The organism is Clostridium sp. UBA7339, from assembly GCF_002470865.1.
GTDB lineage: Bacteria > Bacillota > Clostridia > Clostridiales > Clostridiaceae > Clostridium_J > Clostridium_J sulfidigenes.
The window spans coordinates 494,664-552,334 of the sequence record NZ_DKPI01000006.1; the positions used below are offsets into that span (position 1 = coordinate 494,664).

Annotated in this window: 63 protein-coding genes and 1 other RNA gene (2 of these 64 cut by a window edge); 6 read left to right on the forward strand and 58 right to left on the reverse strand. The window is 29.9% G+C overall.

The window, feature by feature from the left end; all coding sequences use genetic code 11:
• The 19 genes from B2S02_RS05765 to B2S02_RS05855 form a co-directional block, all read right to left on the reverse strand.
• Nucleotides 1-57, reverse strand: the start of a protein-coding gene (locus tag B2S02_RS05765; protein WP_346876400.1) for a hypothetical protein. 117 nt of this gene lie to the left of the window's left edge; the window shows 57 of its 174 coding nt (coding positions 1-57); its start codon is at nucleotides 55-57; its stop codon lies beyond the left edge, outside the window.
• Nucleotides 48-362, reverse strand: a complete 315-nt coding sequence (locus B2S02_RS05770) for a hypothetical protein (protein ID WP_346920420.1) — start codon at nucleotides 360-362, stop codon at nucleotides 48-50. The genes B2S02_RS05765 and B2S02_RS05770 overlap by 10 nt, the downstream gene beginning before the upstream one ends.
• The gene (locus B2S02_RS05775; RefSeq protein WP_346920421.1) at nucleotides 341-640 is read right to left on the reverse strand and encodes an RHS repeat-associated core domain-containing protein; all 300 of its coding nucleotides are present in this window, start codon (nucleotides 638-640) and stop codon (nucleotides 341-343) included. Before B2S02_RS05775 ends, B2S02_RS05770 begins: the two co-directional genes overlap by 22 nt.
• 629 nt (nucleotides 641-1,269) lie before the next feature.
• On the reverse strand, nucleotides 1,270-1,935 hold the full coding sequence (locus tag B2S02_RS05780) for a hypothetical protein (RefSeq protein ID WP_346920422.1): 666 nt from the start codon (nucleotides 1,933-1,935) through the stop codon (nucleotides 1,270-1,272).
• A gap of 419 nt (nucleotides 1,936-2,354) precedes the next feature.
• Nucleotides 2,355-2,786: a hypothetical protein gene (locus B2S02_RS05785; RefSeq protein WP_346920423.1), complete on the reverse strand. Its 432-nt coding sequence runs from the start codon at nucleotides 2,784-2,786 to the stop codon at nucleotides 2,355-2,357.
• A gap of 97 nt (nucleotides 2,787-2,883) precedes the next feature.
• The gene (locus B2S02_RS05790; protein WP_346920424.1) at nucleotides 2,884-3,105 is read right to left on the reverse strand and encodes a hypothetical protein; all 222 of its coding nucleotides are present in this window, start codon (nucleotides 3,103-3,105) and stop codon (nucleotides 2,884-2,886) included.
• A gap of 174 nt (nucleotides 3,106-3,279) precedes the next feature.
• Nucleotides 3,280-3,675, reverse strand: coding sequence for a hypothetical protein (locus tag B2S02_RS05795; RefSeq protein WP_346920425.1), 396 nt, complete (start codon nucleotides 3,673-3,675; stop codon nucleotides 3,280-3,282).
• Between the two features lie 277 nt (nucleotides 3,676-3,952).
• Nucleotides 3,953-4,174: a hypothetical protein gene (locus tag B2S02_RS05800; RefSeq protein WP_346920426.1), complete on the reverse strand. Its 222-nt coding sequence runs from the start codon at nucleotides 4,172-4,174 to the stop codon at nucleotides 3,953-3,955.
• Between the two features lie 503 nt (nucleotides 4,175-4,677).
• The gene (locus B2S02_RS05805; RefSeq protein ID WP_346920427.1) at nucleotides 4,678-5,025 is read right to left on the reverse strand and encodes a hypothetical protein; all 348 of its coding nucleotides are present in this window, start codon (nucleotides 5,023-5,025) and stop codon (nucleotides 4,678-4,680) included.
• A gap of 5 nt (nucleotides 5,026-5,030) precedes the next feature.
• On the reverse strand, nucleotides 5,031-5,699 hold the full coding sequence (locus B2S02_RS05810; protein WP_346920428.1) for a hypothetical protein: 669 nt from the start codon (nucleotides 5,697-5,699) through the stop codon (nucleotides 5,031-5,033).
• Between the two features lie 449 nt (nucleotides 5,700-6,148).
• Nucleotides 6,149-6,436, reverse strand: a complete 288-nt coding sequence (locus tag B2S02_RS05815; RefSeq protein ID WP_346920429.1) for a hypothetical protein — start codon at nucleotides 6,434-6,436, stop codon at nucleotides 6,149-6,151.
• Between the two features lie 286 nt (nucleotides 6,437-6,722).
• The gene (locus tag B2S02_RS05820) at nucleotides 6,723-7,058 is read right to left on the reverse strand and encodes a hypothetical protein (protein ID WP_346920430.1); all 336 of its coding nucleotides are present in this window, start codon (nucleotides 7,056-7,058) and stop codon (nucleotides 6,723-6,725) included.
• An 85-nt stretch (nucleotides 7,059-7,143) separates the two neighbouring features.
• Nucleotides 7,144-7,716, reverse strand: coding sequence for a hypothetical protein (locus B2S02_RS05825; RefSeq protein WP_346920431.1), 573 nt, complete (start codon nucleotides 7,714-7,716; stop codon nucleotides 7,144-7,146).
• A 365-nt stretch (nucleotides 7,717-8,081) separates the two neighbouring features.
• Entirely contained in the window at nucleotides 8,082-8,324 is a 243-nt protein-coding gene (locus B2S02_RS05830) for a hypothetical protein (protein ID WP_346876390.1), read from the reverse strand.
• Between the two features lie 21 nt (nucleotides 8,325-8,345).
• Nucleotides 8,346-8,549 (reverse strand): hypothetical protein, encoded by a 204-nt coding sequence (locus B2S02_RS05835; protein ID WP_346876389.1) that lies wholly within the window; start codon nucleotides 8,547-8,549, stop codon nucleotides 8,346-8,348.
• A 276-nt stretch (nucleotides 8,550-8,825) separates the two neighbouring features.
• Nucleotides 8,826-9,257: a hypothetical protein gene (locus B2S02_RS05840; RefSeq protein WP_346920432.1), complete on the reverse strand. Its 432-nt coding sequence runs from the start codon at nucleotides 9,255-9,257 to the stop codon at nucleotides 8,826-8,828.
• A gap of 264 nt (nucleotides 9,258-9,521) precedes the next feature.
• Nucleotides 9,522-9,770: a hypothetical protein gene (locus B2S02_RS05845; RefSeq protein ID WP_346848239.1), complete on the reverse strand. Its 249-nt coding sequence runs from the start codon at nucleotides 9,768-9,770 to the stop codon at nucleotides 9,522-9,524.
• A 53-nt stretch (nucleotides 9,771-9,823) separates the two neighbouring features.
• Entirely contained in the window at nucleotides 9,824-10,039 is a 216-nt protein-coding gene (locus B2S02_RS05850; protein WP_346848238.1) for a hypothetical protein, read from the reverse strand.
• A 761-nt stretch (nucleotides 10,040-10,800) separates the two neighbouring features.
• Nucleotides 10,801-11,127: a hypothetical protein gene (locus B2S02_RS05855; protein WP_346920433.1), complete on the reverse strand. Its 327-nt coding sequence runs from the start codon at nucleotides 11,125-11,127 to the stop codon at nucleotides 10,801-10,803.
• Between the two features lie 49 nt (nucleotides 11,128-11,176).
• Between B2S02_RS05855 and B2S02_RS05860 the strand changes: the two genes are divergently transcribed.
• Complete coding sequence (locus B2S02_RS05860; protein ID WP_346920434.1) at nucleotides 11,177-11,335, forward strand: hypothetical protein; 159 nt, start codon at nucleotides 11,177-11,179, stop codon at nucleotides 11,333-11,335.
• A 102-nt stretch (nucleotides 11,336-11,437) separates the two neighbouring features.
• Here B2S02_RS05860 and B2S02_RS05865 read toward each other — a convergent pair whose 3' ends face one another.
• From B2S02_RS05865 to B2S02_RS05935, 15 genes are all read right to left on the reverse strand, one after another.
• Nucleotides 11,438-11,569, reverse strand: coding sequence for a hypothetical protein (locus B2S02_RS05865; protein ID WP_346920435.1), 132 nt, complete (start codon nucleotides 11,567-11,569; stop codon nucleotides 11,438-11,440).
• A complete protein-coding gene (locus B2S02_RS05870) occupies nucleotides 11,541-11,756 on the reverse strand; it encodes an RHS repeat-associated core domain-containing protein (protein ID WP_346920436.1) in 216 nt (71 codons plus the stop codon). The genes B2S02_RS05865 and B2S02_RS05870 overlap by 29 nt, the downstream gene beginning before the upstream one ends.
• A 94-nt stretch (nucleotides 11,757-11,850) precedes the next feature.
• Nucleotides 11,851-12,198, reverse strand: a complete 348-nt coding sequence (locus tag B2S02_RS05875; protein WP_346920437.1) for a hypothetical protein — start codon at nucleotides 12,196-12,198, stop codon at nucleotides 11,851-11,853.
• Between the two features lie 5 nt (nucleotides 12,199-12,203).
• Nucleotides 12,204-12,407, reverse strand: a complete 204-nt coding sequence (locus B2S02_RS05880; protein WP_346920438.1) for a hypothetical protein — start codon at nucleotides 12,405-12,407, stop codon at nucleotides 12,204-12,206.
• 547 nt (nucleotides 12,408-12,954) lie between these two features.
• Nucleotides 12,955-13,398: a hypothetical protein gene (locus tag B2S02_RS05885; protein WP_346920439.1), complete on the reverse strand. Its 444-nt coding sequence runs from the start codon at nucleotides 13,396-13,398 to the stop codon at nucleotides 12,955-12,957.
• A 14-nt stretch (nucleotides 13,399-13,412) separates the two neighbouring features.
• Nucleotides 13,413-14,096, reverse strand: coding sequence for an RHS repeat-associated core domain-containing protein (locus B2S02_RS05890; RefSeq protein WP_346920440.1), 684 nt, complete (start codon nucleotides 14,094-14,096; stop codon nucleotides 13,413-13,415).
• Between the two features lie 810 nt (nucleotides 14,097-14,906).
• The gene (locus B2S02_RS05895; protein WP_346920441.1) at nucleotides 14,907-15,050 is read right to left on the reverse strand and encodes a hypothetical protein; all 144 of its coding nucleotides are present in this window, start codon (nucleotides 15,048-15,050) and stop codon (nucleotides 14,907-14,909) included.
• 575 nt (nucleotides 15,051-15,625) lie between these two features.
• The gene (locus B2S02_RS05900; protein WP_346920442.1) at nucleotides 15,626-16,156 is read right to left on the reverse strand and encodes a hypothetical protein; all 531 of its coding nucleotides are present in this window, start codon (nucleotides 16,154-16,156) and stop codon (nucleotides 15,626-15,628) included.
• A 384-nt stretch (nucleotides 16,157-16,540) separates the two neighbouring features.
• The gene (locus B2S02_RS05905; RefSeq protein ID WP_346920673.1) at nucleotides 16,541-17,062 is read right to left on the reverse strand and encodes an RHS repeat-associated core domain-containing protein; all 522 of its coding nucleotides are present in this window, start codon (nucleotides 17,060-17,062) and stop codon (nucleotides 16,541-16,543) included.
• Nucleotides 17,063-17,437: 375 nt separating this feature from the next.
• The gene (locus B2S02_RS05910) at nucleotides 17,438-17,764 is read right to left on the reverse strand and encodes a hypothetical protein (protein WP_346920443.1); all 327 of its coding nucleotides are present in this window, start codon (nucleotides 17,762-17,764) and stop codon (nucleotides 17,438-17,440) included.
• Between the two features lie 5 nt (nucleotides 17,765-17,769).
• Entirely contained in the window at nucleotides 17,770-18,441 is a 672-nt protein-coding gene (locus tag B2S02_RS05915; protein ID WP_346920444.1) for a hypothetical protein, read from the reverse strand.
• A 394-nt stretch (nucleotides 18,442-18,835) separates the two neighbouring features.
• Nucleotides 18,836-19,219: a hypothetical protein gene (locus B2S02_RS05920; RefSeq protein ID WP_346920445.1), complete on the reverse strand. Its 384-nt coding sequence runs from the start codon at nucleotides 19,217-19,219 to the stop codon at nucleotides 18,836-18,838.
• Between the two features lie 38 nt (nucleotides 19,220-19,257).
• Complete coding sequence (locus tag B2S02_RS05925) at nucleotides 19,258-20,139, reverse strand: RHS repeat-associated core domain-containing protein (protein WP_346920674.1); 882 nt, start codon at nucleotides 20,137-20,139, stop codon at nucleotides 19,258-19,260.
• Between the two features lie 516 nt (nucleotides 20,140-20,655).
• The gene (locus B2S02_RS05930) at nucleotides 20,656-20,856 is read right to left on the reverse strand and encodes a hypothetical protein (protein WP_346848231.1); all 201 of its coding nucleotides are present in this window, start codon (nucleotides 20,854-20,856) and stop codon (nucleotides 20,656-20,658) included.
• 138 nt (nucleotides 20,857-20,994) lie between these two features.
• Nucleotides 20,995-28,794 carry an RHS repeat-associated core domain-containing protein gene (locus tag B2S02_RS05935; RefSeq protein WP_346920446.1) on the reverse strand — a complete coding sequence of 2,600 codons (7,800 nt, stop codon included), beginning with the start codon at nucleotides 28,792-28,794 and terminating at the stop codon, nucleotides 20,995-20,997.
• Nucleotides 28,795-29,105: 311 nt separating this feature from the next.
• Between B2S02_RS05935 and B2S02_RS05940 the strand changes: the two genes are divergently transcribed.
• Nucleotides 29,106-29,372, forward strand: coding sequence for a DUF1294 domain-containing protein (locus B2S02_RS05940; protein ID WP_346920447.1), 267 nt, complete (start codon nucleotides 29,106-29,108; stop codon nucleotides 29,370-29,372).
• A gap of 213 nt (nucleotides 29,373-29,585) precedes the next feature.
• Here the strand turns inward: B2S02_RS05940 and B2S02_RS05945 are convergent, their stop codons facing one another.
• From B2S02_RS05945 to B2S02_RS05985, 9 genes are all read right to left on the reverse strand, one after another.
• Nucleotides 29,586-30,095, reverse strand: coding sequence for a flavin reductase family protein (locus tag B2S02_RS05945; RefSeq protein WP_346920448.1), 510 nt, complete (start codon nucleotides 30,093-30,095; stop codon nucleotides 29,586-29,588).
• A 29-nt stretch (nucleotides 30,096-30,124) separates the two neighbouring features.
• Nucleotides 30,125-31,279: an ornithine racemase Orr gene (gene orr / locus B2S02_RS05950; RefSeq protein WP_346893991.1), complete on the reverse strand. Its 1,155-nt coding sequence runs from the start codon at nucleotides 31,277-31,279 to the stop codon at nucleotides 30,125-30,127.
• A gap of 45 nt (nucleotides 31,280-31,324) precedes the next feature.
• Nucleotides 31,325-32,653, reverse strand: a complete 1,329-nt coding sequence (locus tag B2S02_RS05955; RefSeq protein ID WP_346920449.1) for a GlmL-related ornithine degradation protein — start codon at nucleotides 32,651-32,653, stop codon at nucleotides 31,325-31,327.
• A 166-nt stretch (nucleotides 32,654-32,819) separates the two neighbouring features.
• Complete coding sequence (gene oraE, locus B2S02_RS05960; RefSeq protein WP_346920450.1) at nucleotides 32,820-35,000, reverse strand: D-ornithine 4,5-aminomutase subunit OraE; 2,181 nt, start codon at nucleotides 34,998-35,000, stop codon at nucleotides 32,820-32,822.
• The gene (locus B2S02_RS05965; RefSeq protein WP_346893985.1) at nucleotides 35,000-35,362 is read right to left on the reverse strand and encodes an ornithine aminomutase subunit alpha; all 363 of its coding nucleotides are present in this window, start codon (nucleotides 35,360-35,362) and stop codon (nucleotides 35,000-35,002) included. Before B2S02_RS05965 ends, oraE begins: the two co-directional genes overlap by 1 nt.
• Before the next feature lie 71 nt (nucleotides 35,363-35,433).
• A complete protein-coding gene (gene ortB / locus B2S02_RS05970; RefSeq protein WP_346893983.1) occupies nucleotides 35,434-36,846 on the reverse strand; it encodes a 2-amino-4-oxopentanoate thiolase subunit OrtB in 1,413 nt (470 codons plus the stop codon).
• Between the two features lie 24 nt (nucleotides 36,847-36,870).
• Entirely contained in the window at nucleotides 36,871-37,167 is a 297-nt protein-coding gene (gene ortA, locus B2S02_RS05975; protein WP_346893981.1) for a 2-amino-4-oxopentanoate thiolase subunit OrtA, read from the reverse strand.
• Between the two features lie 37 nt (nucleotides 37,168-37,204).
• Nucleotides 37,205-38,251 (reverse strand): 2,4-diaminopentanoate dehydrogenase, encoded by a 1,047-nt coding sequence (ord, locus tag B2S02_RS05980; RefSeq protein WP_346877804.1) that lies wholly within the window; start codon nucleotides 38,249-38,251, stop codon nucleotides 37,205-37,207.
• Nucleotides 38,252-38,574: 323 nt separating this feature from the next.
• The gene (locus B2S02_RS05985; RefSeq protein WP_346920451.1) at nucleotides 38,575-39,933 is read right to left on the reverse strand and encodes a sigma-54 interaction domain-containing protein; all 1,359 of its coding nucleotides are present in this window, start codon (nucleotides 39,931-39,933) and stop codon (nucleotides 38,575-38,577) included.
• Nucleotides 39,934-40,170: 237 nt separating this feature from the next.
• Between B2S02_RS05985 and B2S02_RS05990 the strand changes: the two genes are divergently transcribed.
• A complete protein-coding gene (locus B2S02_RS05990; RefSeq protein WP_035134500.1) occupies nucleotides 40,171-40,938 on the forward strand; it encodes a threonine/serine exporter family protein in 768 nt (255 codons plus the stop codon).
• 1 nt (nucleotide 40,939) lies between these two features.
• Nucleotides 40,940-41,401: a threonine/serine exporter family protein gene (locus tag B2S02_RS05995; RefSeq protein WP_346848669.1), complete on the forward strand. Its 462-nt coding sequence runs from the start codon at nucleotides 40,940-40,942 to the stop codon at nucleotides 41,399-41,401.
• A 56-nt stretch (nucleotides 41,402-41,457) separates the two neighbouring features.
• On the opposite strand, the gene B2S02_RS06000 is transcribed toward B2S02_RS05995, so the two are convergent.
• From B2S02_RS06000 to B2S02_RS06025, 6 genes are all read right to left on the reverse strand, one after another.
• Nucleotides 41,458-41,964 (reverse strand): hypothetical protein, encoded by a 507-nt coding sequence (locus B2S02_RS06000; protein WP_346879554.1) that lies wholly within the window; start codon nucleotides 41,962-41,964, stop codon nucleotides 41,458-41,460.
• Nucleotides 41,943-43,469, reverse strand: coding sequence for a TrkH family potassium uptake protein (locus tag B2S02_RS06005; protein WP_346877801.1), 1,527 nt, complete (start codon nucleotides 43,467-43,469; stop codon nucleotides 41,943-41,945). The genes B2S02_RS06000 and B2S02_RS06005 overlap by 22 nt, the downstream gene beginning before the upstream one ends.
• Nucleotides 43,470-43,546: 77 nt before the next feature.
• A complete protein-coding gene (locus B2S02_RS06010; protein WP_346848666.1) occupies nucleotides 43,547-44,236 on the reverse strand; it encodes a TrkA family potassium uptake protein in 690 nt (229 codons plus the stop codon).
• The gene (locus tag B2S02_RS06015) at nucleotides 44,221-44,628 is read right to left on the reverse strand and encodes an NAD-binding protein (protein WP_051824143.1); all 408 of its coding nucleotides are present in this window, start codon (nucleotides 44,626-44,628) and stop codon (nucleotides 44,221-44,223) included. The genes B2S02_RS06010 and B2S02_RS06015 overlap by 16 nt, the downstream gene beginning before the upstream one ends.
• Before the next feature lie 2 nt (nucleotides 44,629-44,630).
• On the reverse strand, nucleotides 44,631-44,996 hold the full coding sequence (locus B2S02_RS06020) for an NAD-binding protein (RefSeq protein ID WP_346877799.1): 366 nt from the start codon (nucleotides 44,994-44,996) through the stop codon (nucleotides 44,631-44,633).
• A gap of 1 nt (nucleotide 44,997) precedes the next feature.
• Complete coding sequence (locus B2S02_RS06025; RefSeq protein ID WP_346848664.1) at nucleotides 44,998-45,378, reverse strand: hypothetical protein; 381 nt, start codon at nucleotides 45,376-45,378, stop codon at nucleotides 44,998-45,000.
• A gap of 196 nt (nucleotides 45,379-45,574) precedes the next feature.
• Here B2S02_RS06025 and B2S02_RS06030 point away from each other — a divergent pair, with 196 nt between their 5' ends.
• Together B2S02_RS06030 and B2S02_RS06035 are read left to right on the forward strand one after the other, a co-directional pair.
• Nucleotides 45,575-47,404, forward strand: a complete 1,830-nt coding sequence (locus B2S02_RS06030; RefSeq protein WP_346848663.1) for a sensor histidine kinase — start codon at nucleotides 45,575-45,577, stop codon at nucleotides 47,402-47,404.
• Nucleotides 47,405-47,412: 8 nt separating this feature from the next.
• Nucleotides 47,413-47,988, forward strand: a complete 576-nt coding sequence (locus B2S02_RS06035) for a response regulator (RefSeq protein ID WP_346848662.1) — start codon at nucleotides 47,413-47,415, stop codon at nucleotides 47,986-47,988.
• Nucleotides 47,989-48,225: 237 nt separating this feature from the next.
• On the opposite strand, the gene ssrS is transcribed toward B2S02_RS06035, so the two are convergent.
• The 9 genes from ssrS to secD all read right to left on the reverse strand — a co-directional run.
• A non-coding RNA gene (ssrS, locus tag B2S02_RS06040) (6S RNA) lies at nucleotides 48,226-48,405 on the reverse strand.
• A gap of 141 nt (nucleotides 48,406-48,546) precedes the next feature.
• Nucleotides 48,547-50,331 (reverse strand): aspartate--tRNA ligase, encoded by a 1,785-nt coding sequence (gene aspS, locus B2S02_RS06045; protein WP_346920452.1) that lies wholly within the window; start codon nucleotides 50,329-50,331, stop codon nucleotides 48,547-48,549.
• A gap of 93 nt (nucleotides 50,332-50,424) precedes the next feature.
• Entirely contained in the window at nucleotides 50,425-51,873 is a 1,449-nt protein-coding gene (locus B2S02_RS06050) for a coproporphyrinogen III oxidase (protein WP_346920453.1), read from the reverse strand.
• 60 nt (nucleotides 51,874-51,933) lie between these two features.
• Entirely contained in the window at nucleotides 51,934-52,536 is a 603-nt protein-coding gene (locus tag B2S02_RS06055; protein WP_346848659.1) for an MBL fold metallo-hydrolase, read from the reverse strand.
• A 36-nt stretch (nucleotides 52,537-52,572) separates the two neighbouring features.
• Nucleotides 52,573-53,022 carry a D-aminoacyl-tRNA deacylase gene (dtd, locus tag B2S02_RS06060; protein ID WP_346848658.1) on the reverse strand — a complete coding sequence of 150 codons (450 nt, stop codon included), beginning with the start codon at nucleotides 53,020-53,022 and terminating at the stop codon, nucleotides 52,573-52,575.
• 15 nt (nucleotides 53,023-53,037) lie between these two features.
• Nucleotides 53,038-55,209 (reverse strand): bifunctional (p)ppGpp synthetase/guanosine-3',5'-bis(diphosphate) 3'-pyrophosphohydrolase, encoded by a 2,172-nt coding sequence (locus tag B2S02_RS06065; protein ID WP_346848657.1) that lies wholly within the window; start codon nucleotides 55,207-55,209, stop codon nucleotides 53,038-53,040.
• Nucleotides 55,210-55,315: 106 nt separating this feature from the next.
• On the reverse strand, nucleotides 55,316-55,834 hold the full coding sequence (locus B2S02_RS06070; protein WP_035134477.1) for an adenine phosphoribosyltransferase: 519 nt from the start codon (nucleotides 55,832-55,834) through the stop codon (nucleotides 55,316-55,318).
• A 123-nt stretch (nucleotides 55,835-55,957) separates the two neighbouring features.
• On the reverse strand, nucleotides 55,958-56,803 hold the full coding sequence (locus B2S02_RS06075) for a DHH family phosphoesterase (RefSeq protein WP_035134475.1): 846 nt from the start codon (nucleotides 56,801-56,803) through the stop codon (nucleotides 55,958-55,960).
• A 252-nt stretch (nucleotides 56,804-57,055) separates the two neighbouring features.
• Nucleotides 57,056-57,671, reverse strand: the final stretch of a protein-coding gene (gene secD / locus B2S02_RS06080; protein ID WP_346848656.1) for a protein translocase subunit SecD. The gene runs 1,529 nt beyond the window's last position; 616 of the gene's 2,145 nt are visible here — the last part of the coding sequence; its start codon lies beyond the right edge, outside the window; the stop codon is at nucleotides 57,056-57,058.

Here is a 57,671-nt window from a genome sequence, read left to right on the forward strand (position 1 = left end):
TACATTAGGATTCTTTGTAATCCTACCTTTTAGCCATCCTTCTTGTGTTAAATCCACTCCATTTTCTCCTTCAGACCATGTTGATTTATTTCTTCCTTCTGATAGACTTTGCTTATTTGATGGTGTCCTATTACATGTTTACCTTGTTTGCCAGCATCTACAGGCGGTGCCCCTTTTATATTTCCAATTACCTTTCCTTGATTAGTTAAATTCGATGTATTAGTATTTCTTTTAGCCTTAGAATTATCATTTTTACTGTTGTTACTAGAAAAAGTTATAATTTTCCAAACAATTCCTATTGTTCCAACAGTGCCATACCATGCTCCTTTTACAGTGTCTGCTAGCGCTCCACTACCAACCATAGCAGCGGCACCAAAACCGCCTCACCACCATATTCATTTGACATACAATGCGCCAAACCTAATGGTTCTTTAAAAATTACGGGATTATTAACACAATATGCAAACATATTATGAGATAACATACCTTGTCCTGTAGATACTACTCCATCCGCATTCAAGAATCTCCCCCACTCAGGATTATAATATCTTGATTGCAAGTAGTAATATCCAGTCTCTGTATCGTATCTATATCCTCTATATCTATAAGGATTCTTTTCTCCTAAGGCTTTAAGTGACACTCCAAATTTTAATTTGGTTAGTGGAACTTACTCATTTGAATGTATATGAAAAGGAGTTTCCTTTTTAATCCACAGATATTAATTGGCCCCAGGTGCCATAAATATAAGAAACAACTTGTTTTCCAATAGAATTTATTATTTCTATGATATCACTCTGTGAATTTCTAATGTAGAAATACTCTTTACCATTTAGAGTAAAACCTACTAAACCATTAACACCATAGGCATATACTATCTTATCTGATGGCTATATCCCTAAGTTTTACTAAGAGTTACTGCGCCCTAGATAACGATTTCTACACAACTTTCCTTAGTTAATTCTTCATAAAATACATCATTTCCTTCTAAGGTATATTTAAATTTAACATCAAAATTCAAGGACTTAGTTATTGAAACTTACTTATACCATTTAAAGTATAATTTACGTAGAAATACTTTTAAATCTTTTTATATAAAACTAAAATAACTAATTAATTCTATGGTATATAAAATAAATGAAATTCCAGTATATTAGGTATACCGAAATTTTATTTCTAATTTTTTATTAAGTATAATACTTCTAAATTGTAACTATATTTTTAATAACACCCTTCTTATACATCATATATATAAGTTTTTATCATATTAATTTAATATGTTTTGGGGAATTTTTTATCCTTAACACTATACAAATAGTTAGATATTGCTATTATATAAACAATACTTAAACATACAGTAACTCCTATCAAAAAAATACCTGAAATAAATTTATCTCCATTACCTTCTTCAATTATTATTGGACTAGAGTCTATAACTTTAGCAATTGTTAATAATATTGCAGTTACAATTAATGAAACACTTAAATCTCTCTTTATATATCTTCCATGGGTACCTTTTTTAACACTGCTAATATAGTCTTCATTTTTTACTATTATTCTTTTATAAAAAATATATGAATTTACTATTATAAAGTTGAAAAATATTATTATTTTTGTAATTGTGCTTTCTAGTGTTAAGCAATTTACAACTTCTAGATATAATGATAATACTACTAGAATTCCTTGTATTGGAATTAAAATGTAAACACTTTTATATATTGGTTTCTTATTAACGTTTAATACTATATTTATTACATTTAATATTAAAGTAAGTACTAATAATACTGGAGCTATACTATGGTACACTTTATCATCACTACTTAATATCAAATTAAAAAGTATACTTCCTAACATACATCCTATTGAAATAAAAACATTTAATTTCTTTAAATCTTTAACTTCCATCTCATCTGATTGTTTAATTTTAGCTGATTTCATTTTCTCCTCCTTCTAAAATCCTGATATAACCGAGTCCTTTAATTTACCTATATCATCTTCATAATATTTTGCTACTCCATAACTAATACTAGATGCTAAAAGAGCAGTCCCCATAATGGAGCTTTTATTCCTAGGTAAGCTACTCCCGCTGCTATAAATACTGTCGTTGCTGTCCCTATTGCTATATCTGCTAAAGTATCCACTGAACATCCTATTGCAGTATGATTAATCTATATTTTTCATTATTAACCTAATAGAAAAAGTGACAGCATTCAATTATACTAATAACTATCACTTTTTTCCATAAGTTTTTTATTCTATTTATGTAGTAATTCCGTTATTAACCCTTCACTATTTTAAAGTTTACTTTTTTTACTGCTACTCTAATACATACATTACTTATTAAATAATTTTATAGTTTATTCCTGATTGTTAAAATATTTGATATTTAGCTTAGTTGCAAGATTTTTAATGTCATCATAAAACTGTTCACTCTCTATATTAACAATATTAAACTTATGATTATCTTCCGCTGTTTTTATATAAATGTATTTTACCACCCCCTGAATCCTGCTCCCCGTAAAAGAATTGCCAATTTCTATTTCCACTATATTTTCTAATGAAATTCGTGTGTTTTTTATAAATGATTTATAGAGTACAATTTCTTCATCAGATATTACTAATTTATAATTATTATAACTTGCTATTAGAATTATTACTGTTGCTATTATACTAATAATAATAGCACTTATCTTAGAAATATTTGTTGTATTAACAAAAATTATAGTTCCAATAATAGACATTATAATCCAAACAACTATATCTTTAATAACTGAATATTTATTGTTCATAGATCCTAATTCTCCCTCTTAATTTCTATTTTAAATTACAATTTACTTCATATTAAGCTCTAAACAAGTTATATTTGTATAACTTTAATGGTATCTTTTAATTAATCCCCATTTGTAATGCACTAATTATTGGTTGACATGTCCAATCAACCATAATTTGAATGTTTTCTGGCATATAATCATAAGCATCATTTAATCCTCCAGATCCTATTCCAACAATTGCTCCCCATGGTTGTGGTATAAAATTAGAGCCTAGAGATACAACAGAAAATTGACGTTTAAACCAAGATTTTTCTGTAGCAAAACTTTTTATACCCATAAAACAGGATTATAATATCTTAAATGTACATTCATTATTTCTTCATTAAATACTCTTTTTCCTTCTATATAATTTACCAACTAGTAATATCATATAGAAAGAAAAAGTGATAGTTATTCCGCTTGATTGGAACAACTATCACCTTCTTAAGTATTTACCTTTCAATTTTAAAAATTACTTATTTTTATATTTTAAATATAATTTTAAAAATATACACCAACCTATTATAATTAGCAATAATGCTACTACTCCTATAGTCTTAAACACTTCATTTTTACTATATAATCCTACATAATATACTACAAAAGGAATAAGAATAGTTAATATTCCTAATGATAATAAATAATATTTTTTCATCACAAAATAAAGTATCCCACATATAATAAATAATATTACTAATCCTAAAATTAAGAATCCTAATTTATCATTTGCTTCTGAACCATATTTTGCAAGTATATATCTACTTAGTACCATTATTAATAATGCAGGAGTTATAAATAACCATTTTTTGTTATCTTTCACTTTTTCACCTTCCATAATGTTTATTCTTAATTTTCTCCGCTTGTCCATTAATCACATAAGATGCACCTACTCCTACCGCAACCCCTAGTGCTGTAACAGCAAAAGCTGGTGCTCCAACTAATGAAAATGTTGCAATTGCAGCACTGGCTAAGAAACCTGTTCCCCATCCTACTCCAACTCCAGCTGCTGTAGCTCCTAAGATATGCTATTAACGGTTTGAATAGAAGTTATTCCTAGTGTTACTGCTCCTACAACCTTTAATCCATTAAGTGCTTTACCAGTTTTGTTTAACTTAAGTTTATATATAATTACTTGGATTGTATCTCTACTCTCTATACTTACTAAATGTACCTAGCTTAGAAACTATTTTGCTACCAATTACAGAATCGGCAACTGCTGTAACCGCAGACAATATAAACCCGGAACTTGATTTAGATTTACTTGTACTTATAGAACCCAGCTTATTACTAATTGCTGGAGCAGCTTTTACCATAGCTTCATAAGAAGCATCTCTCATTGCAGCTGTTTCTTCTCCTTGAGTATACATAGGTCTAAAACCATTAGGGTCTTTTAATCCACAGATATTAATTTACGCCAAGTATAGTGGTATAAGAAACAACTTGTTTTCCAATAGAGTTTATTATTCCTATAATATCACTCTGTGAATTTCTAATGTGGAAATATACTGTATTATTTAGAGTGAAGCCTACAAGGCCACTATCTCCATAGTTGTAAACTATCGCGCCAGTAGTACTTCCATTAGTTATTTCTTCATAAACTACGTTATTCCCTTCAAATATTTGAATATATATTTGATTTTCTCTTTGATTTGCCTAAAAAAACGTCAACAAGTATCAAAACCTGTTGACGTTTTTGTAATAGTTTTATTCAGCCATTGTATAAAGTTTTAATTACCTTGTTTATAACTTTACAATTTTATGCAGTAAGTTTAATTAATAATTTCAGTGAGTCTTATCCTGTATTTAACTGCATTTTTTATATAAGATTTTACTCTATATCATATTTTGAAATTTGTATTAATTATACATATTACTTATTTTTATTCTTACAAATTTTTTTAAGGATTATATATTCAACAGTTATAACAATTATCAATAATATAACTCCAATAATTATTAATGTTAAATTCTTTATATATAGTCCTATAGCACACATAACAAACGGGATTACTAAAGCCACTAAACCAATTGCAAATCCATAATATTTTTTAGCTACAAGATATATAACTATTACCATCAACCCCAAAATTACTAATTCTAAAACTATTATTGTAAACTTTTCGTTTGCTTCTTGACCGTATTTTTCACTTATATATCTCCCTATTAATATAACTAATAATGATGAAATAATGTATTTCCATTTGTTATTACTTTTCAATTTTATCACCTCCCATAAATTTCATCTTTCCATGCTTCAGCTCCAATATTAATTAGAGCTGATATACCCATACCAGCTAATGTAACTAGTGCTCCAGTAGCTATAACTGGTGCTCCCGCTGTAATTAATAACGTTGTTGCAGTTCCCATTAATGCTCCTACTCCAACTCCAGCTGCTGTGGCTCCTAAATCAATGAATCCACCTGCTATTTCTCCTTTATTAAAGCTTTTGATTGCTCCTACAGCACCCATTCCTACTCCAACTATTCCAAGACTTTTCTCAACACGTCCTATTGCCCTTAAGAATGATGCACCTTTTACTGGAATTAATGTTCCTCCATGTCTCCAAGCTTGCCTATTGACACAATATTCAATATAATCCGGAATTTCTTTTAACCCATCACCAAAGCTACCTTCTAGAGCTCCAATTATTCCTCCTTTTATTGCATCCTTTACTGCAGTACTTTTGGGCTTTGGATTATGATATTTAGTACCATAATATTGGTTCATAACCTTATATGAAGCATCTCTCATTGCAGCTGTTTCTTCTCCTTGAGTATACATAGGTCTAAAACCATTAGGATCTTTTGATATAACAGGATTATTATTACAATAAGCAAAAGTATTATGTGATAACAATTCACCTATACTTCCACCAATAGCATCCCCATTCAAGAATCTTCCCCACTCNNGTATCATTTAGCACGAAGCCTACAAGACCTTTATCTCCATAGTTATATAAAATCCTATCTACTTTACTTCCATTAGTTATTTCTTCATATACTACATTACTTCCTTCTAGTGTGTACTTATGATTTACTCCATTTACTGTTTTCTCTGTTCTTATCCCATCACTATTATACTTATAACTAATGTTTTTACTATTTCCTGTAATCGAGGATAATGTTCTTCCACCTTCCCATTTAAAGGTGTAGCCATCATAAGTTAATGGATTTCCTATTGCATCATAGGTTATGGCTTTTCCATTGTAAGAGATTAACTTATCCGATGACTTACTAGCTCTAAACCTCCAATAAATTGAAGTTAAGAGCTAGTACATCCCTGGATAACGATTTCTAAGCTTCTGCTCGAAAAAATCATTCTCACAGAAGCTAAGAACTCTGTTAATCCTTCCAATTACTATCACCATAGCTATAATCTACAGCTTTAGTTGCTGCTCCTAGTATTGCGTTACTTGTTAGTGCATATTCTGTAACCTTTAGAATGTTTCCGCTTTGATCATAGGTATAGGATAGAGTTTTATTAAGTTCTCCATTATCTTCTCTTACAACCTGTCCTAAACTATCATAATAATACTTTATTACTTTACCATTATTTACAGTTTCAATTCTTCCTAAGTCATCATAGGTATATTTTATTTCACTATTGCCATTTTTTATTGATGATACCATTGAAGTTGTTGAACCTGCATAACCAGCTTTGTATTCATATCTTGTATCATAAGTATAAGCAACATCTAAGTTTAGTGTTCTAGATTTAGTTCTTCCTATAGAATCATAGTTATAAGATAAGCTTTTTCTTAAATAACCTTATCTTATTTTTAAATGCTAAAATATCATATAGAGTAGGCTCTTTAACCAATAACTCCATAGGATATTTTTATATTCATGAAAAACTCTATACCTATAGTTTGATATATAAGATTTCTTGTGTTAAAGCCTATAAGCTGTAATACTTTTAAAAATGATATTTATCTTTCAACTTTGGGATAATTTTAATCATTATAGGTAATGCAATCATTAATGATATGAGTCCCACTCCACCTACATATAGATTATCAATAAATATACCTATAAACATAATTATACCTGGTAATACTATAAATAATTCTAATAATAATATTCTATACTTTTTCATTATCACAAGACTTATTACTGATATTACCATAATAGTAAATGCTATCGATGCCAGTATAATACTCCCACTATCACCATATCTATCTCTTAGTATCTTGCTCATAACAATTCCAAGAAAAACTCCTATTAATCCAACATACTTCATCTTATCTTTCATATGAATCACCTTCCATAATAATAATTTTTAATTTCATTTGCACCTTTATCAATCAAAACACCAGCAAGAACGCTCGCTCCAAATCCTAACATTCCACTATTACTGCTGGTCCACCCGCTACAATTAATGCTCCTGTTCCTACCCCTATTAACCATCCTGCTACTACTCCAGTAGCTCCAGCTACTATATCAACTACTCCACCAAATGTTTCACCTTTATCAAAACTACCTTTTGCATTCCATGCCGTCATTTCAACCGAACCTACAATACCTAACCCTTTCATTGCTACTTTGGCTCCTTTGCTATATTTAGTAACATATTTACCCATTGTTAAATAATCTAGATCCTTCCAAACCTTTTTTCCTTTTATAAAAAAAATAGCTGCCCATCCACCTATTTCATCTATTGCTCCTGAAATTCCTCCTTGAATAGCACTCTCTTTATAACTGAAGTTTGAACTACTTTTACTTTTAGTAGCATAATAATTATTCATAACCTTATACGAAGCATCTCTCATTGCAGCTGTTTCTTCTCCTTGAGTGTATATAGGTCTAAACCCATTATGATCTTTACCATTTACAGAATTATAATATCTTAAATGTACATTCATTATTTCTTCATTAAATACTCTTTTTCCTTCTATATAATTTACTAACAAGTAATATCCTATATTATTAAAAAGTGATAGTTATTCCACTTGATTGGAACAACTATCACCTTCATAAGTATTTTCCTTTTATTTTTAAAATTACTTATTTTTATTTTATAGATACATAGGTTACTTCTTAAATCTCCATTTATACTAATTTAGGGATTGTATAAAAATGCCTACTTTATACTTTATTTATGTTTCCCTATATAATATACTTAAAATCGGGTGTATCAAATATACTTTACGCAACCAACTTCATAATACTCCTTTATTTACCACATTAAATTTTTTCTAGATATTTCTTTCGAAGCTTTATATAGTAAATTTTTCTTTATAAAAATATATTTTAAAAAACAATTAATTTTTCTGTATTATATTTTCATTAAATATAATACTATTTCTATAATAAATTTAATTATTATCATTCCACAACCATATATAGAAAAACCACATAGTAATCTGAGCCAATTCATCATGAACTTATCTTTACCAATATATTTTTTTGATTTAAGAGATTTAGAGCTTTCCTTAAATCCAACATAAGAAAGTAAAAAAATCATCAACATTAACATAGTATAAGCAATTTTTAATAAAATATCTCCTACAATATTCACGATAACCTCCCCATCTAGTTGTTAATGTAATTTAATTAAAATTAAATTAGATATAACCGTATATATGATTATAATAATAATATACACTAATCCTATCTTTAATTCTTTCATTTTAACTTTCTCTCCACTTGGCAACCCCTTCATAATATGCTGTACAGCTTTAAATGTTAAAATTATACATGGAATTGTAATAAATATAATTATTAATCCAACTTTTATATTCATAATTGATATACTACCTCCTTAAATATCCCCCATTTTAGTATTACTTAACTAATGTTTAATCCAGACTTTTAATGATGTTTCTAGACCTAAAATTTAAAAAATTCTCCTATATAATGTATAATTATAATATTATTTAATACGAAAAATAGAGATAGGAATCACTCCTGTCTCTCACATAATAATTGGTATAAATCAAATTCCTACTTATATTTTTCAGAATAGTTATATGTAACTTTAAGTAGCAACTAAGCTAGTTGATACTTATTTTATTGAATACTAACTATTAATTATAGATGGGATAGGAATTTGATATCTTTTAAATAATCCAACTATGAAATTTCTTTCTTCATTTGTTATATTCTTATCATAATATAGAAATAACTCCCTCCCATTTCCAATTACTTCTTTTATGGATTGCACGGTGTAAATAGCATTGAAGAATATATTTTCATCTGCTATGCTATAAAATCTTGGTAGTTTATCAATCTTAACTTCAACAAGATTTTCTTTTTGTTTTGTATTTTCTTCTGTTTTGCTTTTGTTTAGGTTTATAAGCAAACTTTCAACTAACAAAAAAGCCCTTTCTTGAGTTGAAGCTTCTCTCCAATCATCATCAAAACAATCACTAGGCTGATTGTATTTATATATTTCTCCCGGAACTGAAAAAATTATATCCTGAATTTTTTTTAATAATTCATCGCTGTTCATTTTAACCCCTCCTAAACATGTGTTTTTATGGACAAGCAACATTTGCCGGATTACTTTTCATTTGTTACTTTAATAAAAAAAGTTATAGCATTCAATTATAGAATCACTACCACCTTTTTTACATATACTATTTATTCCATTTATCCAGTAATTCCTTTATTCTTACATCTATAAAAACCTCTGAATTATCCTTTGTTCTTTTATATACGATTCTTACTATATCTCTATATACTTTTACTTCATAGCTATAACCATATCGTAACTTTAAGTAAGTAAATCTATTATCTTTAGCATTAAGTTGCTTATAAATATAATGCTAAAAACAATAAAAACTAATGCTAGAACCTTATAATAATTAATCCAAAACTTATATAATACTTCAGAACTTTTTTCTTTTGGTCTTTTAGATAAATCTTTAAAGAATACCCATACAACTAACATTAATATAAATAATAATATTATGTATGTTACATTAATTAAAACTTCTACAACTACTTGATTTATATTTATCACCTCTCATGTGCAGCAAGCACTATCAAATTTTAACACTAACGCTTCATTTTATATTACCTTCTATTATTCAAATAATAAATAACTATAGCAACATATATAACTGTTATAACTAAATATTTTACTCCTTTCTTAAGTTCCTTTTTTCTTTCATATTTATCCAAATTATTACCAAAAGATGTAACTGTCCTTAGAATAGGAAAAACCCATTTGTAATTTAAATATATACTTATAATAAAAATTATAATATTTATTATATTATTTTTGCTCATACCTTATATCCTCCATACCGCTATTTAATTTTTTATACCTTAATTCACAAAATTCATACAGAGTTTTTATATACTTATTACACCTATATCTGTATCATATCTATATCCTCTATATCTATAAGGATTCTTTTCTCCTAATGTCTTAAGTGACACTCCAAATTTAAATTTGGTTAGTGGAACTTACTCATTTGAATGAATATGAAAAGGAGTTTCCTTTTAATCCATAGATATTAATTTACCCCAAGTATCGTGGGTATAAGAAACAACTTGTTTTCCAATAGAGTTTATTATGCCTATAATACCACTCTGAGCATTCCTAATGTAGAAATACTCTTTACCATTTAGAGTAAATCCTACTAAACCACTATCTCCATAATTATAAACTAATTTATCTGATGGCTAGTATCCCTTCTTCACTAATGGCTACTACGCCCCTAAATAACGATTTCTAACCTTCTGTGAGATAAAACCCTTCTCACAAAAGCTAAGAACTCTGTTAATCTACTGTACTTCCATTAGTTATTTCTTCATGAACTACCTTATTTCCTTCTATTGATATTGTAGTTCTTTCACCTTCACATTTAAACATATATCAATTGTAGATTGTTACTTTTTATATTAGACTTATCATTAAAAACCAGTAAAGTGAACAACTCACTACTACTGACTTTTTAATAATTCTTTATTCAATTACAATTATAATTTAATCTTAATAATGATAAATGTTACTCTTTATGATGCATTCTTTATCAATCTGTCTATCATTTTCTATATTTAGGTGCAATTTTTATTATTATAGGCATAATAATAAATATCAATATTACTCCAGTTCCTACAATATACCCATTTTCTAACCATACACCAATAACTGCAATTATACCTGGTAGCATTATACCTAATAATAGTAATGCTATAACATACTCTTTCATACACAGCATAAATAATATAATACCTATTCCAATTATAACTGATATTCCTCCAATCATTATTCTTGCATCATTTCCATATCTTTCAGATAAAACTCTACTAATTAATACACTAAAAAGACCTACTGATGCACCTATCTTTAGAGTATCCTTTTTCTTCATTTTACTTACCTCCCATAGATATTATCTTTTATTTTAGTTGCCCCAATCTATGGCTACACCAACTGCAGTTACGGCTACAAATGTTCCTACACCTATAGCTGCAGTGTCCCAAATTGGAGTACTTGCTGTTATTAGCAATGCACCTTTTACTGGAATTAATGTTCCTCCATGTCTCCAAGCTTGCCTATTGACACAATATTCAATATAATCCAGAATTTCTTTTAACCCATCACCAAAGCTACCTTCTAGAACTCCAATTATTCCATCTTTTACTCTCTCTTACTTGATTCCTAGTTGGCATTATACCCCCCTACAGAATTACTTTTTCTACCGAGCTTGAGTTTGACGTTGATCTAGAAGTATAAAATTCCTCCATAGCCTTATATGAAGCATCTCTCATTGAAGCTGTTTCTTCACCTTGAGTATATAGGTCTAAATCCATTAGGGCCTTTAGCATTTACAGGATTATTATTGCAATAAGCAAATATATTATGTGATAGTAATGCTCCTATACTTCCACCAATAGCATCCGCATTTAAGAATCTTCCCCACTCAGGATTATAATATCTTGATTGTACATTCATTATTTCTTCATGGAATGATCTTTTTCCTTCTATATAATTTACCAACTATCAATATCATATAGAAAGAAAAAGTGATAGTTATTCCGCTTGATTGGAACAACTATCACCTTCTTAAGTATTTACCTTTCAATTTTAAAAATTATTTATTCTTGTTTTTTACATATAGTTTTAAAAATACATACATTACTATTAAGACAATAATAATTAACACAGTTCCTATAATAACTAAGTTTGTATTTTCAGTATATAAGCCCATGGTAATAATTATACCTGGTATAACGGCACATAAACATGCTAATGACAATATATAATATCTTTTTATTAATAAGTATGAGATACCTATTAAAATTATCAAAACTGTTGCTACACATACTATTGCAAAAACTCTATTTTTCACTTTACTACCATATCTATTATATAATATATTTCCTATTATCGTTACCAATATTGGTATAATAATACATAACAATTTTGTATTTTCTTTCAATATTACTACCTCCCATAATGATTACTCTTCATCTTATCTGCTACTATATTTATACCTACCGATGCCAAAAATCCAACTCCTATACCTATTCCTGTAACTATAGCTGCTGGCGCTGCTACTAACCCAAATGCTCCAATGGCATAAGTAGCTAAACTACTAGATAAAATACCTGCTCCAATACCTAACGCTGTAGCTCCTAAGTCTACCACCGCTCCATATATTTCACCTTTACATATGCTATTAATAGTTTGAATAGAAGTTATTCCTAGTGTTACTGCTCCTACACCTTTTAATCCATTAAGGGCTTTACCCCCTCCGTTTAACTTAAGTTTATATATATAATTACTTGGATTGTATGTCCACTCTCTATACTTACTAAATGTACCTAGCTTAGAAGCTATTTTGCTACCAATTACTTAATCAGTAACTGCTATCCGAACTAGAATCTTTCCACATTCATCTTAGGTATAAACTATAGTTTTCTTAAGCGCTTCATTGTATTCTCTTCTTTAGCTCCTTGTGATATATTTGATTATTACTCGTAAAATATACACTACTATTACTTAGTTCATCATTCTCTACTTCTAATTACATATCTTTTTATGTTCTTCCTCATTCAAGTTATTAATATGACTTGAATTAACTTTCCTAGATCAACTCCATATTTTTATAGATAATATGGAGTTTCAGTTCTTATTTTAATAAAAAAAGTGATAGCATTCAATTATAGAATCACTATCACCTTTTTTACATATATTATTTATTCCATTTATCCAGTAATTCATTTATTCTTACATCTATAAAAACATCAGAATTATCCTTTGTTATTTCATATACGATTCTTACTATATCCTTATATCCTTTTATTGTATCACTAATAACCATATCATAAGCTTCCAACTCATTAGATCTCAGTATTATCCCTTTAAATAATTTATAGGGAAGTACTGTAACTATAGTTACATCTTTCCAATACATTACTTCTTTTTTAGTTCCAAATTTACGCACACGAGTAATTTTGTCATCCTCTATAATAAAATATTCAAATAACGCAAATACATATTGAACTGATGTTATAATAACTCCTATCATAAGAAATATCTTATACTCAATTGCTCTACTGTTCAAGCTAAGCCACAATAATCCTGCTATGGCTGCTAATGTAACAATCAACATGATTTTTTTACATCTATAAATCATAAAATTCTCTACTCCTATCCAAATTTTCTATATAACATGTTTTGCCCATAAGTAATTGCTTTACCTGCAACATAATCTATAGCAAACGCACCTACTACACTAGCTACAGCCGTATATGGTTTAATTTTTTGCATTATACTTGATGCAGGATATAAATTAATACTACCATTATATAAATACGCCTTACAAGTTCTTGTTACGTTTTCTACAGCTCCTAAAACTGTTCCCGCTATTGAACCCATTAAATTAGGTATTGAAAAATAAGCTCTTTCTACCTCACCACTATTTGATGGAGTTGATGTATAGCTCCCTCCACTAGCTCCTTCTGTAATACAACCGGAACGTAATCCATTATCATCTCTTCTATTTACAGGACTATTTAAACAATAAGCAAACATATTATAACCAATGAATCCTTGTCCTGTAGATACTAAACCATCTGCATTCAAGAATCTTCCCCACTCAGGATTATAATATCTTGATTGCAAGTAGTAATATCCAGTCTCTGTATCATACCTATAGCCTCTATATCTATAAGGATTCTTTTCTCCTAAGGCTTTATCTCCTGTTATAGATATTAACTTAACCCAGGTGTCGTAGGTATAAGAAACAACTTGAGTTCCATTGGAATCTAGTATTTCTATAATATCACTTTGTGCATTTCTAATGTAAAAATATTGTTCAGCATCATTTAACATGAATCCTACAAGACCACTATCTCCATAGTTATAAAAAATTTTATCTGATGGTTAATATCCCTAAGTTTCATTAAGGTCTACTACGTCCTTAGATAACGATTTCTAACCTCCTGTGAGAAAAAAAACTCTCCAATAAGCTAAGAACTCTGTTAATCTACTGTACTTCCATTAGTTATTTCTTCATGAACTACCTTATTTCCTTCTAGGGTGTATTTAAGTGACACTCTAAATCTCTGATTTAACTAGTGAAACTTACTCATTTGAATGCATATGAAAAGGAATTTCCACATTGATTTACTGTTTTCTCTGTTCTTATTCCATCACTATTATAGTTATAACTAATGTTTTTACTATTTCCTGTAATAGAGGATAATGTTCTTACACCTTCCCATTTAAAGGTATATCCATCATAGGTTAGTGGATTTCCTATTTCAAGTGGTAAATTCTAAATGCTAAAAAGCTTTTGTGTAATAATTTTTTCTATAGCTAGCGTTTTAGGATTCCTTACCGTGCTTCCAACATTATCCTATTTCCTTCCATACGTAGCTCTAATTCCATTTGATATTATTGATGAGATCATTTTATTGATTACTGTATTATCTTGACCTTAAAATTCTATGAACGTTATATTATCAATTTGATTTATAACAATTTATGTATTCATATTTTTGTAATTAATCTAGAAGAAACACCCATAGCCTAAGCTGGGAGTGTTTCTAAAGTTATAAGGATCATGCATTTAAACCTAAAAGTAATTTATTTTAATCTCTAATACATATTTTGAAAACTAAATATTAGCAACAATATTAACTATCCTTTAGTAATTAAACAAATTACTGCTACTATTACTACTATAAACAAATAAGCACCAGTGACAACTGCTACTGCCAATGCAGCTGCATCTACAACAACTCTCTTTCCACCACCATCCCATGAATAACCATATTTATCCACAGATATTAATTTCCCCCCCAGGTGTCGTAGATATAAGAAACAATTTGAATTCCATTAGTTATTCTTCATAAACTACCCTATTTCCTTCTAATTTGTAATTAAGTGACACTCTAAATCTCTGATTTAGCCAGCGGAGCTTACTTGTATAGATTAGATAGACTTTTTCTAAGCAGAATTCTATTTTTTTCATATAAGTCAAGATAATAAACACATTATCTTCATATATAAAAGAAAGTTTCATTATAGTAAATATAACGAAACTTTCTTTCTAAATTTATTATTAACTACTAATAATAATTATTTTATTTACCTATTTTCTAATACTATTCAACACTAAATATTGTTCTTCAATCATTTTCGTCGGTAATATATTCAATTTCATCATCTTATTATTATGGTTCTAGAAAAGCTAGGGAGGAATTTTCTAAAACTATGACTATCTATCTAGAATAATTATAATGTATCTTTCTAAGCTTCTTAAATGCGATAAAAGTTACATAAGCGATCTTAAATAGCTTCTATATTCTCTATATGATATCATTTTTACTTTATCTATAAATATAATTTAATTATCTCTAATATTCATCTTCAAATAAGCAATTATAGACTGTAACACCCTCCTCCTTCAATTCTAATGAAATATTATCTATTTCTAAGGATAAAATATCACTACCTAATAAATGCACATTATTTTTTTCTAAAAACTCTTTTATTTTATCATCTAATACATAGTGACTATGCATATATGGTAGAAAACTATCTTCGTAACTGAAATTACCATTATCATATTCATATTTAATATATTTAATCACTGCAAAGGGGGCAATTGCCGATATCTGAATCTGAATTCTATATAAAGGACCAAAATCTTTAATAAAATTACGAAATTCTTCTGTTCCAACTTCTGCAGTTGTGTCAGAAATATTTATATACATAGTAAAACATGTGCTATAATTATAATCTGTTAAGTTTTCAACATAATAACTATTAAAAAAAGCTTGTATTTTAGCAGTCCAGTAATCGCTGTTTACATAGTTCTTTAGAATATATTTTGTATTCCCTCTTGTATATATATCTTCTATATACCTTGTTACATTATTAATCATTTTTAACCTCCTACTTAACAGGATATCCATGTATCATTCCAGTTTTCTCTTTCATATGAACTTTTACTCTAGTCTCTCCATTATTACCAATTACTTTACCAGTATCCCATACTCTTACTTCCTCATGTGGTGTCTTTTTTACACCTTGACCATTTAACCATCCTTCTTGCGTTAAATCAACACCAGTTTCACCTTCAGGCCATTGTGTCTTTTCTGGTATACTACCTGGATGTGTTAGTACATGTTTTTTTGATTACCTGCATCAACTGGTGGTGCTCCTTTAACACTTCCAATAACTGGTCCTTGATTTTGTAATCCCGATGTATTAGTCTTTCTTTTAGGATTATTATTTATACTATTATTACTAGAAAAAGTTATAATTTTTCAAATAGTTCCTATTGTTCCAACAGTGCCATACCATGCTCCTTTTACGGTGTCTGCTAACGCTCCACTACCGCCAATAGCAGCGGCACCAAAACCGCCTCCACCACCATATTCATTTGACATACAATGCGCCAACCCTAATGGGTCTTTGAAAATTACGGGATTATTAGCACAATATGCAAACATATTATGAGATAACATACCTTGACCTGTAGATACTACTCCATCAGCATTCAAGAATCTTCCCCACTCAGGATTATAATATCTTGATTGTAAGTAGTAATATCCAGTCTCTGTATCATATCTATAGCCTCTATATCTATAAGGATTCTTTTCTCCTAATACTTTATCTCCTGTTATAGATCTTAATTTGCCCCAGGTGTCATAAATATAAGAAACAACTTGAGTTCCATTAGAATCTAGTATTCCTATGATATCACTCTGTGCATTTCTAATGTAGAAATACTCTTTACCATTTAGAGTAAAGCCTACTAAACCATTATCACCATAATTATAAAAAATCTTATCTGATGGCTAGTATCCCTAAGTTTCACTAAGGGCTACTACGCCCCTAGATAACGATTTCTAACCTTCTGTGAGAGAAAACCATTCTCACACAAGCTAAGAACTCTGTTAATCTACATTACTTCCATTAGTTATTTCTTCATATACTACATTACTTCCTTCTAGTGATATTATAGTTCCTTCATATTCACATTTAAATATATATCAATTGTAGATTGTTACTTTTTATATTAGACTTATCATTAAAAGCCAGTAAAGTGAACAACTCACTACTACTGACTTTTAATAATTATTTATTTAATTACAATTATAATTTAATCTTAATAATGATAAATGTTACTCCTTATGATGCATTCTTTATCACTCTGCCTATCATTTTCTATATTTAGGTGCAATTTTAGCTATTATAGGCATAATAATAAATACTAATACTATTCCAGCTCCTACAATATATATATTATCTAACAACATGCCAATAAATCCAATTATACCTGGTAACATTACACCTAATGATAGTAATGCTAGAACATACTTTTTCATACATAGAATAAATAATATAATACATATTCCAATTATAACTGATATTCCTCCAATCATTATTCTTGCATTATTTCCATATTTCTCAGATAACGCTCTAATAATTAGCAAGCTAAAAAGACCCATTGCTGCACCCATCTTTGGAATATTCTTTTTATCCACATTAATCACCTCCCATTGATATTATCTTTTATTCTATTCGTACCCCAATCTATAAGTACAGTGACTGAAGTTGTAGCTATAAATGTTGCACCTGTCACGGCCCAAACTGGAGCACTTACTGTCATTAGTGCTGCAACTCCCACTCCAATTGCCCATCCTGCACCAATTCCTACAACTGTAGCACCTAAATCAATAAATCCACCAGTAACGTCTCCTTTGATGAAGCTGTTGATTGCAGAATATGCACCTATACCAATATCTCCAACATAACCTAATGCCTTTTTACCCAGACTTTTGGAAAAACTTTTTCCAGCTACATTTACTCTAAATGCTGGTCCAAATGCTTTTATGTCACAAATTTTTCTATAACCAGTGTTAATTAGCTTACCAACCTTACTGCCAATATTATCTGCTATACTTCCGCCTGTAGCTTTAATTCCACTGACCCAATAGTTAAAACCTGAATTTCCATTTGATGTTGAACTACCTTTGTTAGCATAATAATTATTCATAACCTTATAAGAAGCATCTCTCATTGCAGCTGTTTCTTCACCTTGAGTATACATAGGTCTAAAACCATTAGGATCTTTTGATATAACAGGATTATTATTACAATAAGCAAATATATTATGTGATAGCAATGCTCCTACATTTCCACCAATAGCATCAATATTCAAGAATCTTCCCCACTCANNGTATCATTTAGCACGAAGCCTAAAAGACCTTTATCTCCATAGCTATATAAAATTTTATCTGATGGCTAGTTTCACTAAGGGCTACTACGCCCCTAGATAACGATTTCTAACCTTCTGTGAGAAAAAATATTCTCAGACAAGCTAAAAACTCTGTTATTCTACACAAATTCTATTAGTTAATTCTTAATAAAATACATCATTTCCTTCTATTGATATTAGAGTTCTTCCATATTCCCTTTTAAAGGTATAGCCATTATAGACTTTTTCATTTCACCACTATCATTCTTATATATTATATCAAAAAATGATAATAACCTTATTTAGATTATTATCACTTTTAAAACTTACTTTAATTTAGCTCTTTAACAAACCTTAATTACTTATCTTTAAATTTATTGTTTTTATATTTATAGAATCCTAAACTATATACAGTTACTATTAGACTTAAAAATAGGATTGCCATTAAAGTTACAAATATGGGCTTGTATCTATAAGAAATATCCTGGTATTTATTTTGTACGGTTACTGAAACTACTAATATAATTACTAGTATTGCAGCTTGTATTGTCATAACTAATAAATATATTCGTTCTTTTTTATCACCTTTATACTTAAAAACAAATATAAATAAGTATAAAATAATCAATAGTAATATAGCAAAAATTATTGGCTGTGGTATATCATCTATGCCCATAATCCTAATAAATGCCATTATTATAAGAATTATTATAGTAGCTAAAATATTTTTCTTACTTATCATATAAATTTCCTACTTTCTAAATTTTATGGTATCACAATCTAATCTCTACCCCACAGATGATTCTTACCTACTTCTGCACCAATTCCTATTGCCATACCTAGTCCTATTCCCCATCCAACTGGAGTAAAAAATCCTACTCCTATTGCTAAAGCTGCTGCTCCGACATCTATTGTACTTCTCCAAAATGCTTCTTCTTTACTGTATCCACTATGATAGTTATCCCAAACTGCAACGCCTGTTAAAACTATTCCAATTCCTCCTACACCTTCAACCTTTCCTATAACTCTTGCAGTAGATGAACCTTTTACTGGTATTGCAAGTCCTCCATGTCTCCTCGCTACTCTATTCGCATAATAAACAAAATTATCAGGAATACTTGACAACAGTGAACCTATTCTACCTTCAACAGCTCCAATTATTCCACCTTTTACTACCTCTCTTACTTGATTACTAGTTGGCATTATACCCCCTACAGAATTACTTTTTCTAACTGAGCTTGAGTGTGACGTTGATTTAGAAGTATAAAATTCCTCCATAGCCTTATATGAAGCATCTCTCATCGCTGCTGTTTCTTCACCTTGAGTGTATATAGGTCTAAACCCATTAGGGTCTTTGCCAATTACAGGATTATTATTACAATAAGCAAAAGTATTATGTGATAATAATTCACCTACATTTCCACCTAAGGCATCCGCATTCAAAAATCTTCCCCACTCAGGATTATAATATCTTGATTGTAAGTAGTAATATCCAGTCTCTGTATCGTATCTATAGCCTCTATATCTATAAGGATTCTTTTCTCCTAATGCCTTATCTCCTGTTATAGATATTAATTTACCCCAGGTGTCATAGGTATAAGAAACAACTTGTTTTCCAATAGAGTTTATTATTCCTATAATATCACTTTGAGCATTTCTAATGTTTTATTAATTGTATATTTTTATTTATATATTTTAAAATTAATATACACAGAGGGCTTTCACAAAATAAATAATTCTATTTTATGAAAACCCTCCCTCATTTTTAAAGTATATTATATAATTTACTTCGCTTCAGAATAAGATAAATTTATATTATACAATTTCACTATAATATAAATATTTTATAGGTTCTGGTTATAATCATAATATATATCCAAATATTTCAAATATTAATTTAAATATATATGTAACACTAAAAATTATAGTAAGTATACCTAAAAACTTATAATAGTTCATAAGAAATTTGTATCCTGGTTGCTGCTTCTTTTCTTTTGCACTTTTAGAAAACTCTTTAAATATTACATATCCAATTAATAATAAAATTAATAGTAAAATTATATATACTATATTTATTAAAATTTTTATTGATAAATTTTCTATAATTAATCCTCTCCCTAATAAAAACAATTTTTGATTATAAAGACTACTAAACATTTGCTATCTATTTAAAAAATTTTAAACAAGTTTATTTATTATAATAATATATACAATCGTAATAAATAGATATTTTAATGCTTTTTTTAACTCAGTTTTTTTCTTTTTGTTTTCTAAATTAATTTGTGGCATAATACCTCTCAACATATGATATACCCACTTAATATTTAAACATGCACTTATTATAAAGCATAAAATATTTACTAAAACATCCTTACCCATTACGTTCTCTCCTCTCGTAGATATTTAAACTTAACACCTTATTATTTAATAAAAATTTTAGTAATACATTAGTCTCCTAAAAATTGTTCATGTATTCTCACTTAATTTATTTTTAAAGTAATAATTTGGGGTAACACTTTAAAAATCAATCCATACCTTTCCAGTAACTTCAGCTCCAAAAAACCAACTAGCTGCTGCTCCTAATACTACCCCAAATCCACTACTGTCAGCATATCCTCCAGTCGTAAAGCTAACTCCAATTCCAAGAGATGCTCCAACTTGTAGCTCGCAGTTGAAAATTCCAATACCTCCTTTGAGTCTACCCCCAGCTTTAAGTGGCGTAAGATGTAGACCTAATTCATAGACATCCCATTTATTATCACCATTCCATACTGCTCCAATACCTGTTGCTCCGCCTAAATAGGCTTGTATCGGAAAGTCGGGAGTGCTTATTTCACAACTTCCAAACACCCCAGACTTACCATAAATCCCCGTAACATTTGCAATCTCAGCATCAGCCACATGTCTCGTATACCCGCTAGTAGTCCTTGTCGTAATTACACCACTAGTATTCTTATTTTTTCTTTTTCCATAATTATTCATAACCTTATACGAAGCATCTCTCATTGCAGCTGTTTCTTCTCCTTGAGTATACATAGGTCTAAAACCATTAGGATCTTTTGATATAACAGGATTATTATTACAATAAGCAAAAGTATTATGTGATAACAATTCACCTATACTTCCACCAATAGCATCCCCATTCAAGAATCTTCCCCACTCAGGATTATAATATCTTGATTGTAAGTAGTAATATCCAGTCTCTGTATCATATCTATATCCTCTATATCTATAAGGATTCTTTTCTCCTAAGGCTTTATCTCCTGTTATAGATCTTAATTTGCCCCAGGTGTCATAAATATAAGAAACAACTTCAGTTCCATTAGAATCTAGTATTCCTATGATATCACTTTGTGCATTTCTAATGTAGAAATACTCTTTACCATTTAGAGTAAAGCCTACTAAACCATTATCACCATAATTATATACTATCTTATCTACAGCACTCCCATTAGTTATTTCTTCATAAACTACGTTACTTCCCTCTAATGTATACTTATAGTTTACTCCATTTACTGTTTTTTCTGTTCTTATTCCATCACTATTATACTTATAATTTATATTTTTATCGTTTCCTGTTATAGAAGATAATGTTCTTCCACCTTCCCATTTAAAGGTATATCCATCATAGGTTAGTGGATTTCCTATGGAATCATAAGTTATGGCTTTTCCACCGTAAGATGTTAATTTGTCCTTCCAGTTTGGATCTTCGTAAGCATAACTGTAACTCCTTTGTGCTCCTGCAACTATACCAGCTTGTATATGTTCTACTTTGTTTAGTATATTTCCTCCCGCATCATAGGTATATACTATAGTCTTTTTTAATACATTGTTTACTTCTCTTATAAGTTGATTTAATTCATTATAATAATATTCTATTTTCTGTCCATTATTTACAGTTTCAATTCTTCCTAAAGCATCATAGGTATATTTTATTTCGCTATTGCCATTTTTTATTGATGATACCATTGAAGTTGTTGAACCTGCATAACCAGCTTTGTATTCATACTCTGTATTAAATGTTTTGCTATTATCTAGGTTTAATATTTTAGATTTAGTTCGTCCTATACTATCATAGCTATAAGCTAAACTTTTTCCTGATGGTAATGCTACTTTAGTAGTTTTTCCGTCTTTATCAAAATTAAAGCTTGTGGAATATGATTTTCCTGCTATATAGTTTTCTTTTTTACTAGTTTTATCAGTCTTATCATAATCATATTTAAACCAATTTCCACTTGAATCCTCTGTTTTTACTAGTCTGTCTGCTAAGTCATAGGTGTATTTATTAGTAATTCCGCTTTTTAAATCCTGTGATATAGCTAAATTCCCAGAATTATCATAGGTATATTTTGAAGCTGTCTTACCATCTAAGGTTTTACTAGTTACCCTATTTAAATTATCATAAGCATAGGCTACTGTATTGCCATTTCCATAGGTAGCATTTTTTAATACACCTGATACATTATCATAGTTATTAGTTATTAAAGTGCTACTTCCCACTGCTACAGATTTCTGATTTCCATTTCCATCATAGGTAAAGTTGTAGCTTGTACTATTGCTAGAAACCTTTGATAATCTATCATTATTATAAGCATAGTTGTTCTGTCCTACCCTAGCAGTTACCTTTCCTCTTCCTTTAGTATACATTGATTTTACAGTATTGTCATCATAGCATTTGCTTGAAAGTATGAGTTCATCTAGATTTCCTTCTATTGAACTACCAGATAATTTTTGACCTATACATATATTAGCTCCTGAAAAATCTTTATAGGTACCTGAAACTGATTTCTCTTTATTCCCATTAATATACATATTGGTTGTAAGAGTTGTTCCGCTTTTATTCCAAGATATTGTTAACATATTCCATTGTCCTGTGGTTACAGCTGTATTCGATGTTATTATGTCTACAATATTTCCACTACTATTCTTAACAGACAACTTTACTTTATTATCCGAAGCTAAATATGCCTCTATCACACCAATATTTTCTCTAGTTGTTCCAGAAAATATATATCTTGTACTAGTACTTGCACTAGGTTTAAGCCAAAGATTCATTGTTCCTGAGTTGTCCCTTATTCCACTACTATAGTTAGCATATCTGTCTCCTGTAGCTTGCATAGTTAACTCATTAGATGAATCATACTTGCTCTTATCTGTAAGTGCTCTAAGTCCATTAATACTTGAAGAATTTCCTCTTAAAGGAACATATTCATCCCAATTTTTGTAGTATCCATAGTTACCACTCTTCAATTTATTATAATGCTGCTTTAGTTCTGTTAAATTGTCCACACCTGTAGAACAATATAATTCTTCCACTTCTCCATTTAATGCATTTTTATTATTAAAATCTGCTCCAACTATAACCTTACCACCAGTAAAGTCTTTTACATTACTAACAGTAGCATTCTTTACTTCATCATCTATAGTTAATGTAGCTTTTAATCCTGAAGATGTATTTTCCCATTGTACTATCATAGAATACCAAGTGTTAGCACTTATAGCTTTATTTAATACAATAGACTCTTTCCAAATTCCGCTACTATCTTTAAATGCCAAGCATAATTTATTGCTCGTATTTACATATACAGCTAAAGATCCACCATTAGGTGATGAACTGCAAAGTAAATACCTAAGACTACCATTACTTTGTGGCTTGAATTTTAATGCAATAGTCCCTTTATTTTTGCTTATCCCTAAATTATATGGAACTCCTCCTCCATCTTGAACTTTGAAAGTGTAATGCCCTTTGTTATCCTTAACTGGAGTAGCACCCAACCCAAGGGATTTACTTCCTAAATCTCCACTACTATTACCATTTACAAGGAAAGTTTCTCCTGTCTTTTTGTCACCATATGGGTTATAGGCACTTGTATTTATAAGCTTATCTGTTTCATCATATCCATAATAAGTAGAAACCTCTTGTGAATTAATAGTTACATCTAAGTTATCCTTAGATTCGCTATATACGTTCAGTATTTCGTTTCCACTGGTATCTATAGTTCTTTTTGTGTATCCTGCAGTATCACTTGAAATATTACTGCTTTCCATAAACAATCCACTTCCAGATATCTTTGATACTACTGAATTTCCATACTCATCATAAATAAAAGAACTTACAATGTTTTCTGCAGTAGTAGTTTGAATTAAATTCCTATTACCATCGTATGAATACTTAGTTGTATTTCCTTTTGGATCTGTAACAGAAGTTAATTTATCATCACCATCATATTTATAATTAGTTTTTTGTTTTATTAAATCCTCTGTAGACGTTATATTACCCTTATCATCGTACTGATAGCTTGCACCAAACTCTTCTTTATATAATTGGAATCCATCAAAATAAGCTATATTAGCATTTTTATAGTAAAGTCCATATACTCTTACACTTTTATAATCACTCTTAGCCACAACTTGTCCTGATACATATTGCCATGTTGATGAATCTCCATTAAAAGGAATAACAGTCCATTCATAGCTACCATCTGGTTTTTCTAGTCCTACATCTAAAGCAAAATATCTACCATTGCCTATTAGAGGAAGTGATTCTGCCTTTGCCCAACCTCCTACTACAAAAACATCATCTTTTTTTCCTGAAACGTTTATTGTTTGATATATACTTTTATCTTTTTCTGTATTACCAGGCATCTTATAAACAGCTTTTATTTTATCTAGATTTGATGGATAAGTTGAATCTGTAGTTGTATATAATCCGTTTGTACTTTCCCAGTTACTTGTAGTCCAAAAGTTGGCATTAGGTGCTCCATTAACTACAAAATTGGGATTTTCAACCAAATTATATCTATTAGCAACTTCTCCATCTTCTACTTGTAAGTTATCGAAATATGCAGTTCCTGATTCCTCAATTAACCCACATCTAATATATACAAGATTAGATGTCGCATCTGATGGTAAAGTAAATGTTATAGATTCCCTATCCCATCCAGTAGTTCCACTAATATATTTAGAATCTTTTGTTACATAATTCCCTGTATTATCAGTATAATTTACAAATAAAGCAGCACCTTTTTTATTAGTATTACTTATTCCATCAGTGGATACATATCCTGAAAATGTATAAGTCTTACCCTTTTCTAAGGTGACAGCTTGACTATAAAATCTCCTACTAGTTTTATTTGTCATATTTACCTTTAATGAATATTTTCCCATGTTAGCTTTTGTAGTAGTAAATTCATTAGTACCTGCAGAACCTGACCAAGAACCAGCACTCCAATTTCCATCCTTTAACTCACAATTATGGTTCATTAAATAATTATTGCTTGTCTTTTGAACCTTAGATTCCAGCTCTAATCTATTTTTAGCTTTTTCATTACTATCATATTTATAGTATTGTGCACTTCCATTAGAATCTTTAATAGATATTGTATTTCCTCCATTATTAAATTGATAAGTATTAGTTCTACCCTTAACATCCTTTATTTCAGTTTCATTATAGCTGTATTTAAAGGCTAGACTTTGCCCCTGTGTCCCAGCTGTATCTACATAAGTGGCAGTTTTAACTCTTGAAGTAGAACCGCCATAATAGGTATAAAGCAATTTAGCACCATCTAAACTTTTAACAGAAGATAAATTGTTATTACCTTCATAAGTATAATAAGATGCCTTACCATCCGGATAAGTTATTCTACTTAATTGTATTCCATTATAAGCATAGCTAGTTTTTCTTCCCGCCGGATCTGTGATACCAATTAACGTTCCACCTGATGTATATTGTAAAAGTGTAGTTCTTCCTATGCTATCCTTAACTCCACTTATTCTAGTTCCATCATAAAGTATAGTGTTAGTGTTATTATTAGTATCTGTAATAGTTTTAAGGTACCCACCAGGAACAAAATATAATTTATTTCTATCTTTATCTGTAATCATATAGCTTCCATCATTATTTTTAGTGAATTTAATACCTTCAAGACTTTCACATTTATAAGTTTTAGATGCTGAATCATAATAAAAGTAATGATTAGTTCCATCACTATCAAAATATTTATAATAGGTTGTACCATTTATTACTTGTTCAGTTATCCTTTGTTGAATGTTGAGTTTCCACCCTTTTCCGTATCCTATATCAGTCTCTTTATCATTACTATTATAAACATGCTCTATCTTTAAAGCTAACCTACTATCTGAGGCTGTATAATCATTATGGGTAAAAACAACATTACCATTATAATCATTAATATATCCTATTCCACTTCTACCCATATCCTGTGAATGATATGTCCAGTAGTTCTCCAATCCTGTATTATTAACATATTGAATTACTACTAATGGCCATCCTGCTTTATGTTGATCAGGTGCATCAGAAGACAAAAATGTCGTATTTCCTGATGCCGGGTTATCCCTTTTTAATGCTATACCATAATTATTTCCTTCTGTATACCAACCTTTTACAGCTTTGGTGACATCCCAAGAGTACCAACCATTTTTCACTGTCTGAATATCTAATATCCTTTTTTCAGTTGCCAGTGATTTCTTATTCGGTACACTTGTATTCCAATTTTCAGTGACAGTATATGCATTTATTTGGCCATCAGCTCCACTTTCCGAATTCACCTTAAATAATGCTAATTCTGCATTTACTACCATATCCCCAGCATTTAATTTTGGCAATTTAGTAAATTTAACATATGTTTCTGTTTTTCCTATTCCTGAATTATTTCCAACTCTTAAAAACATATTATTCCACTTATCTTGAGTATCATTATAAGCTGTAAAAGTATCTACTATTTCTTTAGTATTCATTTCTGTTCTTACTATGGGATCTACTGTAATTGGAAATTCTCTTTTATCATCATTAATCCATTCATTATTTGGAACTATCTCTAATGTATATCCTCCTTCTTCTGCTTCTTTGAATATTAGCTCAATATCCTCAGACAATTCTCCCTTTGCATCATACATAAAAGGCTTATCTAATTGGAATACTTCCGCTCCAGTCTCTAAGTCTTCAAATATAATTATATTTCCTTCAACTCTAGGTTTTAGATTTTCTATATTCAAATTAAACAAAATTGAAGGATTATCTATTTTTTCATTTAATATTATATTTTCCTTTACTGTTTTTCCTATCAATTTATACTCTAAGTCAATATTTTCGTAAATAGACTTAAATTCCACACTTGATTTAACATTAGGTAAAAACTTCTTATCAATCTCCTTTTTAATCTTATCTCTTAAACTCTTATTATTACTAATTGATCTTTTTGACCTTCTATTACCTCCAAGTTGTTGTTCCACCATTTCATCAATAACTTTATCTATATCTGTATTTTCTACTGATGCTTTACTTAGTTTGCTTATATTTTTTATTTTTCTATTTTTATTTTTTTTATTTAATTTATCATTATCTTTATTCTTATTTTTATCACTACTATTAGATTTTTTTACATCTCCATTAATATCAGCTTTATTATTTTCTTTAGTTTCTTTACTTACTTTCTCATCTTTATTTGAATCTTTTTTTTCTTCTTTTTCTTTATTCTCTTTAATTTTTTCTTTTTCTTTATTTGAAGTGTTATCTATTTTAGTATTTTTTGATACTTTTCCTACTAAATTAGTTTTCTTTTTTAATTTAGTAGTTTCACTATCAATAGGTGAATCATCTACTCTATCCTTTATTTCTTCATTTGTAGTTGGTTTTTCTGTTTCTCCACCTTTTTTGTCCTCAGTAGATGGTGGTTCTGTTTCATCGTCTGTTTTGCCATCTAAAGGTGGATTATCTATTTCCCCTTCTTGTTTATCATCACTTGATGGTTTTTCATTTTCCTCACTTGGTTTATCCTCTGTTGATGGCTTTTCTGTTTCTTCATTTTTCTCATTATCTATAGCTGGTTTTTCTTCTTCAACACCTTTATCATCTGATACTGGTACTTCTTCTAATTTTTCTCCGATACCAACACCTATGTTCCACCATATTTTATACTTATCCTTTGATACAGAAATAAGCTCTTTATCACTGGCATTTTTACCTATCCTAACAGTGAATTCATTTTCTTTATTTTCATAATAATTCCCTTTATCATGCAATGAATTATTGATATCTATCCATTTGCCATTTTTTAAATAGTGTATAGGTTCTTCATATAATATTGCTTCATAAGTTCCATCGTCTTTTAAAAAGTACTTTGTATTCTCCTCTCTCTTCTCTTCAAGTTCTCTAACTATTTCTGCCTCCTGATTTTTTTTAGTAGTTACTTCTTCTGTGTCATCCGTAGCACTTACTATGATTGCATTTATTGGTGTCATTGTTACCAATAATGTAATTATAAGTAATTTACATACGTTTTTATAAAATTTCGTCACAATTATCCCCCCAAATATTTATTACATTTTTACAATTCTACAAATTTCATCTTTTACCTTTTTATTTCCATGTACTTTCATGTTCAAAAATGATACTTTCATGCACATTTTGTATATTTGAATAACTACCTAACTCTAAAATATATTTTCTTCTCAAATGATTAGTTGTATTTTATTATTAAATTGAACAATGGGTGAGAGTTTTTTACATTGTACTTTTAACTAATACAACCCATTAAAATAAATATATCCTTATTGCTTTTTATTTTTATATAATATAAATTAAATATATAAATACTTTAGGAGGTCTTATGTTTAATAATTTTATTTTATACTTAATAGTAATAAACCTAATTGGATTTTTTATAATGTTAATAGATAAAAAGAAGGCTATAAAAAGACAATGGAGGGTTAGTGAAAAAGCTCTTATATGTATATCTATAATAGGAGGTTCCATTGGTATGTTAGCTGGTATGAGCACTTTTAGACATAAAACTAAGCATAAAAAATTCACTATTGGTATTCCTCTTATCCTTGTTATACAAATAGCTATATTAACTTATTTTATCAGCTTATAATTTTAGAAATGACTTCATACTCCTTAAATTTCCAACATATTTACGCTTCCAATACATTGAAAAACCCCTGAAACCCGCATGAATAGAACAAATAGTTAACTAGTTATATAGTTTAATAGCTTCATAGTTAACTATTTTTATAGTTCCATATAAAAATAGCTTCCTATACAAATATTTATATAGGAAGCTATTAATTCAATTTAAAATACAGTTTTATAGTTTATAGCAAGCTTCTACTTCACCTACATATAATACATGATAGTCCTCTGCTGGATAGCTTGAGCTCTTTATTGAATCAGATAAAAACTCTGGATTCATTTCTTGTTTATAAACTATTTTACATTCATAAGTCAATACATTAGATTTTTCTATTATTGGAGTATCTACAGTTTTAGCTGGAATTAGTTTCAAATCACATTCCTTAAATTTATCATAATCTCTTCCTGATTTAGTACCGCAGAATTTAATTTCCTCCTTTAAGCTATCATCAAGAGGAATTGTTACAGTAAAGTTATCAGCTTTTTCTATAATAGAAAAGGTATGTCTATGCTTTCTTACCAGCACTGTAAATATAGGTTTTCCCCATTGGAAGCCAACATTTCCCCAACCTATTGTCATAGTATTAACTTCATCTCCAGCCTTTACAGTTAAAAAGGCACCTTTTTCATGCAGATTCCTTATTGCTACATTTAAGTCTTCAGTAAATAATTTAAAATCAACCATTTAAATCTCTCCTTAAAATTATTTTTTATTTACATTATACACTTATTTATATAGGAGGAGGTCATTGAAGATAATAATGCTCCATAATCTACATCAAAAGAAATTATATCACCAACTTTGTAGTCTGCTTCACTTTCCGTTACATCTAATAAAAGATGATCACTACTGCCACCTAATATTCTTATTTTTTCATCTCTAGGAGTTATTCCATCAATTTTTACGTCTTGTCTTCCCATTGAAATTATAGCTCTTTTTATTGTTCCTCTATCCTGAAAGGTTGGAACCTCTCCAAAGGCATCCATGCCAATATTTCCTATTGGTACTGATGGCTTATCCTTAATTTCTATAATTTCACCTTTTAAAGTAAACACATCTTTAAACATTCCTGGAATATCTCTTCCATAAGCGGTTTCTCTTCCTAAAACCACTGATTCCCCAAGTCTTAAATTATTAATTCCTTCTGGAATAGTTTTATTCATTACCATATATAAACTACTAGAATTTCCTCCTGATACTATAGGTATCTTAATATTTAATTCTTCTTCTATGGTGTTTTTTATTTCTAGCAACCTTCCTAAATTTACTTCATCAGGTATTACTCCTCCATAGCAAGTTAAATTTGTTCCTATCCCCATAAGCTTTATATTAGGCAATTTAATAATTTCCCTGGACATTTCTAGTACATCTTTCTCTAAAACACCTTCCCTTAAATCTCCTAAATCCACCATTAAAATTATTTTATGAGTTTTCTTAGCTCTTATAGCTTCCTTTGATAATGCCTTAATTGTATCTATCTCTGAATTAAGGGAAATATCACTATACATGATTACTTCTCTTACTTCACTAAGAGCTGGAATTCTAAGAAGTAGCTTTTCACAATTTAAATTTGCTATCTTTTTTAAATTAGCCACTCTTGAATCTCCTATGGTTTTTACCCCTGCATCTAAAACACCTTGAACTATATCGGGGTGTGAACAAAACACCTTAGTTACTACAGCGATGTCTATCATCTTTCCATTACACATATTTAATAAAAATTTAGTATTATAGGTTAATTTATTTAAATCAATTTCAATTCTAGGATATCTATCCTTTACTTCTTCTTTCCATAACTCTTGTTCAAGGGCAATATTATAAGTTAAATTTTCTTGATTTAATTCTACTTCTGAATAACATTTTTCCATTCTCTAACTCTCCTCCTTTACAGAAACTAAAAATCTAATTTGTCATTATAAATTTAAACTAGCTTTAAGCAATTCTATTGCAGCTTCTTTATTTTCTCTACTTAAAACTCCAGCACAGGCCATGATATACATATTATCTAGGAGTACCTTTGCCTCTTTTGTTGGACGCATAGTAATGTCTCCCTTAACATCCTTTATACTCTCTAGAATTTCCTTGCCTTTACCTAACCTAGTTAGAGCACCCCCTGTACCTATGATATATTTAACCATTGATAAATCCTTTCCATAGGCACTAAACTTTCTTCCTGAATTGTATACTCTTTTAATTTGCCCTACATGTCTATCTATGGCAGTGTTTACAGCCTTTTGAGCAAGGACCCTACTCCAATATTTCTCTTCTTCTGTAGTTGGAATAGGCTTAATGAAACTACTTATACTATCCTTAGTTCTTCCTTCTAACTCGTGATGTTGTAAAAGCTCTAATACATTTTCTCTATTTACATATACCCCTAAATCACCTTCTACGGTACGCTTTGCTTTTGGTTCTGGAGTGACTAATATATCTAAAATTTCCACACTACCTTCTGTTACGGAATGAACATCTGTAGTAGCTCCTCCAACATCCACCACTATTACATCACCGATTATTTCATAGAGTAATTTTGTAGCTTCCATTACAGCTCCAGGAGTTGGCATTATAGCTCCATCCACCATTTCTTTAATTTTATCCATACCACCGGCTTTAACAATATTTACTTCAAAAGCATCTTGAATTATCCCCCTAGCAGGCTCCACATTTAGTTCATCTACCCTAGGATATACATTATCTATTACATAAAGTTCTCTACCTTCAAAAATCTCTTTTATTTCCTCTTGGTTAGCTATATTACCACAATAAACTACAGGGATATTCAGCTCAGCATCTCTTATAATCTCAGCATTGTCTAAGGCAGTTTCTCTCTCTCCATAGTCTGTGCCACCTGCAATCATTATAAGATTAGGATTTATTTCTTTTATTTTTTTAATATCCGTTCTTCTAAGCTTACCTGCTGTTACCATTTTTATAATTCCGCCTGCACCTAGGGCTGCTTCCTTTGCAGCTTTAACTGTCATATCTTGTACTAATCCATGAACAGTTATTTTTAAGCCTCCTGCGGCGCTACTAGCACCTATCATTCTGTCATATTCAATGGATTCTCCTAGCTGCTTCTCCATTTCATTAATTGCATTTCTAAGTCCAATAGTTACATCACCTTGTAAAACAGAAGTAAAGGCCTTACCTTGTCCTACAACCTCAACTCCTTTTTTAAAATTAAAGGCTGTTACTACAGTTGTTGTACTTCCGATTTCCGCTATTAAATATTCAACTCTCATAGCTTCCCTCCTAGTTTAAAGGGGATACCTCAAAATTTTACTAAGCATTAATCTATCCTTAAGGTAAACTTAGTTTAATTATTTGAGACACCCCCAGTACTTTATATAAATATCATATATTTTTTATTATTTAATCTAGTTTATCTAATAATAAATCTTCAAATTATTATTGTTCTTTTTTCATTAAGGTTTCAATGATAAAGGAGGCAACATTATTTCCATGAGTTCCTCTACCAAAGCCTGCATCCATACCATGAGCTACAGCAATCTCATTAGTTACTTGAGTTCCTCCACAAGCTATTATGAATTTGTCTCTTACACCTTTTTCTATGCATAGATCATGAATCTTTTGCATGTTCTTAGTGTGTACATCATTGTGAGTGATAATAGTACTCATTATTATAGCTTGAGCCTTTGTTTCAATAGCTGCATCTATTAATTTTTCTACTGGACAAGAAGTTCCAAGATATACTACATCTATACCATATCTTTCAATACCACCATGCTTAATATCTATAATTTCTCTTAGTCCAACAGAGTGTTCATCTTCTCCAACAGTAGCAGCTACCACTCTAATAGGATTATTCTTAACGTAATCTCTCATTACATCATCTGGTAAAAGCTCTTGCTTTTCTGGAATCTTAAGTTCATCTTTTTTAATTGCAAAGCTTACTCTACCTTTGATTTCTACTAAAGTACCTTCTGCATCTTGCATAACCTGTTTATGAATAACTTCTACATCAGTTAAATTCATTCTTCTTCCTATTTCAAGGGCTGCAGCCTCTGCTATATTTTCCTCTTCAGTTAGGAATAATGTTGTAGATACATAGCCATCATTCTTCCACTCTACTTCTGGAATTATAGTTCCTTCCTCTTTACTATTTTTAGCCATTCTTATATTAACATTATCTTCTTCATCAAGTTCATCTATATAAACTATTTTGCTATGATTACATAATGTACATTCATCTATTGCATCACATGGTTTGTTATATTCTTCTGGAATATTATTATATCCAAAGTGAGCACATACTGGAGCAAAGTATTCTTTATCTCTTGGAACTACTGTATCAACAGCAATACCTCCATCTATCTTTCTTGCAATACCATCACTATTTCTTTCTGGATATTCTCCTGAATCTACAAAGAATCCATCTTCTACAGCTTTGAAATATCCACCATTTTCAATCATTTCCTCTAGGAATAATACTGCTCTTTCCTTAAGTTCTCTAACCTTCTCTGGAAGATATCCATCCTTTTTAAGCTCTATCATATCCATTAAGCCATCCATGCCAATTAAAGCTTGCTTAGCTGTATTTACAGCATGGATATTATTATAATGCCAAGGTACATTTCTTCCTTCATCAGGAGTGATTGTACTTTGAATATCTGCTGAAGTAAGTTCAGATATTAACAAGTTTAATGAATGAGTTACTGTTGCTTCTCTAGTACAAGATGCCATGTATTTTGTGTTCATCTGTGCTCTCATTTTATAGTTTTTAAATAAGTCTCTAAGTGCTACAGCATAAGGTAAATCATATCTTAAACATGGAGCTGGTGGTGCTGTTGGTGGTACTGTAGATAGTGATATATTGCTTTGTTTCATACCAACCTTCTCAGAGAATTTTGAATTTATAGCATGTTGAACCATAAGTTCAGGCATTACCTTATAACCCTTCATTGCAGTTGCGTTTGCATTATGTGCTCCATCTATTTGTAAAATATCAGCCCATGCCATTATATGTTTTGCTACTGCTGCATCAACGAAGGATCTAACCATATTTATGTTTCTGTAAAGTACATTATATTGAGGATCCTGGTGAGCTCCATTTATTCCTTCCTCTGCAAACATTACAGCAATATCTGGACCTGCAACCCCTGATACATAGGAGTGGAAATTTATTGGTCTTCCTACTTCTTCCTCTATCATATCAAGAGCTTTTCTTGTAGCTCTAACTTCTTTTCTAGTTATTGGAACTCCTCCTGTTCCTTCTGGACTTCCTTCAATTAAACTATCATAGTGACTTTGTCCTGATGTTCTTATAACCATTATATGATCTGCACCATGCCAAGCTGCCATTCTCATTCTTCTAATATCATCTTCAAATCTTCCTGAAGCTATTTCCGAAGTTATTACAGCTTTTGGTTGAGGGTCTATATTAGCAAAGCTGGTTGCTGATGGAAGTGCTTTACTATTTTTTAGGGGTTTTGATATCTCCTTATATTCAAACTCTCCCATTGGCTCATTATATTCTTCTCTCCAATGCCAACCTCTTCTTTTAGGTTCATACTTATCTAAGTCCTTAAGTATTTCTGCTACATCTATTTTCTTATTTATATCTAGCATTATTTAACCCCCCCAAACAAATTAGTTACTTCATTCCAGCCTTTTCCTTCTCCAAGTTCTCTACCAGCTTCTAAATATGGCACACTCTTTAATTTTGCATATTTTAAAACTACATTTCCCATACCTTTTCCAAGAAGTCCTGCTTTTAAGCCTTCTTGAACTATATCTTGAGATTCTATGCTTGAAAAGCCCATTCTAAGAAGTACTGACCTTTCTATAGAGGATGAGGTATTTCCATATGCTAAATCCACCATAGGATTTACTATTTCTTCTGTCAATTTCCAAAACCTTTCATATAATTCTTCATCACTTAAACTTTCTAAATGTTTTCTTCTTATTTCAAAATCGTCTTCTCTTTTCACTACTTCTCTCCCCCTAATAGTTTTTTATTATTTCACACATTATTTATCTTTACCCTATTTACTTATTAACCCTATTTCACATTAACCCCAAATTCTTTAAGAATATCTATTACTGTTTCTTTTCTAAGTTTTGTTTCTTCACATAAGAAATCTAAATCTACCTGTCCAATTTCTTTTTCTTTTAAAAGCTTTACTGTGTTTTTAATTAATGATTTTCTATAATCGTCTAGCTCTTTATTATCTACTTGTAAATAAGATGGATCCTCTGGAAGTATAATATTTTCTCCTGGAACTTCATCCATTGGATTACCTCTAAGCACTTTAATTCCATTTTCCTTTGCAAAGGTTAATTGTGGAACTATATGCTTTCCAGCACCAGTATACTCGGTCTCCTGAACTACTAAAATTGCATCATCCTCCATCTCTTGAGCTATGACAAAGGCTGCTGCTAAAGAAGTATTTCCAGCTGGTCCTCTTTCAAGTCCTTCAAGCTGTGCTAAAAGCTCAGTCATGTAGAAAACTTCCCCTTGTGGCAAGGTTACATATCTATCTAAATATCTTAGAGGTCTTGCTGCACTTCTTGGTACGTCACTTCTATCTGGCCATACCATGAATGGAATACCAAATCCAGTGTGTCCAGTAGTGAAGGATTTTCTATTAAAGGCTTTATCACTTGCCATGTGAAGACCTTGTAAATTTACAGAAGCTCCAATAACTTTTGTATTATTTGCTCCTGCCTTTATAAGTCCTCTTGCAGTACCAGTAACATTTCCACCACCTGCATGGGTAATTACTACTGCTTCTGGATCCTTTCCAAATCGTTCTCTACATTCTGTAGCTATCTCATAACCTAAAGTTTCAACTCCAGCTATTCCATAAGCAGAATATAAAGATGCATTATAAAAACCTGTTTCTTCTAAAGTCTCTAGATAGGTGTAGAATAATTCTGGTCCTACTGTTAATTGTAAAACTTCAGCCCCTAACCATTCACATTTTCTGCCCTTCTCAAGAATCTCTGGTTGTCCTACTTTTTTAGAGTCATAACATTCTTGAACTATGGTACATTTTAATCCCTTCATAGCTGCTTGGGATGCTACTGCTGCCCCATAGTTTCCAGAAGTAGCTGATGCTACACCCTTATAGCCTCTTTCCTTAGCATCATACACAGATACAGATGCTCTTCTATCTTTAAAACTTCCAGATGGATTACAGCTTTCATCTTTAACAAATATCCTAGCTGCTTTTCCAGTCTTTGATACCTTTCTTGCCAAGGCAGTAATATTTCTTAATTCTAAGAGAGGTGTATTTCCAACTCCCACTTCTCGTTGAATTTTCATAATATCACTTAGGGAATATCCTATATCTCTCATCATTGCTTCATAATCAAAAGCTATACTTCCCTTTTCATATTTATCAAAATCCATTCCTACAGACTTAATCATAATTTGATTTTTTCTGCTCATAACCTCTTCATACTTATTCATATCAATCACCTACTTTCTGTATAACTATTTATTGAAAATCATTTCCTTAGCTTGTTTTCCAATATAGGCTATTTCACTTACATAGCTACCAAAATTATGAGAATATGAAGGTTCTACCACCTTAGCTATACCTCTCATAGTTCTTCCAATAGTTGTAGTGATTTCAACTTCATCACCCAGCTCACAATCTGAATTTACAAAACCCCTAACCCACATTTTAAGTGGAGTTTCCTTTGTATCGGCTGGAATTGCTGGTGATCTATCCTCACATTGTAATACCACTGTTTCTATTTCAATAAATGTGTCCTTCTTAATCAACACCTTCACCTCCTAAGTAAATTTCTATAATTAAATAACTTTATCTATCTATGAAATTTCTAAAGTCTCCCATTATAGCCCTTGGTACTGGTAAATCTATCATAGTTTTTAATCCTGGATTTGCATTAATTACATGTGGAATCATATTAACGCACATAGCAATTGTTCCAAGTCCTCCATCAACCTCTGGCTTAATTGACATATTAACTTCTGGTGTACCTTTTATTGTGATATAATCTCCAGTAAATGTACCTTCCATCTCAGGTTCTATTTGTTGTGGATGAATCATATCTATTTTTACCTCTCCATCAACATATCCTTGACCTGTCATATTAACACCTGCAACATCTCCAGCAGCTGCAAATCCATAAGGTGACTTTCTATCTACAGTAGTTACTATTGGAGCCATTTGTTGTTCAAATTTATCAACTTTCCAGCCCATAGAATCAGCTATCATATTTACAGATTCTATAAATCCAACATGCCCAGCTAAACTTCCGTCCTTAACTCCTGCATTAAAATCTTCAACCTTCATCCCAACTCCTTGTTCTTCCATAACAGCTGGTCCAAATGGTGATAAACTATTTACTCTCTTCGCTTCAACATGAGTTACTTCAGTCATACAACCTGTTAAACATACAACAAGTAAATCCATGATTAATCCTGGATTTATACCTGTTCCAAGAATTGTAACTCCATTTTCCTTTGCAATTCTATTTAACTCTGCAGCTAGTTCAGGATTTTTAGCTTGAGGATAAGACATTTCTTCTGCTGTAGAAATAACATTTATTTTCTTTTCAAGTACAGATTTCAACTTTGGAAAAGCATTTTTTGTGAAAGAATCTGTTGCACATAAACAAATATCACAGCATTTTTCTGTTAACACTTCATCTATGTTAGCTTTTATTATTACATCTTCCCTATCTCCTCTTTCTACTCCCAAAACTTGAAAAATACTTTTTCCGGCTCTAGCAGGGTGCATATCACAAACCCCTATTATGTCTACACCTTTTTTAGTTAATAGCATTTTTGCCATTCCACTTCCCATAGCTCCAAAGCCCCAAATTGCTACCTTAACATTTTCCATTGTAAAATCCCCCTCATGATTAAATTATTTTTATAAATTCTATATTTTACTAGAGCAATTTGCATGCCAAAGAAAATACATTATTTAGATGCTTTCATAACTTTAAATAGGTTAAATGTATATAATTTCATCACTTTTTAAAATTTACCGCAAAAAATTTTTCTATATTTACTTAGGTTCTATCCACTTAAAAAGCGTATGCAAAATTATTTGCATACGCTTTGCCGAATTTTAGGCATACATATTTCTAAATCTTTTTAATATTTAATTTATTCTTTTTATTAACATATTGTTTATATTATATCCTCATAAAAAATAGTTAACTAAAGTAATTTATATTTTTTAAGTTTATATTGAAGATTTTGTCTTGATATTTTTAATTCCTCTGAAGTTTTTGTTATGTTTTTATTGTTCTTTTTATAGCTTTTTTCTATTATATTTTTTTCAAGACTATCTATATATTCATTTAAAGGGATATCTCCTCTAAATCCATCTTCTGAAGTTACTTCTACTACAGAATTAATCTTATTACCAAAGCACTCCTTTGTTAATATTTCTCCATCTTCAACCATGTTCATAGCACTTTCTATATTATTCTTAAGTTCTCTTACGTTTCCAGGCCAACTATAGTTTAAAAATCCCTCCATAACATCTTCACTAATTCCTTTTACATTTCTATATAGAATACCATTATAATAGTTTACAAAAAAATCACATAACTGGCTTATATCTTCTTTACGTTCTCTAAGTGGTGGTATCATTACTTTAATTACACTCAATCTATAATAAAAATCTTTTCTAAGCTTTCCTTCTCTTATAAGTTTGTCTGCTTCCTCATTTATTGTTGCTATAATCCTTACATCTACATCAATAATCTTATTACTTCCTAGTGGTCTGATATATCCATCTTGGAGTACTCTTAATAATTTTGATTGCAAATAGGGATCCATAGAATTTATTTCATCAAGTAGAATAGTACCTCTATGAGCTTCTTCAAAAAGCCCTTTTTTATTTTCTGCTCCTGTAAAACTACCTTTAACCGTTCCAAAGAGCATTCCCTCTAACAGTGCACTTGGTATTGCTGCACAGTTAATAGCTATAAAGGGCTTGTCTCTTCTTATTCCTTCATAATGTATACCTTGTGCAAATAGTTCCTTACCGCATCCAGTTTCTCCATATATGAGTACTGAAGAATTAGATATACTAGCTCTTTTACTTTTTAAAATTTCTTCATTTAATACCTTACTACTTCCTATAATATCATTAAAGGTATAATAATTTTTCTTTGATTTACTTTTATTTTCTAACTGACATATAGTTTCATTTAATTTCTTTATTTGTGTCATATCTCTAGCTATCTCAATTACTGCTTCAACTTTTCCGTCTACCATTACTGGAATAGTAGAGTTTATACTGGTTATTATCTTACCTGCTCCATTACTATAGTTTTGTAAAGTATCTCTATAGGTGTGTCCACTTTTTAAACTTCCTAATATAGTTGAGTGTTCTATATCCCTAAGATACTCTTGAATTTCCTTTCCCATTACATCTTCACTTTTCATGCCTTCTATGTTTTCCATGGCATGATTATAATAGATGGTCTTTCCTTTACTATCAACTATGTGAATTCCTTCTTTTAAGTTACTAATTAGACTTTCTAATAATATATTTACATTATCCATAAAATCCCCCTTAGCTATCTCTTTAATTGACCCTAAACTTGAAAACAATATCATATTGAAAGTTGCCCTTGATTATTGTAACCTTATAATATTTGCCTATATAATAAATTTAACACAATATTGTAATATAATAAATTTATTATTCTAACAATTATACATTATCTTGTTTTTTGTTCTATAATATCTTTGATGAATGCTAATAATAAGATATTGTTAATATAACAAAGGAGTACCATTATGATTACTGATAATATAGTAAACTTGGCTGCAGAGGCCGGAAAAATAATGCTTGAAAATGGTGGTGAAACCTACAGAGTTGAACAAACAATAAATATGATATGTAAGTCTTATGGCATAGATAATGCGGAAAGCTTTGTATCTCCTACAGCAATAATCACCTCTACTATGGATGAAAACGGTAGGAATAGTACCATAATTAAGAGAATTACTTCTAGAGCCACAGATTTAGAAAAAGTAGCTTTAATTAATAACTTATCTCGACAAATACAAAGTCATCCTTTAACTTTAGATGAACTTAGAAAAGAATTGAAATATATACGCAGCTTTCCCAAATATTCTAACAGCATAAAAACTTTTTTTGCTGGAGTAACTACTGGTACATTTACCTTACTTTTTGGTGGTAGCTTTAGTGACTTCATTATAGCCTTTGGTGTAGGAATTTTAATTAATTTATTATCTTCTATGTTATCTCGTTTAAGCGTTAATGAATTTTTCATTAATGTGGCAGGTGGTGCGTTAGCCGCTATAATTGGACTTTTCTTCTCTTACATAAATCCCATATTTCATAAAGATGAAATAATTATTGGTTCAATTATGTTACTTGTTCCAGGCTTAGTTATAACTAACGCTATTCGTGATACCATAGCTGGAGATTTACTTTCAGGCCTTTCAAGAACTCTGGAAGCTATTATGATAGCTGGAGCCATTGCTATTGGAGCTGCTTTTAGTTTCAAAATATGGATGTCTATTATAGGAGGGATGTAAAATGTTTTTGCAAGTTATATATGCATTTATTGTTTCCTTAGGTTTTGGAGTTCTCTTTAATGTAAGGGATAAAAACTTGTTCTTTGCAGCCCTTGGAGGTGCCGTTGGATGGTTTTTTTACAGCCTTACTATGAACTTATCTGACTCTAGCATCTTAGCTATGCTTATAGCATCTATAAGCATCAGTATCTATGCTGAAATCTTCTCTAGAGTTTTAAAAAATCCTGTAACATTATTTTTAGTTTGCTCTCTTATTCCCTTAGTTCCTGGAAGTGGAATGTATTATACAGTTTTTGAAGCAGTTGAAGGTAATGTATTTGGTTCCTTAAATAATGGAATCGAAACTCTTTCTTTAGCAGGAGTTATAGCTGTTGGAATTATTTTAGTATCTACCTTGAGTAGATTGATGCAAAAATTAAAAATCAGAAGAAATCAACGTAAACTAGGAAATGTTGAGGAATAACAAAAGAGAAAAAACACATATAAACTGATGTGGTTTTTCTCTTTTATTACTCATACTTAATTCTTACTATTTTTTCTAATTACTTCATAAGTCTTCATTGTTCCATAGATTACAAAAGGCATCAGTACGATAGTTAAAATTATCTTATGTTTGTTAATGTCATGAGTCCTTTCATAACCATCTGAAACTATTTGTATTGAATCACAGTGAATATCCATATCACCACCATGTTCTTTGCAGGCTCTATTGAAAACCCCAGTAATTCTTACTGAATCTCCAATCTTATGATAATTTCCATAAGATTTAATCATTTCCCCATCTGTAGTTTTTAAATAAATACCTATGGCAGAGGTTCCATCATTTATATTAACAAATGAATATTTGCCCCTTTCTAAAAGTTCACCAATAGCCTCACCTTGAATATTTATAATTTTAGAGTCATATTCCCAACCGTTATCAATAAGCTCACTTACAGAAGTTATAGCCTCACTAGCTAATACTGGAAATGAAGAAAAAATCGCTGTAATAATTACAATTAACATTATTTTTTGTATCTTACACATAACTTTTTAATTCCTCCTATAAAATACCCTATTAATGCAAATACTGAAATAAACTCTAATCTCCCTAGATACATAATAATGATATAACAAATCTTTAGTGGTATAGGCATGGTTATAGAAGTTACACCTATAGATAATCCAACATTTCCAGATATAGAAGCTGCCTCAAAAGCTGATTCTACAAGTGAGTAGCCATAATATGTTCCAAGTAACGTTGCAAAAATAAACATAGCAATATAACAAAGTATTATAAGCATTGATGATTTTACTAAATCATTATCTAAAATTATATCCTTAATGTGATGAACTTTTGTAGTTAAAATCTTTCTATCAGAACTAAGAACTCTTTTTATATCTGCAATTATTCCCTTAAAGATAATCCCCATCCTTAGTCCCTTAAATCCACCGGCTGTTGAACATGCACTTCCTCCAATAAGCATTGCAATTGTCATAATAAAAATTGCAAAATCTCCCCATTCAAATAATAGCTGCCTAGCATAAAGGTTGCCAAATCCAGTGGTGGTATGTGCAGATAAGAGCTGATAAGCACCCTTTCTAAATAGAGAAACTGCATCTGTGTATACTCCTGTCTTTGATAAGAACATAACTAATAATCCTGCAAGAATAAAAGAAGTTATAAAAAAGCTTTGTGTTTCAACATTTTTGAAAATTTCCTTTCTCTTACCCTTTATAACTGCAAAATGAAGACCAAAATTTAATGAACCAATGATGAACAATACCATTGTAATTAATTCATATGAAAAACTATGATAATACAATATATTTTGAGACATTGGAGCAAATCCACCTGTACTCCAACTTGACGCAAATATAAATAGTCCATGCATAAATGAATTAGATGGTGATAACCCTATGAATAAACCATTAATTGTAAGTGCCACTGTACCAATTACTAAATATATTATACTAATTTTCCAAATGGCCTTGGTAGTTCCTTTAATATTAGGTAAAAGCCCAATATCTTTTCCTTCACCTACATACATCTTATATCCACCAGAAAAATTTTTAATTAGTATTGATAAAGCTAATACAACCATGCCCTGCCCACCTACAAATGTTAGTATATGTCTCCACATATTAAGTCCAAGGGACATATGATCTAGATCTTGCATAAGAAATACTCCAGTTGTAGTAAATCCACTCATCACATCGAAACAAGCATCTATATAAGATTTTGCATGTCCACTAAAAACATAGGGAAGGGCACATAAAAGCATTAGAATCAGCCATGAATATGATGCAATTATAAGACCGTGTTTCCATTCAATTTTGTTATTTTCTTTTTCGTCTTTTCCCGAAAAAATCAGTGAAAAGGCTATAGATAATCCAATAAATAGAGCAAGAATAAAATCTACAAGCGAACTCCACTCCTTATAAAAAACAGTTACGAAGATAGGTATAATCATTAATGAAATTGTTCCCAATATAATTATTCCAACATAATAATTTATGACTTTAAAGTCCTTTAAATATTTTTCACTCATTTAATCACCCTAAAAAACTCAAAATAAAAATTACTATTATATACATAGCTACAACTAGGATTTCAAATAATATTCCCTTAAAATAATCCGAATTTCTTACCATTACTACCATCTCCATAAATAGATTTTCTTAATTTATGAGATACACTGGTATTTGTTATCAATACAACAGTGTCCTCAAGTAAGATCTTTGTATGTCCCCTAGGATAAATAATCTCGTTGTTTCTTAAAATAGAAACTATTATACTATCATTTGGTAAAATTAAGCTTTTAATCTCCATATCTCTCCAGTGGGAATTTTTATCTATATAAGCTTCAATTATTACCATTTCTCCTCTATCTAAAGTTTTTACAATTTTAAAATTATCCTCTACAAGTTCATTTTCAATTAAAGTTGAAATAACTTCTGTACTACAAACAGTAGATGTTATACCTAATTTACTAAATAACTGTCTATTTTTAGGATTATTAATTCTTGCAATAGCACTTTTAATAGAGAAATTACGCTTGCTCATTTGGCAGATAATTAAATTTTCCTCATCTTTACCTGTAACTGCTGCAACAATAGTATTTGTTCCTTCTATAGCCTCTGATAATTCTTCTAAATTTGAACCATCACCACATATTACTTCAATATCTAGTTCATTAGATATTTTCTTACATATATCATAATTCTTTTCTATCAAAGTTATTAAACACCCAATGTTTAAGAGGTTTTTTATTAAGTAATACCCAACTTTACCTCCACCAATTACAACTGCTCGCATTTTATATCCTCCTTAATATTTCTAACAGCTAGTTTTATCGGATTAATTGTTCTAATGCCTAAGGAATTATAAATGTGGCCCCTATCATCATTAAATACTCTTCCAATTACAGTTGGAACCTTATAAATATTCTGTGCTATTTCACATGCAACAATATTTATATTATCGTTTTGAGTCAAAGCAAGTAGCACATCAGCTTCCTCAATACCTGCTTCTTCTAGTAAGTCAATATCAATTTCAACCCCATTTAATATCCTTCCATTAAACCCTGAACCTAGTTTATTCGTTTTCTCCTCATCCCTATCTATTACACATATATCATGGGATGTTTCAGCTAAATCTGCAGCTAATTTGCTTCCCATCTTGCCACATCCAATAATAATAATATACATATTTAAATTGCTCCTTTTTCTAAAAATTTATATAAAGTTTCTTTTGCATAACAATTAAAATCTATTACATCAAAAACTCCAATTGAAGCAAAAACATCTTTATTGTTTGAATTGTTAATTAATGTAATAACCTTTTTAGTTTCATAAAAAGTTTTACAAACCTTTGAAATATAGAAATTAAACTGATCTTTAGGTGTGATAATCACCACCACATCTGCTCTCTTTAATAAGTAATTATTAAATATATCGGAAGACGCGGGCGAAAGTTCTTGTGGTGAAATTACATTTGAGAAATCTAAGCTTAAACCTTCTAAACTTTCCTTATATCGATTAATGAATTTACTTTCACTTATAACAACAACAAACAAATTAAATTACCTCCTTACCTAATGGCTCAAAGAAATCTTGAAGATATAAATTTTTATTACCGTTGTTAGATATCTTTTCTAATGCTCTAAAATTATAAACAACTTGTACATTATCTAAAAATTTCAAATTATCTTCAATCATTAAATTTAAATAATCATCTTCTGTTATTATAAAAACATGTGATAACATTGCTTTCGATGACTTATCTAGTATCTGTTTCATATCAGTTATATTGACTTGATAATAATAAAGAAATTTATTCTTTATTTTAATTTCTTCTGGTGATTTATCATCAATCAAAAATACAATTTTTTCTTTACAAATAAGTGATTTAATTAAGTTGATACTTGAGTTATTGTAACCTATAATTAAGTTATACATAATACTACCTTCCTACGTAATTTTTACTACCTACTAATTCTAATCTTATTAGATATAAATATCAAAGTAAGCTAAAAGTACTATTAACAATTATCCATACTTCAGAAATTGGAGTTTTAAAATTAGCTTAATTAATCTTAGCTTTGCTATATTTTACTTTGCTTTACTATAAGAATTAACTTAAGGAGGAAAAACTATGGTTAAAACCTTAAATGGAAAACTATCACTTATTTATATTGTTATAATCCTAGCAATGTCATTGCTAGGATTAGTTTCAGTTAGAAATTTAATTACAATTTCAAATGATATAGATGGACTTTTAACTAACAATTATAAAAGTATTCAATCTGTTGAAAATATGAAAGATGCACTTTATAATCAACAACAGAGCTTATTTCTTTACATATCTGGCGATAAAAAAGAAGGCCTCGCTGAATATTCTAAAAATAACTCTTTATTTTTAGATAACTTTTACTTTGAAAAAAATAATATAACTGAAGATGGAGAAATGGAATATGTAAATAGTCTTGATACTTACTATCTTGAATATAGCCAGAATTTTTTTACCTTATCTGAAATCATTCAAAATAATGGTAAAGTATCAGGGTATAATTTTTTCTTCAATGAAATTAAAATTAATTATGATACAATTGTAAAGACTCTAGATAATATAAGTAGTCTAAATGAAACTATGATGATTAATTCAAAAACTAGAGTTGAAAATAAAACTAAAATTATAATAAATGCAACAATACTTTTTACTTTAGCTTCAATATTAATTTCATTTTTCTTATCAAGACATCTTCTTAAAAAGATATTATACCCATTAAATAATATCATTGATGCTATTAAAGATATAAAAACTAACTCTGCATATAAAGAATTGGAAATAACAACAAAAGATGAACTAGGAGAATTAGCAAATCAATTTAACTTAATGGCAAAAAGAATTGAAAGTTTTGAAAAAAGCACACTAGGTCAAATATTAAAAGAAAGAAATAATTCAAACTCCATATTAAGAAGCATAGATTCTCCAATGGTAGTTATTGATAAAGATTATAAAGTTACCATGGTTAACGAAAATTTTATTGATGCCTTTGATATTAGCGATGAAAAACCAGAAGGACGATATTTAACTCATTTGGTTAATGATAGAAGTTTTTTTTCAGTTATCTATGATATAACATTAAATAACTGTCAATGGGATTTTTTGAATATTATCACTCTAAAAAACAAAAATGGAGATATACTCTATTACAATATATCAATTAAAGAAATTAAAGAGGAAGATCTTCAAGTTGGCTATGTAATTTTATTAAAGGATGTAACACACTTAAAAGAAATAGAGCAAACTAGTAAGGATTTCTTTGCAACAATTTCACACGAATTTAAAACTCCATTAACTTCAATTATGATTGGTACAGGTCTACTAGAAAGTAGTAAATTAGGAGATTTAAGTTACGAACAAAGAAAAATATTAACCACTATTAAGGAAGATGGCGAAAGATTAAACTTACTTGTTTCAAATATGCTTTTATTATCGAAACTGGAATCTTCAACTGAGATTTATAATAAAGAGTATAATTCCATTGAGGATTTGATAAAAGCCTCAGTCTCTAGTAACAAAGGTATCGCAAATTATAGTGGAATTATTCTTGAATACAATGTAGATATAAATGTAAAACCGTTATCCTGTGACGGTGAAAAATTAGTATGGGTACTTAATAATTTAATAATAAATGCCATTAGACACTGCAAGGATGGCGATTTAATTTCTATACGAGGATTCTTAAAAGATAATAAATTAAATATAACTGTAACTGATACTGGTGTTGGAATTTTAAAGGATAATACTACAAAAATATTTGATAAATATACTCAATTAACTAATAAAGACATTAAAAATAATTCTGGTCTTGGTCTCTGGATATGTAAAGACATAATAGCTGCTCACAATGGTGAAATAACATGTGAAAGTGATTTAGGTGAAGGGGCAACATTTACAATTATTATTCCATATAATTAGGAGGTACTATGAAAAAAGCACTTGTAGTTGATGATACTAAAAATATAAGAAAATTATTAAAAACATCATTAGAACTAAATGAATACATTGTCACTGAAGCTCTAAATGGATTAGAGGCATTAGAAATATTATCTAGAGAACCCTTTGATTTAATCTTTTTAGATATTAAAATGCCAACATTAAGTGGCACTGAAGTATTGAAAAGAATTCGGGAAGATGGAATATTTTCTACGGTAATAATTATGACAGCTTTCCCAACAGTTAAAAATGCTGTTGATTGTACTAAATTGGGAGCTGTTGAATATTTACTTAAGCCATTTACTACAGACAAAATTAATTCACTAATCTATAGATTAAATAATCTTACTGAAGACACAAAAATTCTTGAAAATATAATAAAAGGAGTATCAAAGTTAATGTATCTAAAAAAATATGACGATTCAATACTTCTATTAAATAAAGCATTATCTATAGATGCAACTAATTCTAATATATATAAACTTCTTTCGGAATGTTATGAAGGTCTAGGTGATAACGCTAATAGAGATAAATTTTTAAATTGCTATACCACCTTTAAGAAGTAGTTGCTATAAAATCACAATACTTAGGTATTTAATAACTATTATGCAAATTCACTATAATTATGTAGTTAGTTTAATTTATATGTATACTCTTTTATTCAATAGACTTATAATTTTTTACCTATTCTATTATTTATATTCCCTCTAGTGTTTCACTTTCTTCTTAACTTTTTTAATAATATCTATGGATGTAAAAAAAAGAGTAAATACAAAGTATTTACTCTTTAATATTAAAACTATTGATACCCACCGTGCCGTATTAATGATGTATTTGAACCCTGTCTACCAGGGGTGGAATCGCCTCACTACTTCTGGTACCAACTATAAAATAGTCAGTCAACACTCCATAATGAGAACATCAGCCACAACGTTTAAATGTTGGCTCAACATAAACCATTTCCACGCACACAGCAGAATATTCTTTAGTATTATTATATAGCAATTGTAATTAAATTGCAATTGTAAAATAAATATTAATCACTAAGTATCAATAGTTTTATAAAGTTATTATGTCCATATAACTTATTATTATTCTCTATAATAATAAAATCTTCTATTAAATTATTTTTCTACTTTACTTACTTCTATTCCTAAGTCAATTAATTGCTTTTTATCAACTACATTAGGTGCTTCACTCATTGGGCAATAAGCATTTTGATTTTTAGGGAAGGTAATAACGTCTTTTATGTTATCAGTTCCTGCAAGGAACATTACCATTCTATCTAAACCATATGCAAGTCCGCCATGTGGTGGTGGTCCATATTTGAATGCCTCTAATAAGAATCCAAATCTTTCCCATGCACTTTCATCAGTAAAGCCTAGAAGATTAAATATTCTTTGTTGAAGGTTTGTATCATGAATTCTTATACTTCCTCCACCAAGTTCTTCTCCATTTAATACTATATCATAAGCCTTAGCACGAGCTCTTCCTGGATTTGTTTCTAGAAGTTGTAAATCTTCATCCATAGGTGCTGTGAATGGATGGTGAAGAGCTACGAATCTCTTCTCTTCTTCGTCATATTCAAACATTGGGAATTCAGTAATCCATACAAAGTTAAATTCTTTGTTTCCTTCTAAGATTCCAAGTTCCTTAGCAAGTTCTAATCTTAAAGCTCCAAGAGATTGAAGTACTACACTATCAATATCTGCAACTATTAAAACTAAATCTCCTACTTCTGCTCCAGCAGCATTTAATAATTTAGCCATATCTTCTTCTGAGAAGAATTTAGCTATTGGAGATTTTATTTCTCCTTCTTTATAAGCTACCCAAGCAAGACCTTTTGCTTTATAAGTTTTAACAAACTCACCTAGTTTATCAATTTTCTTTCTACCCATGTCTGCACAGTTTTTAGCTACAATAGCTCTTACTGAACCACCATTTTCAATGGCTCCTTTAAACACAGCAAAATCTGTACCTCTTACTGCTTCAGTAATATTTTGTATCTCCATACCAAATCTTAAATCTGGCTTGTCACTACCATATTTATTCATAGCTTCTGCATAAGGCATTCTCTTTATTGGAAGTTGTACATCTACATCTATAACTTCTTTAAATACTCTTTTTAAAAGACCTTCATTTAAGGCTATGATATCCTCCATTTCAACAAAGCTCATCTCTAAATCTATTTGCGTAAATTCTGGTTGTCTATTAGCTCTTAAATCTTCATCTCTAAAACATTTAACAATTTGAAAATACTTGTCATATCCAGAAACCATTAATAATTGTTTAAATATTTGTGGAGATTGAGGTAATGCATAAAACATTCCTGGGTAATTTCTACTAGGCACTAAGTAATCTCTAGCTCCTTCTGGAGTGCTCTTAGTAAGCATTGGTGTTTCCATTTCTAAGAATCCATTTTCATCTAGATAATCTCTTACTACTTTTCCAGCTTTATGTCTAATCATTAATATTTTTTGCATATCTGGTCTTCTAAGATCTAAATATCTATATTTTAGTCTTATGTTTTCACCAGCATCTAAGTTTTCTTTAATATATATAGGTGGAGTTTCTGATTCTGAAAGTATTTTAATACTTTCCCCTTTAAGCTCTACCATTCCTGTTGGTAAATTTTTATTAGGAGATTCTCTTTTTATAACCTCTCCAGTAACAGCTATGCAGTACTCAGATTTAACTAAATCAGCTTTTTCAAAGGCTTCTTTATTTATTTCTTCACCAAATACAACTTGTAACAATCCAGTTCTGTCTCTTAAATCTACAAAAACTAAACTTCCTAAATTTCTTTTTCTTTGGACCCAACCCATAACAGTGATTTTTTCAGAGATATTTGATTCTCTTACTTCACCACACATAATGGTTCTTTTAAGTCCATTAAGTGATTCTCCCATTTAAATTCCTCCTATTTACTTATTAAGTCTAAAATATATTATAATATCATTACCCAAATGAATATTTCTTTAAAACCTATGTACATAATTGTTTTAATATAGAGTATTGAGTAATTCTATCTTTCTAGCTATCATCTCGTCTATTCTACTATTATACTCTTTTACATCCTTAACATTTGCAAATCTCTCTATTCGATTCTCATCTAGGAAAACAACCTTTGAAACTCCATCTGCTCCAAGAGCAATAATAGTTTGCTTTTCCTCTATCATCTGAATATTATATATACATATTTTTCCATCTCTACAATAGCCTACATTCGCCATGTTACCTACCATATTTTTTTGTCTATACATATAATACGGTTTCATATTTAAATCTAAAGAAAGATTTTTTGTAGCTTCATACATAGCATTTAACTCATGTTGATTAGGAATAGTAAACTTTCCCTTATTAACTAGATTTTCATGTAGTCTAGAGCCTCTTTTAATAGACATACCATGTATAGTTATGCTATCTGGATTTAGTTTAAGTATTTCTTCGCAACTTCTATTTATATGACTTAGCTCTTCTCCTGGGAGACCAACTATCATATCCATATTTATATTATCAAAGCCTAGACTTCGTGCTAGATTAAAGCAGTTTTCTACATCCTTACTACTATGATTTCTACCAATGTTTTTTAAAGTATCATCATTCATACTTTGAGGATTTATACTAATCCTATGAACCTTATATTTTTTCATAGATTGAAGTTTTCTTTCTGTTATACTATCTACTCTTCCACATTCTACAGTAAATTCTTTAACACCCTTACCTTCAACAAAGCACTTATATATCTTATTCATTATATCTTCAAATTCTTCATCATTTACAGAAGTAGGAGTACCTCCTCCAAAATAGACACTTTCAATAGTTAAATTCTTTTCAGATACATATTTACTTATAGCTTTTATTTCCTTGGTAATAGCATTAAGATAGTCTTTAACTAAAGCTGACTTTCCCCCTATAGGATTTGAGGTAAAAGAACAATAAACACATCTAGTTGGACAAAAGGGCATACCCACATATATACTTATAGTATCTTTATCTTTGTTAACTACACTTTTTTCGTACTTAGCTACATCAATACAAAGTTTTGTCTTCTCCTTGCTAGTTTCATGTCTATCCTTAAATTCTTTTATTACCTCCTCTTCACTATATCCTTTTTCTAAAAGATCTAGTGCTTTTTTAGAAGGCCTTATCCCAACTAAAGTTCCCCATGGAAGAACTTTGCCAGTAATATTTCTAAGATATATGAATAAGGACTTTTTAACTTCCTCAGAAAGCTTATAATTTCTATTAATTTCATAATTAAAGAATCCTTCTGTTCCTCCAATTATAATACTTCCCGTTTCTTCATCTATATCTATAGATAAGTCAAATTCCTCATTTACAAATTCTATATTAATAAAACTATAAAATAGATTTATCATAAGAAAGACATCATATCTAAAATTCATATTGCTTAGCTTTACTTTTATAGACTTCATATCCTTTATCATATTTATCAAATCCTTATTTCAAATTACCTTCTTATAACCCAATATACAGTTTAATTTTACCTATAGAAATGGGTTTTCCATTCTTTCTTGGCCTATGGTACTACTTGGTCCATGACCTGGGTGAACTGCCACACTATCACTAAGAGGCATTAAATTATTTTTTATACTTGTTATAAGCTCATTGTGGTCTCCACCAGCTAAATCACTTCTGCCAACAGATCCCTTGAATAGAGTATCTCCAGTAAACACATTTCCATCTACTAAAAGACTTATTCCTCCTGGTGTATGTCCTGGTGTTGCTAAAACTTCTATTTTATAATTACCAAACTTTAATATATCACCATGTTTTAATAAAAGGTCTGCTCCACCTTCAATAAGTGGTCCATAATACATTATATTATTTAAAATCATATCATTATCTTCTTTAGCCATAGCTACAGTTGCTCCTGTTTCAGCCTTTAATCCATCTACCCCTGTAGTATGATCAAAGTGACCATGGGTTAATATGATATATTTAACCTTAGCTTCTAGTTGATTAAGAGCTTTACATACATCATCTATATCTCCACCCGGGTCTAAAACTACAGCTTCCTTTGTTTCTTCATCAAATAATATATAACAGTTGGCAGCATAAACTCCTGCCATCATTCTTTTTATAATCATAGTATCACCTCAAAATGCCATATATTTCTTAAAATTTTAAAAATCCTTCTTACTCTCTAATAAAAGTGTTACTGGTCCATCATTTATAATTTCAACCTTCATATCAGCTCCGAATTCCCCTGTTTGAAGATTAGGTATTTCTTTTTTAAAGGCTTCAACTAGCTCATTATATAATTCTCTAGCAACATCTCCACCTTGTGCCTTCATAAAATCAGGTCTCTTTCCCTTTCTACAATCACCATATAGAGTAAATTGAGATATTATTAATAGCTCCCCCTCTATATCTTGAAGTGAAAAGTTCATTCTCTCATCTTCATCTTCAAAAATTCTCATTCCAAGAACTTTTCTTACTATATAATCTATATCTTCTTTAGTATCTTCCTTACTTATTCCCACAAGTAAGTTAATTCCTTTTCCTATTTCACTAATAACTTTATTATCTACTTCAACCTTTGAAGATTTAACTCTTTGTACTACAGCTCTCATATTAAGCACTCCTTTTTACTGTTTCTTTCTATAGACATCCTTAACATCCTTGATTTTCTTAAGTTTAGTTTGAATATCCTTTAAATGCTCTATACTAGAAATATTTATTTTTAGGCTTACAACTGCTATATTTTTTTTATTTGTTACAGCACTTATTGATAAAATATTAGCTTTTACAAGCCCTAGTATCTCTATAATATCTGTAAGAAGACCTAATCTATCCTCAGCTATTACTTCTATGTCAGCAATATATTTATCTTTATTTTCTTTTCCCCAAGCCACTTCAACTATTTTGTGACTTTCTTTTTCCTGTAAGTTAATTACATTCTTACAGTCACTTCTATGAATAGATACACCCTTGCCTCTTGTAATATATCCAATAATATCATCTCCATATACAGGACTACAACATTTTGCAAATCTTACTTGAATATTAGACATATCCTTAACTGTAACTCCAGAATAAGTATTATTCTTTTGTTTTTTACTTTTTTCCTCATGAATTAGCCTTAATTCCTCAAGTTTTAACTGCTTAGAGTTCTCTTTATCATAAGCATCCTTTAGCTTGCTTATCATATTATTAGGGTTTATGTCTCCAATGCCTACACCATGGTATAAATCATCCATGTTCTTTAGGTTATATCTTCTAATAATTTTCTCAATAATGTCCTCATTAATTACTTGAGAAAATATACAATTTTGCTTCTTACACTCTTTATCTACTAATTCTTTTCCCTTTGCTATGGTCTCTTCTCTATTTGCCTTTTTAAACCAAAGTTTAATTTTACTCCTTGCTTGATTACTCTTAACTATATTAAGCCAATCTATGCTAGGTCCTTTTGAATTAGTAGCTGTAATTACCTCTACAATTTCCCCTGTTCTGAGCTTATAATCTAGAGGTACTATCTTCCCATTTACCTTACCTCCAACACACTTATGACCTACTGCAGTATGGATAGCATAGGCAAAGTCTATAGGTGTAGAGTCATTTGGTAAATTTATAACATCACCCTTTGGAGTAAAAACAAATACTTCATCTGAAAATAAATCTATCTTAAAGCCTTCCATAAATTCTTCAGCGTCAGAAGTCTCTCCTTGCCATTCTAGCATTTCTCTAAGCCAATATAGCTTTGAATCTAGAGATTTATCCTCATCTTGAACACTTTCTTTATATTTCCAGTGAGCTGCAATACCATATTCAGCAGTTCTGTGCATTTCAAAGGTTCTAATTTGTATTTCAAAGGGTTTTCCGAAAGGTCCTATTACCGTTGAATGAAGTGACTGATACATATTAGGTTTAGGCATAGCAATATAGTCCTTAAATCTACCTGGTATAGGCTTATACATAGTATGTACTATTCCCAATGCAGCATAGCAATTTCCAATATCATCTACTAATATCCTCACTGCTGTAAGATCAAATATTTGATCTATGGTTTTACTACTTTTTATCATTTTTCTATAAATACTATAGAAGTGCTTTGGTCTACCTTCTATTTCTGCTGTAATTCCACCCATATTAAGATTTAATTTAAGTTGTGATATGATATGACTTATTTGCTCTTCTCTTTCATTTCTCTTATCTGAAATCAGCTTTACTAAGTCATAATATTCTGTTGGATTTAAGTATCTTAATGCTAAATCCTCTAGCTCCCACTTTATTTTTGATATACCTAATCTATGAGCTAATGGCGCATATATATCTAGAGTTTCCTTAGCCTTTTCCTTTTGTTTATTCTCTGGCATGTATTTTAACGTTCTCAAGTTATGTAATCTATCAGCCAATTTTATAAGTATTACTCTTATATCCTTAGCCATCGCAAGAAGCATTTTTCTAACATTATCTGCTTGTTGTTCTTCTTTTGACTTATATTTTATTTTACCTAGCTTAGATACCCCTTCTACTAAATCTGCCACTTCTATAGAAAAGATGTTACAAACATCTTCATATGTATATTCTGTATCTTCAATTACATCATGTAAAAGACCTGCCACTATGGTAGAGGTATCAAGTCCTAGTTCAGCCAAAATACAAGCTACTTCTAAAGGATGAATAATATAAGGCTCTCCTGACTCTCTTTTTTGTTCTTTATGGGCATTTACAGAAAATTCATAGGCCTTATTTACAAAATTGATATCTACATTGTGACAATTACTATTAATTTTTTCTATCAATTTATCAATCATTGTAATACACTCCTAAAATTAAAGGCTGGTTAATGAACCAGCCACCTATTTAAACTCAGTAATTATTATATACTATAACCCAAATTATTGCAATTTATGTTCAATTCTAAAATGGATAGTCTATAACAGACATAATATCATATTGTGCTATTTTTTCTCTACCTTTAAGTTCTGTTAGCTCTATTAAAAAGTCTATGGCTACAACTTCTCCACCTGATTCCTCAACAAGCTTTGCAACAGCAGCTACGGTTCCTCCTGTAGCAAGTAAATCATCAACAATTGCTACTCTCTGACCTTTTTTAATAGCATCCTTATGAATTTCTAACGCATCACTTCCATATTCTAAATCATAGGAAGTTTTAATAGTTTCATAGGGTAATTTACCAGGTTTTCTAACTGGCACAAAACCAGCTCCTAAAGCATAAGCTACTGGTACTCCAAATAAAAACCCTCTAGCCTCTGGTCCTATTACTATATCAATTTTTTTATCCCTCAAGTGATTGGCAATAACATCTATTGACTCTCTTAATGCCTCTCTATCTTGAAGTAAAGTAGTTACATCTTTAAAACTTATACCTTTTTTCGGAAAATCTTCTATTATTCTAACTTTATCCTTTAAATTCATTTTCTACTCCTCCTAAAGCCTTTACCCAAACACATCTTTACCATAATTAAATTATATATTAACCTTGATATTTAATGCAATACTTTAAAAAATATGTATATTTAAATGCTTATATATATTATTCTATTCTAAACTCATCATAACCTCTTTATATAAGTATTTTGATATTTGTTTTGCTCTATAACTATCATTAGTAGTAAAAAGTTCAACAATTATTCTTGCATTATCTAGCTTATTCTTGGAAATCATCTTTGGTAAGAGCTTTATAATACCTTCATCATAAAACTTCATTATACCACCATAATTCCGCTCATGTTCTCTTATCAACGCCCTAACTCCATAGTTATTAGTTTGTTTTAATTTCTTGCACCCTTCTTCTACAAAGTATTTATTCTCTTCTTCTATTTCTATCTCTGTTGTAATTATACCCATCATTACTAAATCCAAATACTTTTGTGTGCAACTTATCTTATAATAAGAAGCTATAACTTCTATGAATTTATATATAAGGGAACAAGCTGTAAAATCCTTAAAAGGATAATTACAATTTGTTTGATAGGTATTTATTGTTATACAATTATTATCCTCTACTATGTGATTATGATAATCCGTTACAATTATATCTATGTTGTTTTCCTTACAAAGTTGTATTTCTGCTTTAGATTTAACTCCACAACCAACTGTTATAATTAAATTTGCTCCAAGACATAATAAATTATTCTCTATATCTTCTTTATTTAAATTTCTATCATTTCTATATACACTGGGTATATAATACTCTACATCACTATTTACATATCGTAATACTAACATAAGAAGAGATATGGCACATACGCTATCAAAGTCATGATAGCCATATATAACTATCTTTTCTCTCTCATTGATAGCTTTCACAATTCTGTTTAATGCAATTTTCATATTTCCTAATAGAAACGGATCATTATCTTTCCTATTCATACTATACTCCATATGCGCTCCTCCAAATTAGTTCCATGAGTAGTTTTTTGATCCCTTATAATTTCATCATATATTTCAGTGATCACATTCTCCTTGAACAAAAAACTTCTAACTCCATATTACTTGTACATATTATGGAGTTTAAGAAATCTATTTATAGAAAACAAATATATTATAATTTAAAACTGACAATTTTACAAACAAATTATTATAAAAATGGCGAAAAACATGATAAAATGTTTTTCGCCATGAACTTTGTTTATATTATGCTACTACTTTAGCTTTCTTTTTTTGCTTTGCATTTTTAATTATTACCCATAGTGGTGAAGCTATAAATATTGAAGAATACGCTCCACAGGCAATTCCCACTATAAGTGGAAGTGAGAACTCTCTTATGGATGGTACTAGAACATAAACTGCCACTATAGTTATAAGTGTTGTTAAGGATGTATTTATACTTCTAGTCATAGTTTCTGTTATACTCATATTAGCAACCTCTGATTGATCCATCCTTCTGTTTCTCTTAACATTTTCTCTTATTCTATCAAAGATAACAATAGTATCATTAATAGAATATCCTACTATAGTCAAAATAGCTGCTATAAATGGTGAATTGGCTTGAATTCCAAATATAGCATAGAAAGAAAGTGTAATTAATACATCATGAAGTAAAGCTATAATAGATGCTGCTGCATAGCTAAATTCAAATCTAGCAGTAATATATATAAGCATAGCAATAGATGCAACTCCTAATGCTAACAATGCCTTTTTCTTTAATTCATTTCCAACAGTAGCTCCTATACTTTCCTTGCCAATAAGTGCACTATCTTCTAATGAATACTTTTCTTTTATTTCATCAATAAGAGCATTAGTTTTTTCT

Excerpts from the sequence above, each read along its gene's own strand:
- B2S02_RS05770 (WP_346920420.1), bottom strand. The coding sequence starts at position 362 with ATGGTTGGTAGTGGAGCGCTAGCAGACACTGTAAAAGGAGCATGGTAT.
- B2S02_RS05780 (WP_346920422.1), bottom strand. The coding sequence starts at position 1,935 with ATGAAATCAGCTAAAATTAAACAATCAGATGAGATGGAAGTTAAAGAT.
- B2S02_RS05785 (WP_346920423.1), bottom strand. The coding sequence starts at position 2,786 with ATGAACAATAAATATTCAGTTATTAAAGATATAGTTGTTTGGATTATA.
- B2S02_RS05790 (WP_346920424.1), bottom strand. The coding sequence starts at position 3,105 with ATGGGTATAAAAAGTTTTGCTACAGAAAAATCTTGGTTTAAACGTCAA.
- B2S02_RS05795 (WP_346920425.1), bottom strand. The coding sequence starts at position 3,675 with ATGGACAAGCGGAGAAAATTAAGAATAAACATTATGGAAGGTGAAAAA.
- B2S02_RS05800 (WP_346920426.1), bottom strand. The coding sequence starts at position 4,174 with ATGTATACTCAAGGAGAAGAAACAGCTGCAATGAGAGATGCTTCTTAT.
- B2S02_RS05815 (WP_346920429.1), bottom strand. The coding sequence starts at position 6,436 with ATGGTATCATCAATAAAAAATGGCAATAGTGAAATAAAATATACCTAT.
- B2S02_RS05820 (WP_346920430.1), bottom strand. The coding sequence starts at position 7,058 with ATGAAAGATAAGATGAAGTATGTTGGATTAATAGGAGTTTTTCTTGGA.
- B2S02_RS05835 (WP_346876389.1), bottom strand. The coding sequence starts at position 8,549 with ATGAATATAAAAGTTGGATTAATAATTATATTTATTACAATTCCATGT.
- B2S02_RS05840 (WP_346920432.1), bottom strand. The coding sequence starts at position 9,257 with ATGAACAGCGATGAATTATTAAAAAAAATTCAGGATATAATTTTTTCA.
- B2S02_RS05850 (WP_346848238.1), bottom strand. The coding sequence starts at position 10,039 with ATGAGCAAAAATAATATAATAAATATTATAATTTTTATTATAAGTATA.
- B2S02_RS05855 (WP_346920433.1), bottom strand. The coding sequence starts at position 11,127 with ATGAAGAAAAAGGATACTCTAAAGATAGGTGCATCAGTAGGTCTTTTT.
- B2S02_RS05860 (WP_346920434.1), top strand. The coding sequence starts at position 11,177 with ATGGCTACACCAACTGCAGTTACGGCTACAAATGTTCCTACACCTATA.
- B2S02_RS05865 (WP_346920435.1), bottom strand. The coding sequence starts at position 11,569 with ATGGATTTAGACCTATATACTCAAGGTGAAGAAACAGCTTCAATGAGA.
- B2S02_RS05885 (WP_346920439.1), bottom strand. The coding sequence starts at position 13,398 with ATGATTTATAGATGTAAAAAAATCATGTTGATTGTTACATTAGCAGCC.
- B2S02_RS05890 (WP_346920440.1), bottom strand. The coding sequence starts at position 14,096 with ATGTTAAATGATGCTGAACAATATTTTTACATTAGAAATGCACAAAGT.
- B2S02_RS05900 (WP_346920442.1), bottom strand. The coding sequence starts at position 16,156 with ATGATTAATAATGTAACAAGGTATATAGAAGATATATATACAAGAGGG.
- B2S02_RS05920 (WP_346920445.1), bottom strand. The coding sequence starts at position 19,219 with ATGATAAGTAAGAAAAATATTTTAGCTACTATAATAATTCTTATAATA.
- B2S02_RS05930 (WP_346848231.1), bottom strand. The coding sequence starts at position 20,856 with ATGGGTAAGGATGTTTTAGTAAATATTTTATGCTTTATAATAAGTGCA.
- B2S02_RS05940 (WP_346920447.1), top strand. The coding sequence starts at position 29,106 with ATGTTTAATAATTTTATTTTATACTTAATAGTAATAAACCTAATTGGA.
- B2S02_RS05945 (WP_346920448.1), bottom strand. The coding sequence starts at position 30,095 with ATGGTTGATTTTAAATTATTTACTGAAGACTTAAATGTAGCAATAAGG.
- orr (WP_346893991.1), bottom strand. The coding sequence starts at position 31,279 with ATGGAAAAATGTTATTCAGAAGTAGAATTAAATCAAGAAAATTTAACT.
- B2S02_RS05955 (WP_346920449.1), bottom strand. The coding sequence starts at position 32,653 with ATGAGAGTTGAATATTTAATAGCGGAAATCGGAAGTACAACAACTGTA.
- oraE (WP_346920450.1), bottom strand. The coding sequence starts at position 35,000 with ATGCTAGATATAAATAAGAAAATAGATGTAGCAGAAATACTTAAGGAC.
- ortB (WP_346893983.1), bottom strand. The coding sequence starts at position 36,846 with ATGAATAAGTATGAAGAGGTTATGAGCAGAAAAAATCAAATTATGATT.
- ord (WP_346877804.1), bottom strand. The coding sequence starts at position 38,251 with ATGGAAAATGTTAAGGTAGCAATTTGGGGCTTTGGAGCTATGGGAAGT.
- B2S02_RS05985 (WP_346920451.1), bottom strand. The coding sequence starts at position 39,933 with ATGGATAATGTAAATATATTATTAGAAAGTCTAATTAGTAACTTAAAA.
- B2S02_RS05990 (WP_035134500.1), top strand. The coding sequence starts at position 40,171 with ATGATTACTGATAATATAGTAAACTTGGCTGCAGAGGCCGGAAAAATA.
- B2S02_RS05995 (WP_346848669.1), top strand. The coding sequence starts at position 40,940 with ATGTTTTTGCAAGTTATATATGCATTTATTGTTTCCTTAGGTTTTGGA.
- B2S02_RS06000 (WP_346879554.1), bottom strand. The coding sequence starts at position 41,964 with ATGTGTAAGATACAAAAAATAATGTTAATTGTAATTATTACAGCGATT.
- B2S02_RS06005 (WP_346877801.1), bottom strand. The coding sequence starts at position 43,469 with ATGAGTGAAAAATATTTAAAGGACTTTAAAGTCATAAATTATTATGTT.
- B2S02_RS06010 (WP_346848666.1), bottom strand. The coding sequence starts at position 44,236 with ATGCGAGCAGTTGTAATTGGTGGAGGTAAAGTTGGGTATTACTTAATA.
- B2S02_RS06015 (WP_051824143.1), bottom strand. The coding sequence starts at position 44,628 with ATGTATATTATTATTATTGGATGTGGCAAGATGGGAAGCAAATTAGCT.
- B2S02_RS06025 (WP_346848664.1), bottom strand. The coding sequence starts at position 45,378 with ATGTATAACTTAATTATAGGTTACAATAACTCAAGTATCAACTTAATT.
- B2S02_RS06030 (WP_346848663.1), top strand. The coding sequence starts at position 45,575 with ATGGTTAAAACCTTAAATGGAAAACTATCACTTATTTATATTGTTATA.
- B2S02_RS06035 (WP_346848662.1), top strand. The coding sequence starts at position 47,413 with ATGAAAAAAGCACTTGTAGTTGATGATACTAAAAATATAAGAAAATTA.
- aspS (WP_346920452.1), bottom strand. The coding sequence starts at position 50,331 with ATGGGAGAATCACTTAATGGACTTAAAAGAACCATTATGTGTGGTGAA.
- B2S02_RS06050 (WP_346920453.1), bottom strand. The coding sequence starts at position 51,873 with ATGATAAAGGATATGAAGTCTATAAAAGTAAAGCTAAGCAATATGAAT.
- B2S02_RS06055 (WP_346848659.1), bottom strand. The coding sequence starts at position 52,536 with ATGATTATAAAAAGAATGATGGCAGGAGTTTATGCTGCCAACTGTTAT.
- dtd (WP_346848658.1), bottom strand. The coding sequence starts at position 53,022 with ATGAGAGCTGTAGTACAAAGAGTTAAATCTTCAAAGGTTGAAGTAGAT.
- B2S02_RS06065 (WP_346848657.1), bottom strand. The coding sequence starts at position 55,209 with ATGATTGATAAATTGATAGAAAAAATTAATAGTAATTGTCACAATGTA.
- B2S02_RS06070 (WP_035134477.1), bottom strand. The coding sequence starts at position 55,834 with ATGAATTTAAAGGATAAAGTTAGAATAATAGAAGATTTTCCGAAAAAA.
- B2S02_RS06075 (WP_035134475.1), bottom strand. The coding sequence starts at position 56,803 with ATGGAGTATAGTATGAATAGGAAAGATAATGATCCGTTTCTATTAGGA.